We start from the raw sequence: 41,898 nt of genomic DNA on the forward strand, positions 1-41,898 counted from the left end.
AATCAATCCATCACGCGAGATGATCAAAGGTGGCGGCGCCGCTCTGACCAGAGAGAAAATTGTTGCTGCTATCTCAAATAAATTTGTCTGTATCGTCGATGGCAGCAAAGCGGTCGAGGTTCTAGGGGAGTTTCCACTTCCTGTAGAAGTTATCCCTATGGCGCGTTCCTACGTGGCTCGTCAACTGGTTAAGCTTGGGGGCGATCCTGTTTATCGAGAAGGGGTAACAACAGATAACGGCAACGTCATTTTAGATGTACATGGCCTTCGCATTACCAATGCGAAACAATTCGAAAACGACGTTAATGCCATTGCAGGCGTTGTCACGGTCGGCTTGTTCGCTCATCGTGGAGCAGATGTTGTGATAACAGGGACCCCACAAGGTGCCAAAATCGAAAGTTAGTTTTCATAATTTCAGACACTTCATCGCAAACAGCACCATTAGGTGCTGTTTTTTTCATTTATCTTATTAAAAATTATTCCATATACTTTTATTTTCTTACCCAAAGCTAAATTTTTTTGTTAATTTAATGAGCAGAAGATGCGCAACGAAAACGTTTGCGCCAATAAAAAAACTCAAGTAATGTTGGCTTTAATACAGTTACAAGACTTGTGCACAGCTTAAGCCCCCAAATTTAATTTTTAAGGACGAACACTATGGCCAGAGTTTCACTGGAAAAAGATAAGATTAAGATTCTACTTCTTGAAGGGCTTCATCCTTCTTCCGTTGAAGTATTACAAGCTGCGGGTTACACCAATATCGAATTTCACAAAGGCTCTCTTTCAGAAGAGGCCCTCCTTGATGCGGTAAAAGATGTGCACTTTATTGGTATCCGTTCACGCACAAACTTATCACAAGCCGTTATTGATGCGGCTGAAAAGTTAGTGGCCATAGGCTGTTTTTGCATCGGCACCAATCAGGTTGATCTCGGCGCTGCCGCAGCGAGAGGGATCCCTGTTTTTAATGCACCTTTTTCAAACACGAGGAGTGTTGCTGAATTAGTGCTTGGACAAGTATTACTTCTACTGCGAGGCATTCCAGAAAAAAATGCACTGGCTCATCGCGGAGTATGGAAGAAAAGCGCTGAAAATTCTTACGAAGCAAGAGGAAAAAGGCTCGGGATCATAGGTTATGGTCATATAGGTACTCAACTTGGCATCATAGCTGAAAACCTAGGTATGAGAGTGTACTTTTACGATATCGAAAACAAACTATCCCTTGGTAACGCCACCCAAGTACACACCATGGCTGAGCTCCTCAATAAATGCGACATCATTTCTTTGCATGTACCAGAAACAGCAGGAACCAAGAATATGATGGGCGCAGAGCAGTTTGAACTAATGAAACCTGGCGCTATCTTTATCAACGCTGCTCGTGGCACTGTGGTCGATATACCTGCTTTATGTCAGGCCATGGAGTCTGGGCATTTATCAGGTGCTGCCATTGACGTATTCCCAACAGAGCCAAAAACCAACGCTGATCCTTTTGAGTCTCCACTGCAAACGTTTGATAACGTCATTTTAACGCCTCATGTTGGCGGCTCCACTCAGGAAGCACAAGAAAACATTGGCGTTGAAGTCGCGGGTAAGCTCGCAAAATATTCGGATAATGGTTCAACGCTATCGAGTGTTAACTTCCCTGAAGTGTCCTTGCCAGAGCACCGTGATTGCTCTCGCTTACTGCACATTCATAAAAACCGCCCTGGTATTTTGACCCAAATTAACACAATCTTCGCTGAAGAAGGGATCAATATTGCAGGTCAGTATTTACAAACTCATGCTGATATTGGCTATGTGGTTATCGATGTAGAAAGCGATCGTTCTGAAGAAGCGTTGAAAAAGCTCAAGAGTATTGAAGGCACCATTCGCGCTCGTATTCTGCATTAACCTTCATTTGGTCGCCGTTTACCCAAAGCGGCGACTTTATTCTCTCCCTCATTCGTTTTCTTGATAAGCTCAAAATCTGCGCTTTACTGCACCCAGATCCAAGTTCTCCAGATTAGATCACTCAATTTCATCAATATTTAACACTTATGTAGTATTTATCACAGAAATCGCTTTTATTATTCATACAATTCCGAACACTTTCGAACGAAATCATATTTGCTCGTTCTGTTTTCATTTTTATCACCATCGCACAAATATAATGAGGTCCTATGTTTGGAGTTTTCAAACCTAAGGCGCATATCGATCGGCTCGCTTCAGGGCTAGTAGATAGCACTTATTCACGCTTACGTTGGCAACTTTTTATCGGCATTTTTGTTGGCTATGCTGGCTACTATTTAGTACGCAAAAACTTCAGTCTAGCTATGCCTTATCTGATTGAGCAAGGCTTTAGCCGAGGCGATCTTGGTGTCGCTTTAGCAGCTGTCTCTATCGCTTATGGTTTATCGAAATTCTTAATGGGTAGCGTGTCTGATCGCTCGAACCCGCGCTACTTTTTAAGTGGTGGCCTTTTGATGTCTGCACTGGTCATGTTCTGTTTTGGCTTTATGCCATGGGCAACAGGCAGCATTACCGCCATGTTTATTTTGCTGTTTCTCAATGGTTGGTTCCAAGGTATGGGCTGGCCAGCCTGCGGTAGAACTATGGTTCACTGGTGGTCACGTAAAGAACGGGGCGAGATAGTCTCGGTGTGGAATGTGGCGCACAACGTAGGCGGCGGTCTGATTGGTCCTATGTTCCTACTTGGGCTTTGGGCTTTCAATGAAGATTGGAAAGCTGCATTCTATGTTCCAGCATTCTTTGCCGCACTCGTAGCGATTTTCATCTGGATGACGGTGCGAGATACTCCGCAATCCTGTGGCCTGCCTCCTATCGAAGAATACAAAGACGACTATCCGGATGACTACAATAAGTCACATGAAAAAGAGATGACCGCCAAAGAAATCTTCTTTAAGTATGTATTCTCAAACAAACTGCTGTGGTCTATCGCGATTGCTAACGCCTTTGTCTATTTGATTCGCTACGGCGTATTGGACTGGGCACCAGTGTACTTAAAAGAAGCTAAAGAGTTTACCGTTGATAAATCCTCATGGGCCTACTTCCTTTACGAATGGGCAGGCATTCCCGGCACCTTATTGTGTGGCTGGATATCCGATAAGCTCTTCAAAGGCCGCCGCGCACCAGCGGGTATCTTATTTATGGTATTGGTCACCGTCGCAGTACTTGTTTACTGGTTTAATCCTGCAGGTAACCCTGCCATCGACATGGCTGCATTAGTTGCCATTGGTTTCCTAATCTATGGCCCTGTGATGCTAATCGGACTTTATGCTCTTGAACTCGCACCGAAAAAAGCTGCAGGAACAGCCGCAGGTCTTACAGGTTTATTTGGCTACTTAGGAGGTGCTGTCGCCGCAAATGCTGTGTTAGGCTACACCGTCGATCATTTTGGTTGGGATGGTGGCTTTATCATCTTGGTCGGCTCATGTATCACATCCATAGTGTGCCTCATTTACGCCTTCTTAGGTGAAAAGGCGCACCATGAACAAAAACAAAAAGCCGCGCTTGCTTAAATCACGATGAAAGGCAGCTTAGCTGCCTTTGTTTTTATCAAGGACAACAACAATGAAAACCCTTTCTCTTACAACAACCTTTTTAGCACTAAGCTTATCCGCTGGCGCTATAGCCAAGCCTCTTGTTATTGCCCACCGTGGCGCTTCTGGTTACTTACCAGAGCACACGTTAGAAGCAAAAGCCTTGGCCTATGCGATGAAACCTGACTATATAGAACAAGACGTCGTCATGACCAAAGACGACCAACTGGTTGTTCTGCACGACCATTATCTAGACAGAGTGACAGACGTGGCAGAGCGCTTCCCAGACAGAGCGCGCAAAGATGGACGTTACTACGCGATTGACTTTACCCTGGCAGAGATCAAAGTACTTAGAGTTACTGAAGGGTTTAACATTGATGACAACGGTAACAAGGTAGCTGGCTACCCGACGCGTTTCCCGATGTGGAAATCAGACTTTAGCGTACCAACACTAGCCGAAGAAATTGAACTTATTCAAGGCCTTAACAAATCACTTGGCTACGATATCGGTATTTACCCAGAGATCAAAGCGCCTTGGTTCCACCGCCATGAAGGTAAAGACATCTCCTCAGCAGTCCTTAAAGTGCTTAAGCAATATGGTTATGACGCTCAAGATGACAAAGTCTATTTGCAATGTTTTGACGCTAACGAGCTAAAACGTATCAATGATGAACTGATGCCAAAAATGGGCATGGATCTCAAACTGGTTCAATTGATTGCTCACACTGATTGGAATGAAACCATGGTTTATCAGGGCGATAAAGCAACGCCTTACAGCTACGACTGGATGTTTAAACCCGGCGCCATGAAAGAAGTTGCCAAATACGCTGAGGGCATTGGCCCATGGAAACCTATGCTGGTAGATGATAAATCCACTAAAAATAACATCATCATCAAACCCTTGATGAAAGAAGCGAAAGACGCTGGGTTAGACGTTCACCCCTACACTTTCCGCGCCGATCCTGGTCGCATCCCTGCCTACACAGATAGCTTTGAAGGCATGATGGATATTTTCTACAACCAAGTAAAAGTCGATGGTTTATTCACTGACTTCCCAGATAAAGCAGTGAGCTTTTTAAACCAATAATAATATAAAAAAAGCCTTAGTAATTTTACTAAGGCTTTTCACTAAATGACCTATACTCTACGCTTTCAACGCCCTTTCACCGCGCGCAATACCGACTACGCCACTTCTTGCAACTTCAATCACCTCTGTTGCTTCAGAAATAGCTTGGATAAAAGCATCAAGTTTTTCGCTGGTGCCTGCTAACTGAACTGTGTATTGTGAAGCAGTGACATCAACAATCTGGCCGCGAAAAATATCGGCGGTACGTTTGACTTCTTCACGAGCTATACCGCTAGCTCTCACTTTAACCATCATAAGTTCGCGTTCAACATGGTCAAATTCCGTGACTTCCTGAACTTTTAATACATCAATAAGCTTGTTGAGCTGCTTTTGAATCTGCTCTAACTGCATATCATCTGAAATCGTGGTGATGTTCAAGCGTGAAAGGGTTTCATCATCGGTCGGCGATACGGTTAAAGACTCAATGTTGTAGCCACGCTGTGAGAACAGACCCACTACCCGAGATAACGCGCCCGGTTGGTTTTCCATTAGCAATGAAATAATATGCCTCATCTTAAGTTCTCTCCGTCTTGCTTAACCACATCTTGTCCATACCCTCGCCTTTGATCTGCATTGGATATACATGCTCAGTCTCATCAACATTGATATCAACAAATACCAGTTTGTCTTTCATCTCTAATGCTTGTTTGAGTCCTGACTCGAGTTGATCTGGCGTCTCGATTCGGATTCCTTCATGTCCATAGGCTTTAGCAATGGCGACAAAATCAGGCACAGAGCTCATATACGAGTTCGAGTGTCTGCCTTGGTAAACAATATCTTGCCACTGCTTAACCATACCTAGGAAGCGGTTGTTAAGATTAATGATCTTGACGGGAATGTCATATTGCATTGCTGTAGACAGTTCCTGAATGTTCATCTGGATACTGCCATCTCCTGTCACCACCACCACTTCTTCTTCCGGTTTGGCAAATTTCACCCCAAGACCTGCTGGAAAGCCAAAGCCCATGGTGCCAAGGCCTCCTGAGTTTATCCAGCGACGTGATTTATTGAACGGATAGTAAAGCGCAGCAAACATTTGGTGTTGACCAACATCAGAGGCCACATATGCATCACCATTGGTCAACTTATAGAGGGTTTCAATGACCTGCTGAGGTTTGATACGCTCAGAAGAAGTATCATAAGACAAACAATTACGATCGCGCCAAGTTTGAATATCATCCCACCAGCTTTGTATGGCTTGATGATCGTTGACTGCGCCTTGTTCTTCGAGCAACGACAGCATACTTGCTAAGACTTTTTCTGCTGAGCCAACAATTGGTAGATCAGCCTGCACATTCTTAGAAATCGAAGACGGATCGATATCTATGTGCATCACTTTGGCATTGGGGCAGTACTTTTCTAGGTTATTGGTGGTTCTGTCGTCAAATCGTACTCCCACACCAAAAATAAGATCGGCGTTGTGCATGGCCATATTGGCTTCATAAAGCCCATGCATGCCCAACATACCAAGAGAGTTTTTATGCGTGCCAGGAAAAGCGCCAAGCCCCATGAGTGTGCTAACTACAGGTAGGTTCAGCTTCTCTGAGAGTTGCAAAAGGTATTCATCGGCTTGCGATATGACAGCTCCGCCGCCCACGTATAAAACCGGTTTTTTCGCGGCAAGCAGCGCTTTAAGACCTTTTTTGATCTGGCCTTTATGCCCAGTCGTGGTCGGTTTATACGAGCGCATCGACAAGTTAGCAGGATACTCATAAGGCAGCTTATTATGGGGATTCATAACGTCTTTGGGCAGATCAATGACCACAGGACCTGGGCGACCTGTTGTAGCGATGTAAAACGCTTTTTTCATGGTCTCTGGAATGTCTTTCGCCTCTTTAACCAAGAAGCTGTGCTTCACAATAGGTCGAGACACACCAACAATATCACACTCTTGGAACGCATCATTACCAATTAGGTTATTAGGCACATTACCTGAAATAACAATCATGGGTATCGAGTCCATGTAGGCGGTTGCGATACCTGTTACCGTATTGGTTGCACCTGGCCCTGAACATACAAGCACCACGCCTGGTTTACCGGTAGCGCGCGTATAACCATCTGCCATGTGGGTCGCAGCTTGTTCATGGCGAACAAGCACGTGTTTGATTTGATCTGTCTTAGCGTGCAGAGCATCATAAATATCCAGAACGGAACCACCAGGATAACCAAAGATTTGTTCCACACCTTCCTCGATCAGAGATTGAACAACCATCTCTGCACCGGACAACATTACTGCCATATTTTTCTCCTCGCCAACTCTCCTATTAATAAGGTCAATCAATAGGTGCTGGGTTTACATAGTCTAGGGCTTATTCGTAGCCTAATCGAAATACTTCCACTTTTCGGCTATGCCTTGCTGTGATGTAACACAAAACAAGTTCGAGCAACAAATGTAACGTTTTCTTAAACAATGATCTAATCAAATTTAGATCTCACTTTAAACAAGATGCTACAGATTGAGGTATGGGCAGTGAATCAAGCTAATCACTTATCAGTATTCAGATAGTCATGTCAGACTTTAAGTATATTTAGACAAAAATTTTATATTTTACGCTTGAGTTAAACGAGTCCTTTAGTCTTGGGTAAGCAGATTTTTGTGAAATAAACGGATTATTCACTCCACTGGCAAAGCGTTCACTTTATCCAACCACGTCTCATGTTAGAGTGTGCACAAGCGATAACTCACAACTCAGAATCCAGCATGGCCTCAGAAACAGCACTCAATGAAACCATCGAGAGACTCATCAAGCAATATAATCAAGGTCAAGTAAATCTGGTATTAAAACAAGCCCAAGTACTGTCTCTACAGCATCCCAATAACAGCATGGTTTGGAATATTCTAGGTGTGGCAAGTAAAAGTGTGGGAAACATGGATCAGGCTCTTGAGGCGTTTGAGCAGGTTATCGACTTATGCCCTGAAAATGTTGGCGGCTATAACAATATAGCTGTCGTCCTGAGAGACAAAGGCAAACCTCAAGAAGCACTTGGGTATTATCAAAAGGCGTTAGCACTCAAACCTGATTATGCTGAGGCACATAACAATAAGGGCGTGGTACTTAGAGACCTTGGCAATCTAAAAGACGCTGTAAAAGCTTATCAACAAGCGCTTACAATAAACCCAGATTATGCAGAAGCACATAATAACTTGGGCATTATCTTTCAAGAACAAGGAAAGCTAAAACAAGCGTCGGAATGTTATATGAGGGCTTTATCACTCAAACCAAACCACGTTGAAGCCTATGATAACTTGGGAGCAGTACTTGAAAAACAAGACAAGCCAGAGCTGGCGGTCACAGCATATCAAAAAGCCCTCACCTTAGATCCTCACATGGAATCTGCAAGGCTAAAAAAGCTATATCAACAAGCAAGGCTTTGCGACTGGTCCGCCATGAAGGAAGACATATCCATGGTTGAAACTCTCGGCACTCAAGGTAAAGCCGTCTCTCCTTTCGCAGCACTAACCTTTGAAGACTCACCACTAAGACATCGACTTCGTTCTGAACAATTCGTTAAATCCAAACACCTAGTGTGCGATTTACCACAGATAGCCAAGCCGAACCAAAAACCCAGTCGGCTTCGCATTGGCTATTTCAGCGCTGATTTTCATGATCACGCCACCATGCATCTCATGTCCAAAGTCTTTGCCCTGCACGACAGAGAAAAGTTCGATGTCTACGCTTATTCTTTTGGCCCTAATACGGGTGATAGTACTAGGAAGAAAGCACCTGACTTATTTGATGTTTTTCATGATGTAGCTGAGTTAAGCGACCTAGAGATCGCAAAACTTGCAAGAAAAGATAGGATTGACATTGCGGTTGATCTAAAAGGCCATACCCGAGATGGACGTTTAGGTATTTTTGCCAAGCGGCCAGCACCATTGCAAATCAGCCATGTTGGCTACCCTGGCACAATAGGTGCTGATTTTATCGACTATCTCGTCGCCGATTCATACCTTATCCCGCAAGAGCAAAGGCCTCATTATACCGAGAATATTATTTATCTACCCAACAGCTACCAACCCAATGATAACACTCGCCTAGTCCCCCGATGTTCATCGAATAAACAAGAGTTAGGATTACCAGATAAAGGACTCGTCTTTTGCTGCTTCAACAGCCCATATAAACTATCCCCCACAGAATTTGATATCTGGATGAGTGTATTAAAAAACGTAAAAGGAAGTGTTCTTTGGCTGTTTAGCGATAATCTCCATGTACGAAGAAATCTAAAGCAGCATGCCCAGCAAAGAGGTATAAACAGTGAACGCTTGATCTTCGCAAAACCTTTACAACAAGAGGAACATTTAGCCAGATATCAACATGCTGATATTTTCTTAGATACCTTTAATGTCAATGCCCATACAACGGCAAGCGATGCGCTCTGGGCTGGTGTCCCTGTCATCACCAAATCTGGACAAGGCTTTGCTGCCAGAGTATCAGCGAGTTTACTGCATGCCGTGGGACTGCCAGAACTCGTTACCCATACAAACGAAGAGTATCTGCAGGTGATTTTGCAACTCGCTAACAACTCTGAAAAACTTGCAGAAATCAAACAAACTCTTGCTAGCCAACCAATGTCAAAGCCATTATTTGATACGGAGCGATACACTCAAAATTTAGAAAAAGCTTATATCATGGCTTATCAAGATTATTTTGACCAAAAATCTTACACAGATATCTGGGTGAAGGAACGATAGTTTATAAGCCCAAAAAACGTTAAGACAAAACTAAAAATCCCTCAAACACAAAGTTTGAGGGATTTTTAGATTAGCAAGTGTTCATTATTAGGAGAGTTATTTTTTCATCACATCATCACGGTACATCTCTTCAATCTCATCTTGGTATTTCTCGTTGATGACTTTGCGGCGAAGCTTCTGAGTCGGAGTCAGCTCACCGGCATCCATTGAAAACGCTTTAGGTAGCAACTTAAATTTCTTCACCTGCTCAAATTTTGCTAATTCCTTTTGCAGATCATTTACCCTACGTTCAAGCATTTCAACAACTTGGTGATGCTTGATCAACTCGATACGATCTTGATACTTAATGTTCAGCTCTTTCGCATACGCTTCAAGGCTATCAAAACAAGGCACAATGAGCGCAGAAACGAACTTACGAGTATCAGCAATAATTGCCACTTGTTCAAAAAAGTGATCCTTGCCGATCGTCCCTTCGACAAGCTGAGGGGCGATATATTTACCACCTGATGTTTTCATTAGCTCTTTAATACGGTCGGTAATAAACACATTACCTTTTTCATCTATGTGTCCCGCGTCTCCGGTTTTTAAAAAACCTTGCTCATCAAATGACTCTGCCGTTTCTTTGGGCATTTTGTAGTAGCCGCGCATCACCATTGGCCCACGAACTAATATTTCATTATTGGTTCCTATTTTCACTTCAGCGCCTGGCATGGATGTGCCTATGGATTGTGGCTGGAAACAGCCATCCGCCCAACAAGAGACAGTGGCGGTGGTTTCTGTCATTCCATAGCCCAGCTTTATGTTTATGCCGATTGCATGGAAAAAACGGCCAATCGCTTCATCTAATTTGGCCCCGCCGCATGGCATAAAATTGATCTGGCCACCCAGCAAAGCACGCAATTTAGACAACACCATACTATCTGCAAGCTGATGAAACTTTCTCAGCATAAAGGAGGGTGCTCTACCCTCTTGATGACACAAGGACATCTTAGCGCCCATATTCACAGCCCAAGTAAAGAGTAGTTTTTTAGTCATTGGCGCTTTTGATACCTTGTCATGAATGGCAGAAAATATTTTCTCATAGAAACGAGGAACAGCGCACATGACCGTCGGTTTGATGTCACTCAAAGCTTCACGAACCTGCATTGTATCTTGCAAGTAGCAATTGGTCGCTCCACGGTACAGAGTATAAAAAGTCCAAGCTCGTTCAAAAACGTGAGATAAAGGAAGAAAGCACAGTGAAACATCATTATGGCTGAGTGTAAGCCTTTTGTCGTGACCTGCGAGTTGCGAGGCGACATTACGATAATCTAGCATCACACCCTTAGGCTGCCCTGTCGTACCTGAGGTATATATAAGGGTAAGTAAATCATCCAAATTGGCTTCGGCCAAACGCTGCTGAAGTTGTGCCTTGGGTGGATTTTGAGGACGGCCAACAAACTCTTGCCAAGTGCAAGCAAAGCCAAATTGGCCAAGCTCAATGCCTTCTGACATTGTCACTATCAATTCTAATTTAGGACACTGGTCAAAAACGCTGACAGCTGCATCAAACTGAGATTGCTCTCCAACAAATAGGATGCGCACATCAGCATTATCGAGAATATAGCCTGCTTGATTGGCAGTGTTAGTTGGATAAATAGGAACGGTAACCGCTCGAATTTGAAGAGAGGCGAGATCGGCAACGGTCCAATTAGGCATATTGTTAGCAAAAATACCAATCTTATCCTGGACCTCAATACCATGATCCAGTAAAGCTAAAGATAAGCAGTCTAATTGAACACCAAACTCAGTCCAGCTAATGCCTTGCCAAGCATCGCCCGATTTGTATTTAAGAGCGACTCGATCACCATTTTGACCTAACTGCTGACGAATCCTTTTAACGATATGAAAATCTATATAAGCCATATTCCTACCTTTCGCTTACGTATGTAAGCTTTCAGAGCGCACAAGTGTACATTTAGGTAAAGAAAAGGCAACTAGGGGGAATGAAAGTTGATATTTGAAATGTAAAGAACCTTGAATGGCGCCAAACCATTCAAGGTTTTTAATGATAGTTAATTAGGCTTTTGCAACCACTTCGCCACAAATCATCATTAATTGGTCACGAAGCCAGATATGACCCTTGTCCTTCTCACTTGACTCGTGCCAGCTCAAGAAACCGCTGATTTTGGCATTTTCAAACGGGAAGTCGAGAATTTGCAGTTGCTCTTTATTAGCCGCATTTTCGACCATCCAGCGAGGAGCGATAGTCACCAGCTCAGACTGACCCACTACATATAAAACATTGCTTAAGCTAGTTCCTTCGTAATATGCCTGTACGTCGAGGTCGCGGTATGCTTGCTCTGAAAAGCTGCGTTGCCCATGTACACGAGATAACTTAGCATGGCGTTCTTCTTTAAGCTGCTCTGCCGTGACACCTTGTTGAATACGAGGGTGCGATTTAGACACAACAACAACCAACTCATCTTGGAAGATTTCAGTACTAGAAAAGCCTTGCTCATCGAAGCGAGCATAGTCAACGACAAAATCAATTTCTTGGTAACGCATTCTTTCAGCCAATTGACGATCAAACTCCGCGTCTAAGTGAAGTTGTACATAAGGTGCCTGTTCATGAATCGTAGACATGATCTTCGGCGCAAAACGCATGTCGCAAGGGCTACAAATCGCCAGTTTGAACAAACGAGTAGAAGTTTCAGGAGAAAAAATAGAGCTTGGCAGTTCGTTTCGGATTAATTGAAGTGCCTGACGAACGGGACCAAACAGTAAACGCGCGCGCTGGGTTGGTTGAATACCACGTCCCTGACGCATAAATAGCTCATCGTTAAACATCACTTTTAGTCTAGCAACTGCGTTACTTACCGCAGGTTGTGACATACCTAAATTGTGTGCGGCACGGGTAATATTTTGTTCCTGCATAACCGCATCAAATACAGTTAAAAGGTTTAAATCTACTCCACGGAGAGTACTTTCCATTCTGTAGCTGGCAATAGCACTCATAGATTCTTTTTTCTCAATCATCACGCAAGCCTCTTGTCTTGTATTCGTCAATGTAAATGTTTTTTAAATCAATGTTGGTTGGGAATAGATAACCAGTTTTTAATTATATTTGCCCGTCCGATACTTCGCGGCGGAACCTTACTATCAACGAATCATTCATGTATTGGCAACCAGATTGATAATTAATCAGTATTTTTCACCTGAATGATAATTAAAAGCAATAAAATCAATCACTTAGTCAAAATATAAAAAAACATAAATTAGCATAAGTATGAAATTTTGAGTAATTAATTAAGTGGAATAATAGGTGCTAAGTGACAAAAAGAATCATTTACAAGAAAAATAACTAAAGTTCAAACTACAAAACCAATATTAATATTTAGTATGATAACGCGCAACGCTTTGACAAAATAGGTAACCTTGTTTGGTTCTACAAATTAACTTTTACTCAAGTGATTAAGCACATTTCAATCACATTAGCTGGATATCGCTCAAGTTGGCATGTTTCGGTCACCCCACCTTCCTAATAGTCATAACCCTAAAACCATTCATAGGGGGAATCTCTATATAGAAACCTAATTGCTGAATTTTTGTATGCAGTGAATCAAGGGCATTTATTCTAGGGTTAGTTAATAAATGCTCTTTTGGGGGTTGACGTCTACATCAGAGTGCGGTACTAATTTGTTAACTAAATTTTGTGGTTAATTTAACGCCTTCAGGGATCTGTTAACAATGTCTAAGCATTTTTCAATTCTGCTGAGCCTCCTCCTTATCGTGACCAAATCGCGCGGGTAGGCTGTGGAAGAAAAATAACCACAACAAGATTTAAAAGCCCGCATCGAAATGCGGGCTTTTTTGTAGGTCGATACCGGAAGAAAACGATTCACTGTGTGAGTATAAAATATCAGGAAGGAAGCAAACATGAATGATCAGGTCATTATTTTCGACACCACGTTACGTGATGGCGAGCAAGCGTTGTCAGCAAGCTTGACAGTTAAAGAAAAACTGCAGATTGCTTATGCACTTGAAAGGCTAGGTGTCGATGTTATTGAAGCTGGCTTTCCAGTCTCCTCTCCCGGCGATTTTGAATCCGTACAAACCATTGCAAAACACATAAAAAATAGTCGAGTTTGTGCACTTTCCCGTGCAGTAGCAAAAGATATTGATGCAGCAGCAGAAGCGTTAAAAGTCGCAGATCAGTTTAGAATTCACACTTTTATTTCAACGTCAACAATCCACGTCGAGGACAAGTTACGTCGCAGCTATGATGACGTCGTAGACATGGCGGTAAAAGCCGTCAAACACGCTCGCCAATACACTGATGATGTCGAATTTTCTTGTGAAGATGCGGGCAGAACGCCGATTGATAATTTATGCCGCATGGTTGAAGCAGCAATCAATGCTGGCGCGAGCACAATCAATATACCAGACACCGTTGGTTACACTGTTCCAAATGAGTTTGGCGGCATTATTCAAACCTTGTTCAACCGTGTTCCTAACATTGATAAAGCCATTATTTCAGTACACTGTCATGACGATTTAGGCATGTCAGTAGCAAACTCAATTGCTGCCGTTCAAGCCGGTGCGCGCCAGATAGAAGGGACCATCAATGGTATTGGAGAGCGCGCGGGTAACTGCTCTCTAGAAGAAATCGCCATGATCATCAAAACGCGTCAAGAATTGCTTGGCGTTCACACTGGTCTTAAACATGACGAGATTCATCGCACCAGTAAGCTCGTCAGTCAGCTTTGCAATATGCCAATTCAAAGCAATAAAGCCATTGTTGGCGCCAATGCATTTAGCCACTCTTCAGGCATTCACCAAGATGGAATGCTTAAGAATAAAAACACCTATGAGATTATGACGCCCGCGTCTATTGGACTAAAAAATCAAGCGCTAAACCTAACCAGTCGAAGCGGCCGAGCTGCAGTAAAAAGTCATATGGACAGCATGGGCTACAAAGAAGACGAATATAATTTAGATGCTTTGTATGAAGACTTCTTGAAATTGGCTGACCGCAAAGGACAAGTGTTTGATTATGATCTAGAAGCTTTAATGCATTTCTCTAATCTTCGCGAAGAAGATGACTTCTTCAAACTTAACTATCTAAGCGTTCAATCTGGCAGCGTAATGGCGACGACTAGCATAAAGTTGAAATGTGGCGATGAAGAAAAATCAGAAGCCGCCGTCGGTAATGGCCCTGTCGATGCGCTTTATCAGTGTATCTACCGAGTGACTGGGTATGATATCGTGCTAGACAAGTTTGATCTTACCGCTAAGGGCGAAGGTGAAGACGGTCTGGGTCAAGCGGATATCATTGCCAACTATAAAGGTCGTAAGTATCACGGTACTGGCATGTCAACAGATATAGTAGAAGCATCAGGACAAGCTTTACTTCATGTAATCAACAGTATCCACCGTGCGGATCAAATTGAACAAATCAAACAGAACAAGATCGCAACTGTATAAATAAAATCTAGGGGTCTAAGTCACCCCTAGCAATAAGTATTAAATTTAAGGAAGCTCATGACAGACAAATCATACAAGGTCGCCGTTTTATCAGGAGATGGTATTGGACCAGAAGTAATGGCGCAGGCCAACAAGGTGCTAAATGCTATCGAGAAGAAACATTCGATTGCTTTTCATCGTTCCGAACATGACGTCGGTGGCATTGCTATCGATAATCATGGATGCCCACTTCCAGCGAGTACAATAAAAGCTTGCGAAGAATCAGACGCGATATTGTTTGGTTCCGTGGGTGGCCCTAAATGGGAACATTTGCCACCCAACGATCAACCTGAACGCGGCGCCCTTCTTCCCTTGCGTAAGCACTTTCAGCTATTTTGTAACTTGCGCCCTGCTCAAATACATCAAGGTCTAGAGAACTTTTCTCCACTACGTGCTGATATTTCACAGCGTGGCTTTGATATCGTGGTGGTGCGCGAGCTAACTGGTGGTATTTACTTTGGCCAACCCAAAGGCCGAGAAGGCGAAGGTGCCAATGAGAAAGCTTTCGATACCGAGGTTTATCAGAGATTCGAGATTGAACGTATCGCTAAAATTGCTTTTGAGTCAGCTCGTCTGCGCGATAAAAAAGTCTGCTCAATTGATAAAGCGAACGTTCTACAAAGCTCTATCTTGTGGCGCGAAGTGGTTGAAGAAGTCGCTAAAGATTACCCCGATGTCAGTCTATCTCATATGTACATCGACAACGCGACCATGCAGCTAATCAAAGATCCATCGCAATTTGATGTGATGCTGTGCTCTAACATCTTTGGCGATATTATCTCGGATGAATGCGCAATGATCACAGGATCGATGGGAATGCTACCTTCAGCGAGCTTAAATGAAAGTAAGTTTGGTTTGTACGAACCTGCTGGTGGCAGTGCCCCTGACATTGCGGGTAAAAACATTGCTAATCCCGTAGCGCAAATCCTGTCTGCTGCTCTTATGCTCAGATACAGCTTAGGTGAAGAAGCCGCAGCCCAAGATATAGAATCAGCGGTATCAAAAGCACTCTCTGCTGGCGAGCTAACTGCTGACTTAGCCGGTGACAGACCAGCCCTCTCGACTGCAGAGATGGGCGACAAAATCGCTGAGTACATTTTAAATTCATAAAATAATTATTCGCTCCTGATAAGCCGTTGTCAGGAGCAAAAACAGGAAAGCAATGATGGGTAAAACACTGTACGAGAAAGTCTACGACGCGCATGTGGTCGTAGCAGCAGAGGGTGAAAACCCAATTTTGTATATTGACCGACATTTAGTTCACGAAGTGACCTCACCTCAAGCTTTCGATGGCTTACGTGAAAAAGGGCGTCAAGTACGCCAAGTGAATAAAACATTCGCCACCATGGACCACAACGTTTCGACTACAACCAAGGACATTAATGCCTCTGGTGAAATGGCACGTATCCAGATGGAAACTCTTTCTAAAAACTGCAAAGAGTTTGGCGTAACCCTTTATGATATTAACCACAAATATCAAGGTATTGTGCATGTCATGGGGCCAGAGCTAGGCATTACTCTCCCTGGAATGACCATTGTATGTGGCGACTCCCATACTGCAACTCATGGCGCGTTTGGCTCTTTAGCCTTTGGTATCGGTACCTCTGAAGTCGAGCATGTACTTGCGACTCAAACACTAAAGCAAGCTCGCGCCAAAACCATGAAAATTGAAGTCAAAGGTAAAGTTTCTCCCGGTATTACTGCAAAAGACATAGTATTGGCCATCATAGGTGAAACCACAGCGGCTGGCGGCACAGGTTATGTGGTTGAGTTCTGCGGAGAAGCGATTACCGACCTTTCGATGGAAGGCCGAATGACAGTTTGTAACATGGCCATCGAACTAGGCGCTAAAGCTGGCTTAATTGCCCCCGATGAAACAACATTTGAATACATCAAAGATCGTAAGTTCTCTCCACAAGGCGAAGACTTTAACGCTGCGGTAGAGTATTGGAAGACTCTTAAAACCGATGATGATGCCAAGTTTGATGCGGTAGTTACGCTTAACGCGGCCGACATCAAACCTCAAGTTACCTGGGGGACAAACCCTGGACAAGTAATTGCTGTCGACCAACCCATTCCGACACCGGACAGTTTCGCTGACCCTGTTGAAAAAGCCTCTGCCGAAAAAGCACTCGCCTACATGGGATTAACGGCAGGTAAAGCGTTGTCTGACTACCCAGTTGACAAAGTCTTCGTTGGGTCTTGTACCAACTCACGTATCGAAGACATGCGCGCAGCAGCAGCGGTTGCTAAAGGTCGCAAAGTTGCCTCTCACGTTCAAGCATTGATTGTTCCGGGTTCTGAGCAAGTTAAGGCACAAGCGGAAGCAGAAGGTTTGGATACTATTTTTAAAGATGCAGGCTTTGAATGGCGTCTTCCAGGCTGCTCTATGTGTCTGGCAATGAATAACGATCGTCTCGGACCTGGGGAGCGCTGCGCGTCTACATCAAACCGAAACTTTGAGGGTCGTCAGGGCCGTGATGGTCGGACCCACTTAGTCAGCCCAGCAATGGCAGCAGCAGCGGCCATCGCGGGTCACTTTGTCGATATTCGTGATTTAGATTGAGGAGAATCTTAAATGTCAGGTTTTAAACAACATACAGGCGTAGTGGTTCCTCTTGATGCGGCAAATGTCGACACTGATGCGATCATCCCCAAACAATTTCTGCAAAAGGTGTCTCGCCTTGGTTTTGGTAAACACCTTTTCCATGATTGGCGATTTTTGGATGATGCAGGAGAGCAGCCAAATCCTGAATTTGTCATGAATCAAGCACGCTATCAAGGCGCTTCAATTTTGCTGGCGCGTGAAAACTTTGGCTGTGGTTCATCAAGAGAGCACGCCCCTTGGGCTCTTGCGGATTACGGCATCAAAGCTATGATAGCTCCAAGCTTTGCCGACATATTCTATGGTAACTCAATCAATAACCAAATGGTTCCGGTGAGACTTACCGAGCAGCAAGTCGACGAGATATTCCAATTCGTAGAGGAAAACGAAGGGGCGCAAGTTGAGGTCGACTTAGAAGCCAATTTAGTTCGAGCCAATGGTAAAGAGTATTCATTTGAAATTGATGAATTTCGCAGACATTGCCTGCTAAATGGACTCGATAATATCGGCTTGACCCTGCAACATGAAGACAAGATTGCTGATTATGAGACTAAAATACCCTCATATCTAAAGTAGGCATCTCCTATAAAAGCTGGTCAACGCCAGCTTTTTTCTTTTTGAAAGTTCTTAATCAGATAGTCGGTCTTAACTCATATCGCCGTGATTAATAGGACTGAACATGAAATTCTTTCTTCCCTTACTTCTCGCTATCGTATCTTTTAGCACCTTTAGCGCGCCTAAATCAGAACTTTGGCCTTATTGGAACAAAAGTAATGAGTCCAATACTACAGTTATTGATCACCAAGCTTGGCAACTGCTGCTCGACCAGTATTTAGTCACTAAAGGCGACTACACCCTATTTAAATACTCATCTGTCAGTGCCAAAGATAAGCAAATGCTTACCAATTATCTTGAAAGATTGGCCAAAACAGACCCTCTTTCACTCAATAAAGCGCAGCAATATGCTTATTGGGTCAACCTGTATAATGCGATTACCGTTAAGCTGATATTGGACGACTACCCGGTCAAATCCATTACCAAACTTGGCGGCTTGTTTAGTTTTGGGCCGTGGGGCGATGATGTGATCACCATCAATGGGAAAACTCTAACACTAAACGATATCGAGCACCGAATTTTGCGCCCTATTTGGCAAGATCCTAGGACTCACTATGCGGTGAACTGTGCAAGTTTAGGCTGCCCTAACCTTCAGCATAAAGCGTTCACAGCAGACAACACAGAAACACTATTAGAACAAGCAGCGAAAAGCTTTATCAATAGCGATAAAGGAGTGCTGCTCAATGACAATGGTGCTCAACTCTCTTCCATCTACGATTGGTTTAGCGAAGATTTTGGCGATAGGGCTCAGCTTATCAAACATTTAAGTCAATACAGGCCAGAGCTAGGCACCATAAGTGGCAAGATCAGCTACGACTATGATTGGTCACTAAATGAAGTCAAATAGAACTGAAACGGATTGGTAGTGTGCCTACCAATCCTAAGATCGATACAAACGCTCTTTCAGTCACTCACTGGGTTATTTTTCTAAAACCACAAAGCGCATGTTGTGAGCGTTTTTCTCATCTGCTAGGTAAGTTTCAGAGTAGGTTTCTTGGTAGTCGTCACTCCACTTGGGAAAACAAGTGTCACCCTCGACCTGAGTATCTATGTAAGTAATATAGAGTTTGCTGGCTATCTTCAAGCACGCTTGATAAATCGCTCCCCCGCCAATGATCATAATTTCCTCAACATCACCTGCAAGGCTCAATGCATCATCAATAGAGGTCGCCATAGTGACGCCATCGAACTTGAGACTGGTATCTCGACTAATCACAATATTTAAACGACCAGGTAAAGGACGCCCAATAGATTGGTATGTTTTACGACCCATGATAACAGGCTTGCCCATAGTACAGCGTTTAAACCATGCAAAATCCGCTGGTAAGTGCCATGGCATTTGGTTGTCTTTGCCTATTACACGATTATCTGCCATTGCGGCGATCATACTGATGATCATTGCTATTACCTCTTACTAACTCTGCTCTTATTAGTTTGCGGTGGTAGAATAACAATCCCTCACGCGATAAGCCAATGACCAATTAAATCATAACCACATATGGGCAAGGAAGTTCTCACAAAAAAGCCGCTATGTCAGTGACATAGCGGCTTGAAAACAAAGTTTAGGTTAATCTCGAACATAGACGACATGGCCGTCATCATCTTCGTCGTCCCAGTCATCCCAATCGTCGTCATCTTCGATGATCACATTTTTACCAGCCATGGCATCTTTGTGGTAATCATCCCACATGAAATCGACTTTTTCTTCCTCGCTCACTTGCTCTTCTTCACGAGGTAATTTCTCCATAAAGTCAGCCAGCTTGTAGCAAAGCTCTTTTGTACCTTGTTTATTCACTGCTGAAATTTTGTAGTAATCCTCTTCCCACCCCAAGGCGTCAAGTATGTTTTGGATAATTTCATCTGCTTCTTCTGCAGGCATAAGATCAACTTTATTAAAGATCAGCCAGCGTGGCTTATCTGCCAATTTCTCACTGTATTGCTCAAGCTCATCGATAATGGTCAGTGCATTCTGCACCGGATCAGATTGATCAATGGGCATAATATCGATCATGTGCAATAGAACACGACAACGCTCAAGGTGTTTTAAGAAACGGATCCCAAGACCAGCACCATCTGCAGCACCTTCGATAAGGCCTGGTATATCAGCAACAACAAAACTTTTCTCTGGGACAACACTCACCACACCAAGACTTGGAATCAAAGTGGTAAATGGGTAGTCTGCCACCTTAGGCTTAGCGGCGGACACAGCACGTATAAAGGTTGATTTACCAGCATTGGGTAAACCTAACATACCGACATCGGCTAGAAGTAGCAGCTCTAATCTAAGCTCTCTGATTTCACCTTTGGTTCCCAATGTTTTTTGACGAGGAGCGCGATTAACGGAAGATTTGAAACGAGTGTTACCCAGTCCATGCCAGCCACCTTTAGCCACCATCACTTTTTTACCGTGCTCCGCCACTTCAGCAACAATTTCATTGGTATGTATATCAACAGCGCGCGTACCCACAGGAACACGTAATACCTTGTCTTTACCACGCTTACCAGTGCAGTTGCCACCGCGACCATTTTCTCCACGCTCCGCTTCATAGAAGCGCTGGAAACGGTAATCAATCAAAGTATTAAGGTTCTCATCGGCTTGGATGTAGATATCACCACCATCACCACCGTCACCACCATCGGGGCCACCCTTTGCAACAAATTTCTCTCGCCAGAAACTTACCACACCGTTACCACCGTCTCCGGCTTGAACCTTAACTACCGCTTCATCAACGAATTTCATCTCTTACTCCGCCCACTTGCTACATCTCGTAGTCGTGTTGCAAACCTCATCCATAGAGCAAATTGACCCAATATGAATGATATAAATTCTAGCAGATGACGAACTTGGGGCGCTTGCACGCACTCAAGTTGCTTCTACTTATCAGGAAATATACTAAGGCACTTTAGAAAAAAACACCTTAGTATCAACTCCCTAACACCATAAATAAAAAACCCCGCCAAACTGGCAGGGCTTTTGAATTCAGCTAGAAACCTAATTCTTGCTCTTAGCGAGAATTACTCTGCTTCAATGCTTACGAATTTACGGTTCTTAGGACCTTTAACTTCGAACTTCACTTTACCTTCGGTAAGAGCGAATAGAGTGTGGTCTTTACCAATACCTACGTTTGTACCAGCATGGAACTTAGTGCCACGTTGACGAACAATGATGTTACCTGCAAGAACAGATTCACCACCGAAACGTTTAACACCAAGGCGTTTGCTTTCTGAATCGCGGCCGTTACGAGTAGAACCACCAGCTTTTTTGTGTGCCATTGTTAAGCTCTCCTAATCAATTAAGCGTTGATACCAGTGATCTTCACTTCAGTGAACCACTGACGATGACCCTGTTGCTTACGAGAGTGCTTACGACGACGGAACTTAACGATTTTAACTTTATCGCCACGACCGTGTTGTACAACTTCAGCAACTACTTTGCCGCCCTCAACAAGAGGAGCGCCAACTTTAACGTCTTCACCGTTAGCAACCAAGAGAACTTTATCGAACTCTACAGTTGCACCAGTTTCTACGTCTAATTTCTCTAAACGAAGAGTTTGACCTTCGCTTACACGGTGTTGTTTACCACCAGATTGGAAAACAGCGTACATATCTTACTCCGCTTTTTCCGCACAGCCTTATGCGTATTTTATGCATTATGGGTGTGCGCTAAACTAATCATCAATAGGGCGCAGATTCTACAGAAGAGATGCACCTATGACAAGCCATATTTTTAAAAAGTTGGCGAAAAGCTAATCGCCAGATAAAAGTGCAGCAATCATGCCTTTTAGCCATGTATTTATCAACGTTTTTTAGTGTATTATCCACCCATAAAAATAATTAATGACCTTAAAGATTCTAACTTCACTCGGATTTATAATGGATTTTAAAACTATCCAAACACTCACTGCTGGCGATATGGCAAAAGTGAATGAAACAATTCTGGCCCAGCTCAATTCTGAAGTTTCCTTAATCAATCAGCTTGGGTTCTATATCATAAGTGGTGGTGGCAAGCGCATTCGTCCTCTTTTGGCCGTGTTATCAGCCCGTGCTCTAGGCTATCAAGGACAAGATCATGCAACTGCTGCGGCCTTTATTGAATTTATACATACCGCCACTTTGCTCCATGATGATGTGGTTGATGAGTCAGACATGAGGCGTGGTAAAGCGACAGCAAATGCCGCTTTTGGTAACGCTGCAAGTGTCCTAGTCGGCGATTTTATTTATACCCGCTCTTTCCAGATGATGACAGAGTTAGGCTCGATGCGTATCCTCAAGTTAATGAGTGATGCTGTGAATATCATCGCCGAAGGTGAAGTATTACAGCTGATGAACTGTAATGATCCAAACACGACCGAAGACAGTTACATGCAGGTTATCTACTCAAAGACTGCTCGTCTGTTTGAAGCGGCTACCCAAATAGGAGCCATACTCAATAGCGCGACAGATGAAATAGAAATAGCCTTGAAAAATTATGGCAAGTATCTGGGCACTGCATTCCAGTTGATCGATGATGTGATGGATTACACCTCTGATGGAAAAGAGATGGGTAAAAATGTCGGAGATGACCTGGCTGAAGGTAAACCAACCCTGCCACTCATCTATGCAATGAGTAAAGGAAATGGTGAGCAAAGAGAAATGATCAGAGAAGCCATCGAGAAAGCCAATGGTATGGAGAAACTCGATACAATCATGGAAGCACTAACCGAGACGGGAGCCTTAGACTACACAAGGCAAAAAGCTTATCAAGAAGCAGACAAAGCCATCGCAGAGCTAAGCGTGCTACCTGACTCCCCCTACAAGCAAGCATTAGTCACACTTGCACATATGTCGGTGCATCGCACAACATAGTACAAATGTAGATAACGGGAACATAACGTTCCCGTTTTCTACTATACGTAAGCAGCAAGGCGAAGGTTTACTGACTAGAGGATGCTAACTTGAACAAAGTCTTTGCCTTGTTTTGGTTAGTAAAACATCTTCCCCCGCTTTTTTAAATTAGCAGTAAATTGATTGCCGACAAAATGCGGTAGGATATTTTGCGAGCAAACTATTTGTTATGTCTAGCAACAATGATGCGTTTCACCGTTAACCTTTAATAAGTCACAAATAATCTGCCCACCGATAATAACTATTACTTTATTGTTCAAATGAGTATAATCAGATTGTTATTACCCAGCTCAAAGTACTCTCACAGCATCAACGTCAATCTTAGTGGCGCCTATTAGCTTTTTATCGACCTCGCCGGAAATCTGCACCTTAGTCTCGGGCGTTGCCTTTTGACCCAACCATTTGTCATGGTCAATCTCGATAGTAATTTCTGCAGTACCATCAGTGAAGGTATACATTTCCCCACCTAACGAAGCTTTTATTTTTCCAGTTAAGGTTACTGGAGTATCATCACTGGCCTCTTTTGCTTGTTGAACAGTTGAAATACCATGGCTAGGACCACTAAATCCTACATTACTTTGCGGCCCTTCAAAACCTTGAGCATAAAGAGTGGCAGATGCCGAAAGTGCCAAAACAGAGATAATTAATTTCGTTTTCATTTTTACTTCCTACTTTGTCATAAGTGTGTTCAATCTAACCTTCCTTGACTGAATAGAAAATGAATGGGTTTGTTATATTTGATTTTTTATCATTTATTTAAAAAATTAACATTGAGAACTAACAACTCGTTCGGTTTTGCCACTTAAGTTTGTTTTTAATATCTTTATTCATAAATTTGTTAGGATAAAAAACATAAAAAGTCACCCATAATCAACAACTAAGAGATTTAAGATATTGAGCAAACAAGCGCGCTTATGGAAAGTTTCCCCTTTGCAGGACATAACGTTGAATCAGGCACATCGGAAGGAAAAGTAGTTCAGCCTCCAACAACTGAAACGTAAAATTAAACATTAAAGCGCGCTGGAAACAGCGCGCTTTTTCTATTATCTATACCTATCCTTGCGAGTGTTTTGTCTATTTATTGGTTAGCAATCTGATTGGCTACACGAATACCACTTCTTACCGCGCCTTCAAGATACCCGACATATTCAACCGCGGTATGCTCGCCAGCAAAATACACCTTACCTGCTGGCTCTAAAAAAGCGTTCCAATGGCGAGTTATCTGATTTGGCCCGTAAGCAACAAAGCCTCCCATGACATAGGGCTCATTATGCCAAGCATAGACAGAACCATATTCAAAATGCTGGCTAGAGCCAGGGAACATCACTTCCATCTGTTCCAATCGATTATCTATAATTGCTTTATCCGTCCATTCTTTTTGTTGACGCGCAAAGTCACCAGATGTGAACGCAATAAGCACTCCTCCTTCTCCTTTTTGACGCTCAGAACCTTCCCAAACCCAGCCGATAGGTAACTCAGAAATAACATCGCCTCCCATCCCACGCTCTAACCAAAACCGCTTACTGTATTTAAGTAACACTTTTACATGAGAGCCGTAATTGATGTCATTCACCGCCTCTTGCTTTTCTTGCGGCAGTTCTGGCCGAAATTCAATTTTATTCAATACTGTTAGAGGAACCGTTACAACAGCAACATCGGCCTCAAACTCTTTATCCCGCACACTCACCATCACTCCATCGTCACCTTGACTGACTTTTGTCACTGGATGATTAACAAGCACTGGTCCTTTAATATGATCAACAAAGGCATTGGCAAAGGCGCGAGTACCTCGCCCAAAGCGCTTAATTTCTATTTTATCATCATCGACATTTTCATAGACTTTCGCTTGATGAGATAACCAGAGTAGGGAGATCTTCTTTGGCTCGTCATACTCACCGCGTATAGCGTGTTCTGCCAAAACTTGCGCGGAGGGCAACAAATCCAAACTCTCTATCCATTCTTGTGCTGTCATTTTATCCAAACGAGCAGCATCAGGTGCTAAAGCTGGGTTGGTCGAGTCTGGTATGTTGTCAGCCAAGTTATCGAAAGCTATATGAAAGCGTTCTAAATCTTTACTTACTTCAGGAGGATAAACTTTTTCAAAGTCACTATAGTGAGTCAACTTATTGTCTAGAAAGTAAGCCCCTTTCTCAACTTCATCACTGTAGCCAACATCGACAATCTCTACGTCAAACATTTCCGCATAACGAAAGACTTCAGTGTGTACACTTTTATCATCGAGAAGCTCTCCTCCAGTTTCCGCATGCTTATCACCCATATCAGCGGTCGCCGTTCGACCACCAACACGATCTTTAGCTTCCAAGACAGTAACTTGATAGCCCTTTCTCTCGAGTTCGTAAGCTGTCGTTAATCCAGATAAACCTGCCCCAATCACTATTGCTTTTTTGTCGTCACTAGCCATGGAATGAAAAGAAATAAAATAACAACTACTCATAATAATGAGTTTTTTAAATAAGGAAGAAAACATATAACCAACCTATTGCATATTAAGTTCATCAGCAGAATATTGGCAGTCAGTTTCTTAATTAATCAAATTTAGCTTGTTTTGTGATCAAAAAGGCCAGCAGTGACCCAAAACCAGATCAGCTTTCAACTTACTAGTTCTAGCATCGATAAAAAGTTAATTAGTGCTTTACCTCAACTTAACTTTAGGTTTTATGCTACTCATTGTAGATAAAGAATTATCGATAAAAAACAAATCAAGGAGAGCGTTATGATGGGGTTAGAACACGTTAATTTAGTAGTAAAAGACATTGCAGAAATGCTGAAATTCTATCAAGCCGCATTTCCACATTGGAAGATCCGAGATCAAGGGCAAGGCACTTGGTCTGGAAAACCTAGAAACTGGATGCATTTTGGTGATGATTATCAATATTTGGCGTTCAGTGATCATGGTGAGGGGGAAAACCGGGATTTATCTGGACACCAAGTAGGGTTAGCACACTTTGCCTACGTCACTAGTAATATTGATGCGGTTATTAGCCGGTTGCTCAAAGCTGGCTACCCGATAGCAAAAGACGGGGCTGATGATCCTTATCGCAAAAATATCTATTTTCTCGACCCTGCAGGGTTTGAAGTCGAGTTCGTTGAATACCTCAGCGACGAGCCAAAGCTGCGCAATTTATCGAGCTAAGCCATAGCCATAGCCATATGACAAATAGCGCAGAGGTCTATGCTCTGCGCTTTAAACAAGATAATTTTCGTTTAAAAAGTCTAACTAAACGATACCAGCGGAGGCTGAGGCTCAGGGCCTTCCACTGCAAAATAGCACACCTTGCCCTCACGGCGCAGCATATCCAAACGCCAAAATAGGAATTCACATGCCATAAACCCTTTATACTCTCCCATTACTTCACCAACCACTTGAGCAACAGAGTCTTTACCAAGTTGCTCTACTTTAGCTAATAAATATTGATCCCAATAGGTTTCAGGATGTTGGACAATATCTCCATTACTATCAAGATCTCGATATCCTCTATCTCGTAAACGCCAATCAGCCCATAACGAAGAAAGCTCCGCTCGTTCATTGTTGCCAAGCTCTTTTGAAACAAGTGGAACAAGTTCCTTGGGTTCACACATAGCTACCGCATACTGGCCAAGATACTCATCCTTTACTTGATGAGTAATATCCATCACAAATAAAGGCGTTTTAGGGTCAGCGTTATGGGCTAACATAGCTAACATCAGCCTGTCTTGAGCGGTATTGCCCACCCAAACCACGATAGGTGTTTGCTCCTTTAGAACCGCAAGGATAGTACTCTGGCAAGTTAAACCTGACTCTGCGATCGCATCATCATCCCCTTGCTCATACCACCACTGAGCGTTCCAAACTGTCTTCCACCAACTAAGACGCTTTTTCTCACCATCTTCAAGCCCTTCCATAGGACCAAAACGTAAATCATCAAAAAATGGATATATCTCATGTTGCTGTGAAGCTAGCTTATTACGCATTTTAAGAGCGCCAGCAGCACTATCCCCCCAGCAGATATAGCGATATGACATTATTTACCTCACAAACCATTCAGACAAATAGAGAATAACAAGAGCAACAAATAATAAGGCAAATAAATGTTAAGGTTTATAAGGTCTAACCCCTAGTTTTTCATGGTTGAATAGCCATTTTTTATCTTCTATCTTGTTGGTTCATACACTGTGAACTCAAAGTTAGGACGCAAGATGGCATATTCACAAAAACTCAAAGCAGGCGATACTTTCCCCAATATCCAAGTAGCGACATTGGACGGTCAGCTGGTTACACTAGGCCAAGCAGCAGGTGATGCTAACTGGCAAGCTGTGTTCGTCTACCGAGGCAAGCACTGCCCACTCTGTACCAAATACCTCAATGAAATTGAAACCTACAGACAAGCATTTTTAGATGCCGGCGTCGATATTATTGCGGTTTCAGCAGACTCTAAAGAGCAGCTAGAACAGCAGTTATCAAGCCTAACGATAAGCTTTCCAATTGCTTATGGTCTTAGTGAGCAGCAAATGAAAACTCTGGGTCTTTACATTTCTCATCCGCGCTCAGACCAAGAAACAGACCATAATTTTGCAGAACCTGGCTTATTTGTTGTCAATGAGGAGGGAAAACTTCATGTTGTAGATATTTCCAACAACCCCTTTGTTAGGCCTGAACTCGGTGCACTTACTCGCGGACTCGCTTGGATAAAAGATCCAGAAAATAATTACCCGATTCGCGGCGCATTAGATTACTAAAAGGCAGGTAAAAATCGATGGCTCTAATAACTGGAGTCATCAGCTAAGTTATCTCTCTTTGTCTGTTGGTAACTTTCAAGTCGCTCTGCAATATCATGCTGCTGTAAAGAGATCGAATCAAGCGCGCTGGCGGTGGTTTTTATCGCCCCAGCAATTGATGACATATTCTGAGTTGCCTGCACCAATGATGCTTGCATTGGTCTTAGAATACACCAGCCAATAGCAGCAATAATCAATATAATGGCTAGACCTATAGCGCTGATAGTAAGTAACACTTTTAACTGCAAATCATCCAAAAAAATACGACTTTGCGCAGCAATTGATTGCTGGGACTTTTGAAACGCGCTGGGAAGCGATTCCACTGATTGCTTAGACACATCGACGAGCTGATGAAGGCCCGTTATGGTTTGCGTGAGAGTTGCTTTTTGCTCCGGCGTCAAGTTATCGCTACGGGCAATTTTATCAAGCGCATCACCAATATGTTCTAGTGACTGATTGGTATTGCCCAAAGCCTTCTCAATCCCATCCAGCTCTAAACTCATATTAACATTGATAAACGCATCGGCCTTACCATCCTCAACCGGCTGCGCAGCCGAGAAGCCGCTTACAAAAGTAAAGATGAAAACTAACGCCCAATTCATAGAGATCCCTAAAAGCAAGTATACGTAGTTAATGTCTTGGTTCAGCAGCAACTTATCTAACAAGTACGCCTCTATAAGAGCATACCTTAATACAGAACTTTCGGCGGACTAAGATATTCAATTATGGGCTGGTTTGTGGCCTGCGTAGCGCTAGTTTCATTGATAGTCATTTACAAAGCAAAAATGACAGTGTTTACCTAAGCAAACACTGCCATCTTATTATCTGACTACAAACAATAAAATGGAGGATTCACGCCCTACTCCACTGTCACAGATTTGGCTAAGTTACGTGGCTGATCGACATCTGTACCTTTGATCAAGGCAACGTAGTACGAAAGTAGCTGTAGTGGTAAGGTATAAACGATAGGAGCAATAAACTCATCGCAATGAGGCACGTTGAGCACTTTCATCGTATCATCACTTTCAAATGACGCTTTGTCATCAGCAAATACGTACATCAGGCCGCCACGTGCACGCACTTCCTCTACATTAGACTTAAGCTTCTCCAACAGCTCGTTGTTAGGCGCAACAACGATAACTGGCATTTCAGCATCAATAAGTGCTAATGGTCCGTGCTTAAGTTCACCGGCAGCATAAGCTTCAGCATGAATATAGGAGATTTCCTTTAGCTTTAGAGCGCCTTCCATAGCAATGGCTGATTGCTCTCCGCGCCCCAAAAATAAAGAATGATGTTTATCAGCAAAATCTTCCGCCAGAGCTTCAATAGACTCAGCCATTGCCAGTGTTTGTTCAAGCTTAGCTGGCAGTGATTGCAGTGCAGAAACCAACTTAGCTTCCTTCTCCGCCCCCATACCATTGTGGTGGCCAATAGCCCCGGCAAGCATAAGCAAGCCTGCAAGCTGCACAGTGAAAGCCTTAGTAGAAGCGACACCAATTTCTGCCCCTGCCTTCATCATATACGCCATATCAGATTCACGTACTAATGAAGAGCCTGGTACATTACATATGGTCAAACTCGCCATATAACCCATTTCTTTGGCAAGACGCAACGCTGCAAGCGTGTCGGCAGTCTCACCAGATTGAGAAATAGTAACCAGCAAAGAATTTTCAAACACATGGGATTTTCTATAGCGAAACTCTGAGGCGATCTCAACGTTACAAGAGACACCTGCCCACTCTTCAAGCCAGTAACGCGCCACTAGACCTGCGTGATAACTGGTACCACAAGCAATAATTTGTACATGTTTAACTTGGCTTAAAAGCTGATGTGCATTGTCACCAAACGCCGATGAAACCACTTGACCATTGGCAAGGCGTCCTTCTAAGGTGCGTTGAAGTGCCACTGGCTGCTCATGTATCTCTTTTAACATGTAATGGCGGTATTCACCTTTATCACCAGCATCATGAGACACTTCGGTTTCTTTTACTTCGCGTTTAACGCTCTCACCATTTGCATCAAATACACTGACTTCACGGCGGGTGATCTCAGCAACATCACCTTCTTCAAGGAACATAAAGCGGCGAGTCACATTCAAAAGTGCGAGTTGGTCAGATGCGAGGAAATTCTCTCCCACACCAAAACCAATCACAATCGGGCTACCAGAGCGCGCCACCACAATACGAGAAGGATCCTTGCGATCCATTGCGACTGTACCGTAGGCACCTTCCAACTGTTTTGCTGTTCTTTGCACCGCTTCAACTAATGTACTGGCTGAGCGCAGTTCCCACTCAACCATATGAGCGATAACTTCAGTATCCGTTTGTGATTCAAACTGATAACCACGAGATTTGAGCAGCTCACGCAGCTCTTCATGATTTTCAATAATACCATTGTGAACTACGGTAATATCACCTGACATGTGGGGATGAGCATTGATTTCAGAAGGCTCGCCATGTGTTGCCCATCTGGTGTGAGCAATACCCGTTCCGCCCACAACCTTGGCTTCATTGACAGCATCAGCCAACTCTTGAACTTTTCCTAACCTTCTAATTCGCGTAAGGCTCGACTCTGTGTCGACAATTGCTACACCCGCTGAATCATAGCCACGGTATTCAAGACGGCGAAGGCCTTCAACTAAAATTTCTGCTACATCTCGTTGTGCTACTGCACCGACGATTCCACACATAAGTAACTCCAATTAATTCATTCTGATAACCAGCAATCAAGCTGACTTAATAATTAAAGGCTCGACAAGCTTTAAGCTAAGCCGTCATTAGCCTGTTGTTCTTAGGTACAAAGTACTTTAACGCCTTGAGACTCAATACTTAGTTTCAACTCAGGGGCTAAATCTTTGTTGGTAATGAGGATATCGATAGAATCCCAAGACAACTCTAAATTGGGAATTTTCCGGCCAATCTTTTCAGACTCGACCATAACAATCACTTCACGCGAGACCTCAGCCATTACTTTACTAAGGCCAACTAACTCGTTAAATGTGGTGGTACCACGCTCGATATCCACACCATCTGCACCAATAAATAACTGGTCAAAGTCATAAGATCGTAGTACTGACTCTGCAACTTGTCCTTGAAAAGACTCAGAATGTGAGTCCCAAGTCCCGCCAGTCATAAGTAGAGTAGGCTCGCTTTCTAACTCATTAAGCGCATTAGCCACATGCAGCGAATTAGTCATGACAACAAGACCTCGCATTCCATCAAGCTGCTTAATTAATGATGCTGTCGTACTACCACTATCGATAACAATTCGGTTGTGCTCACGAATCAACTTGACTGCGGCTTGTGCTAACTCATTCTTACGAATCGAAACATTTTTGCTTAGCTCATCGTTGACAACCTCTTTGGGTAAAGCAATGGCACCGCCATAGCGACGTAAAAGTTGGCCATTTTTTTCCAAAGAAGCCAAGTCCTTTCTGATCGTGACTTCAGAGGTTTCAAATTGAGTAGATAACGCTTCTACACTAACCTCACCTTGCTCATTCACTAGGTGAGAAATCGCATGCCTTCTTAATTGAGTGTTTCGCTTTGACATTTAAATTGCACGGAAAGTTTCAAATCGAAAGAAATTATAACCAATTCGAAAGAAATAAGTCTATTTATTTTTAGATAAAAAATAAAAAATAGCACCAAAAGCTTGTCCTAAGACAATTGTTAAGCAGTGATATTGCAATAAATCAGTGGTAGAATTTGCCACCGAAAAGAAAAAAAATTACAGAATTGAACATTAGTTTTATGTGACGATTCACATATGCTTTGAGGTAATGCGGAATTCAGCGTGTATTACCACAGAAGTTTGGTCATAAAATGACTAAACAAATTGAAAGACTTTCAGTTCTATAGTCGACGATAACATTGATGTGCTCTAAATATTTAGAAAGCTACTCAGGCCAAGTAGATCTTCGACATTAACCAGATAAACGAAATTTCAAATTATAACTATTACTGACCGGAGAATATCTTCCATGAAAAAGACCAAAATCGTATGTACGATTGGCCCCAAAACTGAATCAGTAGAAAAACTCACTGAGCTAGTCAGCGCGGGTATGAATGTCATGCGCCTAAACTTCTCTCACGGAGATTACCAAGAGCATGGCACTCGTATTGCCAACTTCCGTAAAGTAATGGAAAACTCTGGTAAACAACTGGCTATTCTACTTGATACTAAAGGACCAGAAATCCGCACCATAAAACTAGAAGAAGGTAAAGATGTTGACTTAACCGCAGGTCAAGAGTTTACCTTTACCACAGATACTTCAGTCGTAGGTAACAAAAACCTAGTCGCGGTAACATACTCTGGTTTTGCAGCCGACCTTAACCTAGGTAATACTATCTTGGTCGATGATGGCTTAATAGAGATGGAAGTTATTGCCACAACCGCAACTGAAGTGAAGTGTAAAGTACTTAACAATGGTGCTCTCGGAGAAAACAAAGGCGTTAACTTACCGGGCGTTTCTGTCAATCTGCCAGCATTGTCTGAAAAAGATAAAAATGATCTTAAGTTTGGTTGTGAGCAGGGCGTAGACTTCGTTGCAGCATCATTCATTCGTAAAGCGTCTGATGTCAAAGAAATCCGTGCTGTACTAGCCGAGCATGGCGGCGAAGATATTCACATTATCTCTAAGATTGAAAACCAAGAAGGCGTCGATAACTTTGACGATATTCTTGAACAATCTGACGGCATCATGGTTGCACGCGGTGATTTAGGCGTTGAGATCCCAGCAGAAGAAGTGATCTTTGCACAAAAGATGATGATCGAAAAATGTAATCGTGCCCGTAAGATGGTGATTACCGCAACTCAAATGTTGGATTCTATGATCCATAATCCACGCCCAACTCGCGCAGAAGCTGGAGACGTTGCAAACGCGGTAATGGATGGCACTGATGCTGTGATGCTATCTGGTGAGACAGCCAAAGGTAAATACCCTGTTGAAGCGGTAACCATTATGGCTCAAATAGCGAACCGTACTGATGCAGCTTTAAAAGCAGAGCTAGGCTCTCGTTTAGATAGCCCTCGCCTTCGTATCACAGAAGCAGTATGTAAAGGAGCTGTAGATACAGCAGAAAAACTTGCCGCACCGCTTATCGTTGTTGCAACTGAAGGTGGAAAATCTGCGCGCTCAGTTCGTAAATATTTCCCAACTGCCAATATTCTAGCCTTAACTAATAATTCAAGAACTGCTGCCCAGTTAGTGTTAACTAAAGGTGTTAGACCTGTATTAGTTGAGTCAATCAATAGCACTGATGCTTTCTATGTACTAGGTAAAGAGCTAGCGCTTGAGTCTGGCCTAGGGAACAAGGGAGATATCGTCGTGATGGTTTCAGGGGCTCTAGTGGCATCCGGCACAACAAATACAGCTTCGGTACACGTTTTGTAATCACTGGTTACAAACTCATTATCGTTAAAAGGGGGCTATCGCCCTCTTTTTTATTTTTCACTCTTGTCCCTATAATCAGTACGCTGTATTATCGCCCGCAGTTTTGCATACTATGAAATTTATTATATTTTTCATAGTGTTGTATCTATGCATATAAGGATAGGAAAGTGTCTAGCCCAACCTTGACTGATAAAGTCTCGAGAATGATCTATCAAGACATCTTGAGCGGAGAATTTAAGCCCTGTCAAAAACTCGTAGTCGCAGATTTAAAACACCGATACCATGTTGGTGCCTCACCTATCAGAGAAGCCTTAGTCCAACTTTCATGGAACAAGTATGTTAGCTTAGAACCTCAGAAAGGTTGTTGGGTTTCTCCTGTATGTCTAGATGAGCTGGTAGATCTTTACGAAAGTCTTCGCACCGTAGCACCTGTTATGATAAAAAAATCAATACAAATGGGCGGAGAAGAATGGGAGCTCAACGTACTCACGTGTTATCACAAACTATCTCGCCTCAACCCTGATGATGAAAACTTTGATTGGCGGCAATGGGAAGAGCGACAACATGAGTTCCATATTGCTCTTCTTGAAGGTGCTAACTCCCCAAATATGCTTGGATTTTTTAACGACCTGATCAATCAGATCAAACGTTATCGTTATTTTGCTCGCCATACTGGTTTAAGCACATGTCAGTTCGAAATTAACGAGTATGAGAAGATTCTAAAATTGGTGATGGATAAAGAGGCAGATCAGGCGGCAGAGCATTTTGATCGCCACCTTCACTGCTCAATGCAGAAAATTCAAGTCAGTATTGAAAAAGCTGCATAGTAGACTGCAAACGAAAGCACCTCACAGATTAAGATAGAGGTGCTTTAATCCAGTTTATAGATCACATCGACACGATCTCGGATGACGATCGTAGAGTCTTGATAGGTGTTAGATTCGGCTCTCGCATCCATTGCCATAGAGCGCATCAACACCGGCTGGTTGTTAGGTGCATTGTAATCAATACGCCAAACACCACTAATGTCTTTATCAAAGCCTGACGCAAGTGACTTAGCTTTGGCGTTGGCATCCTTGATCGCAGCTTGTCTTGCTTGCTCTTGGTACTTAGCTTGTTCTTTTACCTTTAGCTGCACATTTTGAACCTGATTAATACCAGAATTCAATGCGATATCTAGGTATTGATTAAGATCGGACAGTTGATTAACTGTTACGTTTACTGTTCGAGAAGCTCGATAGCCAACGAGCTCAGGTTGACCACTTTTAGGATAATGGTACTGGGGTGCAATATAAAGATTTGAACTGCTGACATTATCATCACTCATTCCCTGCTCTTTGAGCTGAGCAAGAAAATCGGTAACAACTTTGTCCACGGTTTGCTTGGCTTGTTCAGCAGTCATGGTTGTTTCAACCACTTTCACTGTAAACTCGGCCATGTCAGGTGTTGCACTAACCTCCCCATAACCAGTGGTTTGTAAATGTGGGAAGTCTGGCGTACCCGCATAGACACCAAAACCAGCCAAACATGACGTAACGATAAGTAGACGAGAGATCATCTTCATTATTATTTTTCCTTAATTAACTCGTTCAACCTATCATAGCGCGTAGAAACGGCTTGAGGAGCATTGCCCAATCTTCTGACACAATCTTGACCAATACTCCCTAGACTAATCAGCTTACTTATCAATCTAAATTGAACGTTAAAGCCATGCTAATACTTTATGATGATCAATCTATTCAAAATTAAAAATCCTCTGATTTTGTAGGTTTAGGATTCAACTTTATTGAGGTGGACATCCATTTGGGGAAAAGGTATTTCTATACCTTCTCTATCCAACCCTTCTTTAATCGCCTGCATCAAATCAAAATAAACATTCCAGTAATCACTGGTGGCAACCCAAGGACGAACAACTAGGTTCACAGAAGAGTCAGCTAATGCATGGACACCGACTTTTACCTCTGGATCTTTAAGAATACGGGAGTCAGCTTGGCATATTTGTGTCAGCAAGTGCTTTGTTTTTTGTAAGTCAGCTCGATAGGAAACTCCGATAACCAAATCAATTCGTCTAGTTTGATGACGAGAATAGTTAGTAATAGGTCCACTGATCACGCTGCTGTTGGGCACCACGACCATTTTATTATCAGGAGTAGTAAGAATTGTCTGAAAAATCTGAATCGATTCAACGCTGCCGCCAACACCCGCTATTTGAACATAATCTCCAGATTTAAACGGCCGAAAAGCAACAATCAATACGCCCGCAGCAAAATTTGATAGCGAACCTTGTAGTGCTAAACCAATCGCTAAGCCAGCAGCACCGATAACCGCAACGACAGAGGCAGTCTGTACCCCTATTCGACTAAGAGCAGCTATTAGCACCATGATAAAGAGTAAATAACGAACCAGGGTGTGGATAAAATCAACCACTGCTTTATCCATTCTTTTCTTCTTCAGTACCTTAGAAACACTATTGGCTACGACTTTAACAACAATATTGCCGAAAAATAGTATCAGAATGGCGGAAATTAGGTTCACACCATATTGTATTAAGAGCTCCGAATGCTCATTCACCCAAGTTCCAGCGACACCTAAACCATCAATAATTGGAGTTTCGATCTTCCCAGCACCCTCTGACATAGTCTATTACCTCCAGTAATAATGCTTTTGTTACAGTTGTTTATGAGATAGAAAAAGTATTAGTCCGTTAAACGTATCTAATGGTGACTCGTTTTGCCATTCTTTTTAGTGCGCTCCATCTCATTGCTCAATTAAAGCTAGAAGAAACAAAAAAGCCTGCTCATGATGAGCAGGCTTTGGAATGTAAACAGAGTATCGAAATGGGTCGTTATTATAAAACGTTGACAGCGTTTAGATCTGCGAACGCTTTTTCTAAACGCTTAACCATTGACTCCTGACCTTTACGTAGCCATACGCGTGGATCATAGTATTTTTTATTAGGCGCATCTTCACCAGTTGGGTTACCGATTTGACCTTGCAGGTAATCGTGGTTATCAGCTGAGTACTGACGAATACCATCCCAAGTTGCCCACTGAGTATCGGTATCAATATTCATTTTGATAACACCGTAGCTAATAGACTCTTGAATTTCAGCTTCTGAAGAGCCAGAACCGCCATGGAATACAAAGTTAAGCGCATTTGGAGCAATACCAAATTTCTCCGCGCAGTATGCTTGTGAATCGCGAAGAATTGTCGGAGTCAGTACGACATTACCTGGCTTGTAAACACCATGCACGTTACCGAAAGAAGCCGCAATAGTGAAACGATGACTGACTGCAGTCAACTTTTCATAAGCGTAAGCAACATCTTCTGGAGAAGTGTATAGCTCAGATGCGTCCATATCTGAGTTATCAACACCGTCTTCTTCACCACCAGTACAACCGAGTTCAATCTCAAGCGTCATGTTCATTTTTGACATACGCTCAAGATATTTAGCACAGATTTCTATATTTTCTTCTAGAGATTCTTCTGATAAGTCAATCATATGAGAAGAGAAAAGTGGCTTACCTGTTTGAGCAAAAAACGCTTCGCCAGCATCAAGAAGGCCGTCAATCCATGGTAAAAGCTTCTTCGCAGCATGGTCAGTGTGAAGAATAACAGGTACGCCGTAAGCTTCTGCTACAGCATGAACATACTTAGCACCAGCTACAGCCCCAAGAATTTGGCCACCTTGACCTTCAAGTTTTACGCCTTTACCTGCAAAGAAAGCAGCGCCGCCATTTGAAAACTGAACCACTACCGGAGCTTTTACTTTAGCAGCGGCTTCTAATACTGCATTCACAGAATCAGTACCAACCACGTTTACCGCTGGAAGAGCAAAATTATTCTCTTTTGCTACTTCAAAAACTTTCTGTACGTCATCACCAGAAATCACACCTGGTTTTACGAAATCGAAGATCTTAGACATGGCTGTCATCCTATTTATCTATCGTTTTAAAACAAAACTTATTCGTTTAAATTTTTGCAAACGTTTGCCACAACAAGGCCTATTTTAACAAACAAACGCCTTATATGCAGCAAACAAGAAAGCGGGGAAACCCCGCTTTCAATGAATTATTTAGCGCGAGCTTCCAGCATTTCTACTGCCGGCAGCACCTTACCTTCAACAAATTCTAGGAAAGCACCGCCACCAGTTGAGATGTAAGAAACATCAGTCTTGATACCAAACTTGTCGATAGCTGCTAAGGTGTCGCCACCACCAGCAACCGAAAAGCCTTCAGATTGGGCGATAGCCTCAGATATACCTTTAGTTCCTGCCTCAAAGTTCTTAAACTCAAACACGCCTACAGGACCATTCCAAAGAATAGTCTTAGCATTGTTAAGAATTTCTGCCAGTTCAGCAGTTGAATCAGGGCCTAGATCAAAAATCATATCGTCATCTGCGACATCCGCGACGTTTTTGATTTCAGCTTCAGCGTTCTCATCAAAAGCTTTCGCACAAGCGACGTCTGTTGCGACAGGGATTGCACACTCATCCATCAATTTTTTCGCAGTGTCAACTAGGTCTGCTTCGTACAAGGATTTACCAACATTATGTCCAGCCGCTGCAATAAAGGTATTGGCAATACCACCACCAACAACTAGCTGATCGGCCACCTTTGACAATGACTCAAGTACGGTTAGTTTGGTAGAAACCTTTGAACCACCGACAATCGCTACCATTGGGCGAGCTGGTTTATCCATTGCTTTTGCCAATGCATCAAGTTCGTTAGCCAGCAGAGGACCAGCACAAGCGATCGGTGCATGCATGCCGACGCCATGAGTAGACGCTTGCGCTCGGTGAGCCGTGCCAAAGGCATCCATCACAAAAACGTCACAAAGCGCAGCATAGGCCTTAGACAATGCTTCTTCGTTCTTCTTTTCACCTTTGTTGAATCGCACATTTTCAAGAACGACTAATTCACCTGCATTGAGTTCTAGCCCATCAAGGTAATCTTTGGCTAACTTAACCTCGCAATCTAGAGAGTCATTTAAGTAGTTAACCACAGGTTGTAGAGAGAACTCTTGCGCATAATCACCTTCTGTAGGACGACCTAAGTGAGATGTCACCATCACTTTTGCACCAGCTTCAAGACAGTGCTTGATTGTAGGTAAGGAAGCTAGAATACGTGCGTCAGAAGTCACTTTGCCTTCTTTTACCGGTACATTAAGATCTGCACGGATAAATACACGTTTACCTGCAAGATCCAGGTCAGTCATCTTGATCACAGACATGATGTGTCCTCTCAAATATTAAAAATAAATTTTCCGGTTCAGCAGTTAAGCTCAACCTAACAATTTTTCAAACTTACTTAGATATGGAGATTATCAACATTTATTTCAAGGTATAAAATAAATATATCTCCACTCTATATTGGGTCTATTGTGCCTTATGCATTTCGAGTGCTGTATCTAACATTCGATTGGCAAAACCCCATTCGTTATCACACCAAACCAGCATTTTCACTAAATGGCCGTTACTGACTCGAGTTTGGGTACCATCAACAATCGCACTATGTGGGTCATGATTGAAGTCAATCGAAACAAGCGGAGCTTCAGTATAGTCAACTATTCCTCGTAATGTACACTGAGATGCGTTAACTATGGTTTGATTTATGTCATTAACTTTCACATTTGTATGAACTGTGACACTTAAATCCATAGCTGTGACATTAACTGTTGGAACTCTGACCGAAATAGCTTCAAATTTGTTGGAAAATTTCGGGAATATTCTTTCAATCCCCTTATGCAATTTAGTATCTACCGGTATGATCGATTGACTTGCTGCTCGGGTGCGGCGTAGATCAGTGTGATAGGCATCGATGACTTGTTGATCGTTCATTGAAGAGTGAATAGTCGTAATAGTGCCGGATTCAATTTCAAAAGCATCATCCAAGGCTTTGATTATGGGGACAATACAATTGGTGGTGCAAGACCCATTAGAAACCACCCTATGTTCTGCTATAAGAGTATCGTGATTAACTCCATAAATAATTGTGCTATCAAGATCATGGGCGCCAGGGTGTGAAAAGAGAACTTTCTTTGCTCCCGCTTTAATATGCTCTTGACCATCAGCTTGTGTGCCAAATACACCTGTACAATCTAGGACTAAATCAACCTCAAGATCTCGCCAAGGCAACAAGTCTATCTCGGCAAGATGTAGAATACGAATCGAATCAAACTCGCCAGTACCCTCGTATGGTGCGTCATGGTGTATGTATATGTGCTCTTGGTCATTAGTGACTTTTCGACCAAATCGACCATGACTTGTATCATATTGCAGTAGATGTGCCATCGCATCGGGTTGAGCCAGTTCATTAACTGCAACAACCTTAATTTGCTGATTTTTCCCGCTCTCGTATACCGCACGCAGCACATTACGACCGATACGTCCAAATCCATTGATCGCAACTTTTAACATGGCTCCATCCTCTACAACTTTTGGTGGCACAAATAGTACCCACAATACCTCTATGCCACAAGCCAATATAATTATTGATAGTGAATTAACTCAACTTTGATGTCACTCACAATACGATTTTATCAAGCCCTAAATTCCCCCAAAAACCCAAAAGCATCACTATCTTTTCATCACGAAAATAAGAGTTCTAATAAATAAAATCTCAATAATATCCAAGGAGAAAACATGTGGAAAATGATTGTATTATCATTTTGGTTCATCACTTTTTTAGCGCAAAGCTCTGAGTTGTCTTTTACTCCCATAGCACCTATCCAATGTGACAATCGCCAGGGCATATTTATACGTAACCAAGATAGACCTGTTGAGCCATGGACCAACAACTACCCAGCATCAATCCATACAGGCCAAAGTCTAGCGATCGCAGTCTGCCATCTATACAACCAGGAAGTGAGTGACTTTACTATTGATAAAGGCAGCTTAATTCCACAGTTAATCTCCAATATTGCCCCCAACTCTTCTTTACGAATTGATATCATTAACAGTGCAAATATAACTGTTCACAACACGCTAAAAATTGGAGTTGGAGACAATCAAAACAACCAAAGCGATAATGAAGCAGCGCTGATTAATAACATAATTAAAGGCCCTATCGGTTCAAACAGTAATATACATATTTCAGTGAAAGACTCTGCGAATATCAACCTTCTCTCTTTGATGTCTGAATTAACAATCACTAATGCCAGCTTAATTGAAGAATTGGTCAACATGGAGGAGGAAGACAACTTTCCTGCACTAAATAATTACTTTCATATCGACATACAAAATAGCGCCAATGTGCTTGGCAAAGGAAAAGTCAATCTAGCTGATGGTCAATTAGAAAATGAAACTATCGACTACCTGCTAGATCAAAGCCAAATACACATCCACAAGCACAATGTCGCTAACGTTAATGCTCGTCAGTTAACCCTATTTGATTCTGAACTCTCTGATGAAACTGTAGACACAGGACAAATAAGCCAAAGTAAGATTGATATTTTCTTGAACAATGTGGGTAACGCCAAAAGTCATTCTATCGATATTTCTGATGCAGAGCTTGTTGACGAAGTCATTGACGCGGAGAATATCTTTGATTCTGATATTGAGATTACCCTCAAGCAAGTTGCAAACACTGACAGTCAAACGCTGACGATCCTTGAGGGTGAATTGCTTGATGAAAGCATGGACGCCAATTACATAGACAACTCATCAATCAAGATACATTTGGATCAAGTAGGTAATGTCACGGCAACACAATCAATAAGGATAAGTGAAGGAGAGTTAGTCGACGAAGTTTTGGATGCTGAGACAATTCAATCCACTGATGTCCAAATACGAGCAAAACATACTGGCAATGTCGACACACAGTGGCTCAGCATATATCAAGGAGAGCTTTTAGATGAAATCGTCGATGTTCAGTCAACTCTTTCTTCTGTGGTAAAAATACTCCTGACCAATGCAGGAAACAGCCAAAGCCAAATACTCGAAATAACGGATGGCGAATTAGTCGATGAGGTGTTTGATGGTGAGGAAATACGTTTGTCACAGGTTGATATTGATCTGCACCAAGTCGCTAATGCAAGCGGTAAAGGGGGGATGGGAGCCTCGGTAGGCAGCACCCTCATCCGAAGTGAACTACTCGATGAAGTGTTTGATAGTGAAAATGGTATTTTTCTTAGTCAAGGCAAATTGACTATCTCTCACTCAGCGAATTTAAATACCTTTCTCGCAAGCCTATTTGATTCGCAGCTAGCAGATACTTTTTTAGAAGCTCCGAATAACGATCATATCTCTGTGAAAGTGGAAAACAGCGGCTTGCTCCTCATACCATAAAGCCCCGCATCGCGAGGCTTTGTTTAGCGCAAGATGAATTAATCGAGTAATTCTTTCGCTGTGTTCAGCACATTTTCAGTGGTAAAGCCGAACATCTTAAATAATTCGCCTGCTGGTGCTGATTCACCAAAGGTCGTCATACCTATGATGCGACCATCAAAGCCAACATACTTGTACCAGAAGTCAGCAATACCGGCTTCAATAGCCACACGCGCTGTTACATCTGATGGTAGAACGCTTTCACGATACGCTGCGTCTTGTCTGTCAAAGGCATCAGTCGATGGCATAGACACCACGCGTACTTGCTTGCCTTGCGCGCTTAGCTCAGCCGCCGCATTAACGGCAAGCTCTACTTCGGAACCCGTAGCAATTAAAATAAGCTCTGGCTGGCCTTGGCAGTCTTTTAGGATATAACCACCTTTGGCAATGTTCGCCACTTGCTCTGCGCTGCGCTCTTGCTGCGCGAGGTTTTGACG

General features: G+C 42.8%; 36 protein-coding genes (1 of these 36 running past the window's edge). 16 read left to right on the top strand and 20 right to left on the bottom strand.

What is annotated here, in order from left to right; genetic code table 11:
• The 4 genes from rpiA to glpQ form a co-directional block, all read left to right on the top strand.
• Positions 1-403, top strand: partial view of a ribose-5-phosphate isomerase RpiA gene (gene rpiA, locus DPF90_RS14310; RefSeq protein WP_114787016.1) — the 3' portion only. Its footprint begins 254 nt before the window's first position; 403 of the gene's 657 nt are visible here — the last part of the coding sequence; its start codon lies off the left edge, out of view; the stop codon is at positions 401-403.
• Between the two features lie 254 nt (positions 404-657).
• The gene (gene serA, locus DPF90_RS14315) at positions 658-1,887 is read left to right on the top strand and encodes a phosphoglycerate dehydrogenase (protein ID WP_114787017.1); all 1,230 of its coding nucleotides are present in this window, start codon (positions 658-660) and stop codon (positions 1,885-1,887) included.
• Between the two features lie 269 nt (positions 1,888-2,156).
• Positions 2,157-3,515, top strand: coding sequence for a glycerol-3-phosphate transporter (gene glpT / locus DPF90_RS14320; protein WP_114787018.1), 1,359 nt, complete (start codon positions 2,157-2,159; stop codon positions 3,513-3,515).
• 52 nt (positions 3,516-3,567) lie between these two features.
• Positions 3,568-4,623, top strand: a complete 1,056-nt coding sequence (gene glpQ, locus DPF90_RS14325; RefSeq protein ID WP_114787019.1) for a glycerophosphodiester phosphodiesterase — start codon at positions 3,568-3,570, stop codon at positions 4,621-4,623.
• A 57-nt stretch (positions 4,624-4,680) separates the two neighbouring features.
• On the opposite strand, the gene ilvN is transcribed toward glpQ, so the two are convergent.
• Positions 4,681-5,175: an acetolactate synthase small subunit gene (gene ilvN / locus DPF90_RS14330; protein WP_114787020.1), complete on the bottom strand. Its 495-nt coding sequence runs from the start codon at positions 5,173-5,175 to the stop codon at positions 4,681-4,683.
• A 1-nt stretch (position 5,176) separates the two neighbouring features.
• Positions 5,177-6,901 carry an acetolactate synthase 3 large subunit gene (locus tag DPF90_RS14335; protein WP_114787021.1) on the bottom strand — a complete coding sequence of 575 codons (1,725 nt, stop codon included), beginning with the start codon at positions 6,899-6,901 and terminating at the stop codon, positions 5,177-5,179.
• A gap of 462 nt (positions 6,902-7,363) precedes the next feature.
• Between DPF90_RS14335 and DPF90_RS14340 the strand changes: the two genes are divergently transcribed.
• Positions 7,364-9,355, top strand: coding sequence for an O-linked N-acetylglucosamine transferase, SPINDLY family protein (locus DPF90_RS14340; protein WP_162814039.1), 1,992 nt, complete (start codon positions 7,364-7,366; stop codon positions 9,353-9,355).
• Between the two features lie 96 nt (positions 9,356-9,451).
• Here DPF90_RS14340 and DPF90_RS14345 read toward each other — a convergent pair whose 3' ends face one another.
• Entirely contained in the window at positions 9,452-11,260 is a 1,809-nt protein-coding gene (locus DPF90_RS14345) for an AMP-dependent synthetase/ligase (protein WP_114787023.1), read from the bottom strand.
• 153 nt (positions 11,261-11,413) lie between these two features.
• Positions 11,414-12,373: a transcriptional regulator LeuO gene (gene leuO, locus DPF90_RS14350; RefSeq protein ID WP_114787024.1), complete on the bottom strand. Its 960-nt coding sequence runs from the start codon at positions 12,371-12,373 to the stop codon at positions 11,414-11,416.
• A 900-nt stretch (positions 12,374-13,273) separates the two neighbouring features.
• Here leuO and leuA point away from each other — a divergent pair.
• From leuA to DPF90_RS14375, 5 genes are all read left to right on the top strand, one after another.
• On the top strand, positions 13,274-14,821 hold the full coding sequence (gene leuA, locus DPF90_RS14355; RefSeq protein WP_114787025.1) for a 2-isopropylmalate synthase: 1,548 nt from the start codon (positions 13,274-13,276) through the stop codon (positions 14,819-14,821).
• A gap of 57 nt (positions 14,822-14,878) precedes the next feature.
• Positions 14,879-15,970, top strand: a complete 1,092-nt coding sequence (leuB, locus tag DPF90_RS14360) for a 3-isopropylmalate dehydrogenase (protein WP_114787026.1) — start codon at positions 14,879-14,881, stop codon at positions 15,968-15,970.
• A gap of 55 nt (positions 15,971-16,025) precedes the next feature.
• A complete protein-coding gene (gene leuC, locus DPF90_RS14365; protein ID WP_114787027.1) occupies positions 16,026-17,426 on the top strand; it encodes a 3-isopropylmalate dehydratase large subunit in 1,401 nt (466 codons plus the stop codon).
• Positions 17,427-17,438: 12 nt separating this feature from the next.
• Positions 17,439-18,041, top strand: a complete 603-nt coding sequence (leuD, locus tag DPF90_RS14370; protein ID WP_114787028.1) for a 3-isopropylmalate dehydratase small subunit — start codon at positions 17,439-17,441, stop codon at positions 18,039-18,041.
• A 103-nt stretch (positions 18,042-18,144) separates the two neighbouring features.
• On the top strand, positions 18,145-18,927 hold the full coding sequence (locus tag DPF90_RS14375) for a DUF547 domain-containing protein (RefSeq protein WP_114787029.1): 783 nt from the start codon (positions 18,145-18,147) through the stop codon (positions 18,925-18,927).
• 72 nt (positions 18,928-18,999) lie between these two features.
• On the opposite strand, the gene folA is transcribed toward DPF90_RS14375, so the two are convergent.
• The 4 genes from folA to rplU form a co-directional block, all read right to left on the bottom strand.
• The gene (gene folA, locus DPF90_RS14380; protein WP_114787030.1) at positions 19,000-19,479 is read right to left on the bottom strand and encodes a type 3 dihydrofolate reductase; all 480 of its coding nucleotides are present in this window, start codon (positions 19,477-19,479) and stop codon (positions 19,000-19,002) included.
• A gap of 168 nt (positions 19,480-19,647) precedes the next feature.
• Entirely contained in the window at positions 19,648-20,820 is a 1,173-nt protein-coding gene (gene cgtA / locus DPF90_RS14385; protein WP_114787031.1) for an Obg family GTPase CgtA, read from the bottom strand.
• Between the two features lie 275 nt (positions 20,821-21,095).
• Positions 21,096-21,353, bottom strand: coding sequence for a 50S ribosomal protein L27 (gene rpmA, locus DPF90_RS14390; RefSeq protein ID WP_004409945.1), 258 nt, complete (start codon positions 21,351-21,353; stop codon positions 21,096-21,098).
• Between the two features lie 20 nt (positions 21,354-21,373).
• Entirely contained in the window at positions 21,374-21,685 is a 312-nt protein-coding gene (rplU, locus tag DPF90_RS14395; RefSeq protein ID WP_008072988.1) for a 50S ribosomal protein L21, read from the bottom strand.
• 268 nt (positions 21,686-21,953) lie between these two features.
• On the opposite strand from rplU, the gene ispB reads away from it, so the two are divergent.
• Complete coding sequence (ispB, locus tag DPF90_RS14400; protein WP_114787032.1) at positions 21,954-22,925, top strand: octaprenyl diphosphate synthase; 972 nt, start codon at positions 21,954-21,956, stop codon at positions 22,923-22,925.
• A 329-nt stretch (positions 22,926-23,254) separates the two neighbouring features.
• Here the strand turns inward: ispB and DPF90_RS14405 are convergent, their stop codons facing one another.
• Positions 23,255-23,623: a NirD/YgiW/YdeI family stress tolerance protein gene (locus tag DPF90_RS14405; RefSeq protein WP_114787033.1), complete on the bottom strand. Its 369-nt coding sequence runs from the start codon at positions 23,621-23,623 to the stop codon at positions 23,255-23,257.
• Positions 23,624-24,042: 419 nt separating this feature from the next.
• Positions 24,043-25,452 carry a flavin monoamine oxidase family protein gene (locus DPF90_RS14410; protein WP_114787034.1) on the bottom strand — a complete coding sequence of 470 codons (1,410 nt, stop codon included), beginning with the start codon at positions 25,450-25,452 and terminating at the stop codon, positions 24,043-24,045.
• Between the two features lie 246 nt (positions 25,453-25,698).
• On the opposite strand from DPF90_RS14410, the gene DPF90_RS14415 reads away from it, so the two are divergent.
• Complete coding sequence (locus DPF90_RS14415; protein ID WP_114787035.1) at positions 25,699-26,118, top strand: VOC family protein; 420 nt, start codon at positions 25,699-25,701, stop codon at positions 26,116-26,118.
• A gap of 80 nt (positions 26,119-26,198) precedes the next feature.
• On the opposite strand, the gene DPF90_RS14420 is transcribed toward DPF90_RS14415, so the two are convergent.
• Positions 26,199-26,987: a DUF1835 domain-containing protein gene (locus DPF90_RS14420; protein ID WP_114787036.1), complete on the bottom strand. Its 789-nt coding sequence runs from the start codon at positions 26,985-26,987 to the stop codon at positions 26,199-26,201.
• A gap of 174 nt (positions 26,988-27,161) precedes the next feature.
• Here DPF90_RS14420 and DPF90_RS14425 point away from each other — a divergent pair, with 174 nt between their 5' ends.
• Complete coding sequence (locus tag DPF90_RS14425; protein ID WP_114787037.1) at positions 27,162-27,701, top strand: redoxin domain-containing protein; 540 nt, start codon at positions 27,162-27,164, stop codon at positions 27,699-27,701.
• Between the two features lie 23 nt (positions 27,702-27,724).
• Here the strand turns inward: DPF90_RS14425 and DPF90_RS14430 are convergent, their stop codons facing one another.
• The 3 genes from DPF90_RS14430 to DPF90_RS14440 all read right to left on the bottom strand — a co-directional run bounded on the left by DPF90_RS14430 (position 27,725) and on the right by DPF90_RS14440 (position 31,292).
• Positions 27,725-28,342, bottom strand: a complete 618-nt coding sequence (locus DPF90_RS14430) for a hypothetical protein (RefSeq protein ID WP_114787055.1) — start codon at positions 28,340-28,342, stop codon at positions 27,725-27,727.
• Between the two features lie 257 nt (positions 28,343-28,599).
• Complete coding sequence (glmS, locus tag DPF90_RS14435; protein WP_114787038.1) at positions 28,600-30,429, bottom strand: glutamine--fructose-6-phosphate transaminase (isomerizing); 1,830 nt, start codon at positions 30,427-30,429, stop codon at positions 28,600-28,602.
• A 101-nt stretch (positions 30,430-30,530) separates the two neighbouring features.
• Positions 30,531-31,292 carry a DeoR/GlpR family DNA-binding transcription regulator gene (locus DPF90_RS14440; protein WP_114787039.1) on the bottom strand — a complete coding sequence of 254 codons (762 nt, stop codon included), beginning with the start codon at positions 31,290-31,292 and terminating at the stop codon, positions 30,531-30,533.
• Positions 31,293-31,722: 430 nt separating this feature from the next.
• On the opposite strand from DPF90_RS14440, the gene pykF reads away from it, so the two are divergent.
• Together pykF and DPF90_RS14450 are read left to right on the top strand one after the other, a co-directional pair.
• Positions 31,723-33,135: a pyruvate kinase PykF gene (pykF, locus tag DPF90_RS14445; protein ID WP_114787040.1), complete on the top strand. Its 1,413-nt coding sequence runs from the start codon at positions 31,723-31,725 to the stop codon at positions 33,133-33,135.
• 167 nt (positions 33,136-33,302) lie between these two features.
• Complete coding sequence (locus tag DPF90_RS14450; RefSeq protein WP_114787041.1) at positions 33,303-33,962, top strand: GntR family transcriptional regulator; 660 nt, start codon at positions 33,303-33,305, stop codon at positions 33,960-33,962.
• Positions 33,963-34,006: 44 nt separating this feature from the next.
• Here the strand turns inward: DPF90_RS14450 and DPF90_RS14455 are convergent, their stop codons facing one another.
• The 5 genes from DPF90_RS14455 to epd all read right to left on the bottom strand — a co-directional run bounded on the left by DPF90_RS14455 (position 34,007) and on the right by epd (position 39,553).
• Complete coding sequence (locus DPF90_RS14455) at positions 34,007-34,699, bottom strand: oxidative stress defense protein (RefSeq protein ID WP_114787042.1); 693 nt, start codon at positions 34,697-34,699, stop codon at positions 34,007-34,009.
• Between the two features lie 206 nt (positions 34,700-34,905).
• Positions 34,906-35,772 (bottom strand): small-conductance mechanosensitive channel MscS, encoded by an 867-nt coding sequence (gene mscS, locus DPF90_RS14460; protein WP_114787043.1) that lies wholly within the window; start codon positions 35,770-35,772, stop codon positions 34,906-34,908.
• A gap of 211 nt (positions 35,773-35,983) precedes the next feature.
• A complete protein-coding gene (gene fbaA / locus DPF90_RS14465) occupies positions 35,984-37,060 on the bottom strand; it encodes a class II fructose-bisphosphate aldolase (RefSeq protein WP_114787044.1) in 1,077 nt (358 codons plus the stop codon).
• Positions 37,061-37,206: 146 nt separating this feature from the next.
• On the bottom strand, positions 37,207-38,367 hold the full coding sequence (locus tag DPF90_RS14470) for a phosphoglycerate kinase (protein WP_114787045.1): 1,161 nt from the start codon (positions 38,365-38,367) through the stop codon (positions 37,207-37,209).
• Between the two features lie 145 nt (positions 38,368-38,512).
• Complete coding sequence (epd, locus tag DPF90_RS14475) at positions 38,513-39,553, bottom strand: erythrose-4-phosphate dehydrogenase (RefSeq protein WP_114787046.1); 1,041 nt, start codon at positions 39,551-39,553, stop codon at positions 38,513-38,515.
• Between the two features lie 225 nt (positions 39,554-39,778).
• On the opposite strand from epd, the gene DPF90_RS14480 reads away from it, so the two are divergent.
• Positions 39,779-41,422: a hypothetical protein gene (locus DPF90_RS14480; protein WP_114787047.1), complete on the top strand. Its 1,644-nt coding sequence runs from the start codon at positions 39,779-39,781 to the stop codon at positions 41,420-41,422.
• Positions 41,423-41,460: 38 nt separating this feature from the next.
• Here DPF90_RS14480 and DPF90_RS14485 read toward each other — a convergent pair.
• On the bottom strand, positions 41,461-41,898 hold a 438-nt coding region (locus tag DPF90_RS14485; RefSeq protein WP_275895336.1), incomplete at its 5' end, for a transketolase-like TK C-terminal-containing protein.

This window comes from Vibrio tetraodonis (genome assembly GCF_003350295.1).
GTDB classification, from domain to species: Bacteria; Pseudomonadota; Gammaproteobacteria; order Enterobacterales; family Vibrionaceae; genus Vibrio; species Vibrio tetraodonis.

Bases quoted from the DNA above. Each gene is read 5' to 3' on its own strand.
- fbaA (WP_114787044.1), bottom strand. From the start codon at position 37,060: ATGTCTAAGATCTTCGATTTCGTAAAACCAGGTGTGATTTCTGGTGAT.
- DPF90_RS14455 (WP_114787042.1), bottom strand. From the start codon at position 34,699: ATGAAGATGATCTCTCGTCTACTTATCGTTACGTCATGTTTGGCTGGT.
- leuD (WP_114787028.1), top strand. From the start codon at position 17,439: ATGTCAGGTTTTAAACAACATACAGGCGTAGTGGTTCCTCTTGATGCG.
- DPF90_RS14345 (WP_114787023.1), bottom strand. From the start codon at position 11,260: ATGGCTTATATAGATTTTCATATCGTTAAAAGGATTCGTCAGCAGTTA.
- glmS (WP_114787038.1), bottom strand. From the start codon at position 30,429: ATGTGTGGAATCGTCGGTGCAGTAGCACAACGAGATGTAGCAGAAATT.
- pykF (WP_114787040.1), top strand. From the start codon at position 31,723: ATGAAAAAGACCAAAATCGTATGTACGATTGGCCCCAAAACTGAATCA.
- ilvN (WP_114787020.1), bottom strand. From the start codon at position 5,175: ATGAGGCATATTATTTCATTGCTAATGGAAAACCAACCGGGCGCGTTA.
- DPF90_RS14375 (WP_114787029.1), top strand. From the start codon at position 18,145: ATGAAATTCTTTCTTCCCTTACTTCTCGCTATCGTATCTTTTAGCACC.
- serA (WP_114787017.1), top strand. From the start codon at position 658: ATGGCCAGAGTTTCACTGGAAAAAGATAAGATTAAGATTCTACTTCTT.
- DPF90_RS14415 (WP_114787035.1), top strand. From the start codon at position 25,699: ATGATGGGGTTAGAACACGTTAATTTAGTAGTAAAAGACATTGCAGAA.
- mscS (WP_114787043.1), bottom strand. From the start codon at position 35,772: ATGTCAGAGGGTGCTGGGAAGATCGAAACTCCAATTATTGATGGTTTA.
- DPF90_RS14480 (WP_114787047.1), top strand. From the start codon at position 39,779: ATGTGGAAAATGATTGTATTATCATTTTGGTTCATCACTTTTTTAGCG.
- cgtA (WP_114787031.1), bottom strand. From the start codon at position 20,820: ATGAAATTCGTTGATGAAGCGGTAGTTAAGGTTCAAGCCGGAGACGGT.
- rpmA (WP_004409945.1), bottom strand. From the start codon at position 21,353: ATGGCACACAAAAAAGCTGGTGGTTCTACTCGTAACGGCCGCGATTCA.
- DPF90_RS14425 (WP_114787037.1), top strand. From the start codon at position 27,162: ATGGCATATTCACAAAAACTCAAAGCAGGCGATACTTTCCCCAATATC.
- glpQ (WP_114787019.1), top strand. From the start codon at position 3,568: ATGAAAACCCTTTCTCTTACAACAACCTTTTTAGCACTAAGCTTATCC.
- DPF90_RS14420 (WP_114787036.1), bottom strand. From the start codon at position 26,987: ATGTCATATCGCTATATCTGCTGGGGGGATAGTGCTGCTGGCGCTCTT.
- DPF90_RS14405 (WP_114787033.1), bottom strand. From the start codon at position 23,623: ATGAAAACGAAATTAATTATCTCTGTTTTGGCACTTTCGGCATCTGCC.
- epd (WP_114787046.1), bottom strand. From the start codon at position 39,553: ATGTTAAAAGTTGCGATCAATGGATTTGGACGTATCGGTCGTAATGTG.
- DPF90_RS14335 (WP_114787021.1), bottom strand. From the start codon at position 6,901: ATGGCAGTAATGTTGTCCGGTGCAGAGATGGTTGTTCAATCTCTGATC.
- leuA (WP_114787025.1), top strand. From the start codon at position 13,274: ATGAATGATCAGGTCATTATTTTCGACACCACGTTACGTGATGGCGAG.
- leuC (WP_114787027.1), top strand. From the start codon at position 16,026: ATGGGTAAAACACTGTACGAGAAAGTCTACGACGCGCATGTGGTCGTA.
- leuB (WP_114787026.1), top strand. From the start codon at position 14,879: ATGACAGACAAATCATACAAGGTCGCCGTTTTATCAGGAGATGGTATT.
- DPF90_RS14410 (WP_114787034.1), bottom strand. From the start codon at position 25,452: ATGTTTTCTTCCTTATTTAAAAAACTCATTATTATGAGTAGTTGTTAT.
- DPF90_RS14470 (WP_114787045.1), bottom strand. From the start codon at position 38,367: ATGTCTGTGATCAAGATGACTGACCTGGATCTTGCAGGTAAACGTGTA.
- DPF90_RS14440 (WP_114787039.1), bottom strand. From the start codon at position 31,292: ATGTCAAAGCGAAACACTCAATTAAGAAGGCATGCGATTTCTCACCTA.
- ispB (WP_114787032.1), top strand. From the start codon at position 21,954: ATGGATTTTAAAACTATCCAAACACTCACTGCTGGCGATATGGCAAAA.
- DPF90_RS14340 (WP_162814039.1), top strand. From the start codon at position 7,364: ATGGCCTCAGAAACAGCACTCAATGAAACCATCGAGAGACTCATCAAG.
- folA (WP_114787030.1), bottom strand. From the start codon at position 19,479: ATGATCATCAGTATGATCGCCGCAATGGCAGATAATCGTGTAATAGGC.
- glpT (WP_114787018.1), top strand. From the start codon at position 2,157: ATGTTTGGAGTTTTCAAACCTAAGGCGCATATCGATCGGCTCGCTTCA.
- DPF90_RS14430 (WP_114787055.1), bottom strand. From the start codon at position 28,342: ATGAATTGGGCGTTAGTTTTCATCTTTACTTTTGTAAGCGGCTTCTCG.
- leuO (WP_114787024.1), bottom strand. From the start codon at position 12,373: ATGATTGAGAAAAAAGAATCTATGAGTGCTATTGCCAGCTACAGAATG.
- rplU (WP_008072988.1), bottom strand. From the start codon at position 21,685: ATGTACGCTGTTTTCCAATCTGGTGGTAAACAACACCGTGTAAGCGAA.